General features: G+C 68.3%; 54 protein-coding genes (2 of these 54 running past the window's edge). 19 read left to right on the forward strand and 35 right to left on the reverse strand.

The window, feature by feature from the left end; translation table 11 throughout:
• From AC4GYU_RS02885 to hisS, 6 genes are all read right to left on the reverse strand, one after another.
• A protein-coding gene (locus AC4GYU_RS02885) for a DUF4139 domain-containing protein (protein ID WP_491085396.1) crosses the window boundary here: on the reverse strand, positions 1–1,327 show its 5' portion. Its footprint begins 179 nt before the window's first position; 1,327 of the gene's 1,506 nt are visible here — the first part of the coding sequence; it begins with the start codon at positions 1,325–1,327; its stop codon lies off the left edge, out of view.
• 16 nt (positions 1,328–1,343) lie between these two features.
• A complete protein-coding gene (locus tag AC4GYU_RS02890) occupies positions 1,344–2,735 on the reverse strand; it encodes a DUF4139 domain-containing protein (RefSeq protein WP_491085397.1) in 1,392 nt (463 codons plus the stop codon).
• A 112-nt stretch (positions 2,736–2,847) separates the two neighbouring features.
• Complete coding sequence (locus tag AC4GYU_RS02895; protein WP_491085398.1) at positions 2,848–3,504, reverse strand: DUF4167 domain-containing protein; 657 nt, start codon at positions 3,502–3,504, stop codon at positions 2,848–2,850.
• 218 nt (positions 3,505–3,722) lie between these two features.
• Positions 3,723–4,553, reverse strand: a complete 831-nt coding sequence (gene prmC / locus AC4GYU_RS02900; protein WP_491085399.1) for a peptide chain release factor N(5)-glutamine methyltransferase — start codon at positions 4,551–4,553, stop codon at positions 3,723–3,725.
• Positions 4,550–5,629 carry a peptide chain release factor 1 gene (prfA, locus tag AC4GYU_RS02905; RefSeq protein ID WP_491085400.1) on the reverse strand — a complete coding sequence of 360 codons (1,080 nt, stop codon included), beginning with the start codon at positions 5,627–5,629 and terminating at the stop codon, positions 4,550–4,552. The genes prmC and prfA overlap by 4 nt, the downstream gene beginning before the upstream one ends.
• Positions 5,626–6,873, reverse strand: a complete 1,248-nt coding sequence (gene hisS / locus AC4GYU_RS02910; protein ID WP_491085401.1) for a histidine--tRNA ligase — start codon at positions 6,871–6,873, stop codon at positions 5,626–5,628. The genes prfA and hisS overlap by 4 nt, the downstream gene beginning before the upstream one ends.
• A gap of 53 nt (positions 6,874–6,926) precedes the next feature.
• Here hisS and AC4GYU_RS02915 point away from each other — a divergent pair, with 53 nt between their 5' ends.
• Both AC4GYU_RS02915 and ppa read left to right on the forward strand, forming a co-directional pair.
• Entirely contained in the window at positions 6,927–8,840 is a 1,914-nt protein-coding gene (locus AC4GYU_RS02915; RefSeq protein ID WP_491085402.1) for a M61 family metallopeptidase, read from the forward strand.
• Positions 8,837–9,373 carry an inorganic diphosphatase gene (gene ppa / locus AC4GYU_RS02920; RefSeq protein WP_491085403.1) on the forward strand — a complete coding sequence of 179 codons (537 nt, stop codon included), beginning with the start codon at positions 8,837–8,839 and terminating at the stop codon, positions 9,371–9,373. The genes AC4GYU_RS02915 and ppa overlap by 4 nt, the downstream gene beginning before the upstream one ends.
• 6 nt (positions 9,374–9,379) lie before the next feature.
• Here ppa and AC4GYU_RS02925 read toward each other — a convergent pair whose 3' ends face one another.
• On the reverse strand, positions 9,380–11,941 hold the full coding sequence (locus AC4GYU_RS02925; protein WP_491085404.1) for a TonB-dependent receptor plug domain-containing protein: 2,562 nt from the start codon (positions 11,939–11,941) through the stop codon (positions 9,380–9,382).
• Between the two features lie 104 nt (positions 11,942–12,045).
• On the opposite strand from AC4GYU_RS02925, the gene AC4GYU_RS02930 reads away from it, so the two are divergent.
• Positions 12,046–13,674, forward strand: a complete 1,629-nt coding sequence (locus AC4GYU_RS02930) for an amidase (protein ID WP_491085405.1) — start codon at positions 12,046–12,048, stop codon at positions 13,672–13,674.
• On the opposite strand, the gene AC4GYU_RS02935 is transcribed toward AC4GYU_RS02930, so the two are convergent.
• Genes AC4GYU_RS02935 through ispG form a run of 4 tightly spaced genes read right to left on the reverse strand, consistent with a single transcriptional unit; the run spans position 13,664 to position 16,687 of the window.
• On the reverse strand, positions 13,664–13,978 hold the full coding sequence (locus AC4GYU_RS02935) for a DMT family transporter (RefSeq protein ID WP_491085406.1): 315 nt from the start codon (positions 13,976–13,978) through the stop codon (positions 13,664–13,666). The genes AC4GYU_RS02930 and AC4GYU_RS02935 overlap by 11 nt on opposite strands.
• Complete coding sequence (locus tag AC4GYU_RS02940) at positions 13,978–14,889, reverse strand: DMT family transporter (RefSeq protein ID WP_491085407.1); 912 nt, start codon at positions 14,887–14,889, stop codon at positions 13,978–13,980. Before AC4GYU_RS02940 ends, AC4GYU_RS02935 begins: the two co-directional genes overlap by 1 nt.
• Positions 14,890–14,937: 48 nt before the next feature.
• A complete protein-coding gene (locus AC4GYU_RS02945; protein WP_491085408.1) occupies positions 14,938–15,513 on the reverse strand; it encodes a retropepsin-like aspartic protease family protein in 576 nt (191 codons plus the stop codon).
• A gap of 37 nt (positions 15,514–15,550) precedes the next feature.
• Complete coding sequence (gene ispG, locus AC4GYU_RS02950) at positions 15,551–16,687, reverse strand: flavodoxin-dependent (E)-4-hydroxy-3-methylbut-2-enyl-diphosphate synthase (protein ID WP_491086867.1); 1,137 nt, start codon at positions 16,685–16,687, stop codon at positions 15,551–15,553.
• Between the two features lie 78 nt (positions 16,688–16,765).
• On the opposite strand from ispG, the gene AC4GYU_RS02955 reads away from it, so the two are divergent.
• On the forward strand, positions 16,766–17,659 hold the full coding sequence (locus tag AC4GYU_RS02955; protein ID WP_491085409.1) for a S1/P1 nuclease: 894 nt from the start codon (positions 16,766–16,768) through the stop codon (positions 17,657–17,659).
• Here the strand turns inward: AC4GYU_RS02955 and AC4GYU_RS02960 are convergent.
• Genes AC4GYU_RS02960 through AC4GYU_RS02975 form a run of 4 tightly spaced genes read right to left on the reverse strand, consistent with a single transcriptional unit; the run spans position 17,656 to position 19,954 of the window.
• Positions 17,656–18,588 (reverse strand): alpha/beta hydrolase, encoded by a 933-nt coding sequence (locus tag AC4GYU_RS02960; RefSeq protein ID WP_491085410.1) that lies wholly within the window; start codon positions 18,586–18,588, stop codon positions 17,656–17,658. The two genes, AC4GYU_RS02955 and AC4GYU_RS02960, sit on opposite strands and share 4 nt — an antisense overlap.
• A 5-nt stretch (positions 18,589–18,593) precedes the next feature.
• Positions 18,594–18,842 carry a hypothetical protein gene (locus AC4GYU_RS02965; RefSeq protein ID WP_491085411.1) on the reverse strand — a complete coding sequence of 83 codons (249 nt, stop codon included), beginning with the start codon at positions 18,840–18,842 and terminating at the stop codon, positions 18,594–18,596.
• Positions 18,835–19,038, reverse strand: a complete 204-nt coding sequence (locus tag AC4GYU_RS02970) for a type II toxin-antitoxin system antitoxin (protein WP_491085412.1) — start codon at positions 19,036–19,038, stop codon at positions 18,835–18,837. Before AC4GYU_RS02970 ends, AC4GYU_RS02965 begins: the two co-directional genes overlap by 8 nt.
• Positions 19,039–19,042: 4 nt before the next feature.
• Positions 19,043–19,954, reverse strand: coding sequence for an SPFH domain-containing protein (locus tag AC4GYU_RS02975; protein ID WP_491085413.1), 912 nt, complete (start codon positions 19,952–19,954; stop codon positions 19,043–19,045).
• 80 nt (positions 19,955–20,034) lie between these two features.
• Here AC4GYU_RS02975 and AC4GYU_RS02980 point away from each other — a divergent pair, with 80 nt between their 5' ends.
• Together AC4GYU_RS02980 and AC4GYU_RS02985 are read left to right on the forward strand one after the other, a co-directional pair.
• On the forward strand, positions 20,035–20,940 hold the full coding sequence (locus AC4GYU_RS02980; protein ID WP_491085414.1) for an isoaspartyl peptidase/L-asparaginase family protein: 906 nt from the start codon (positions 20,035–20,037) through the stop codon (positions 20,938–20,940).
• Positions 20,930–21,448 carry a GNAT family N-acetyltransferase gene (locus AC4GYU_RS02985; RefSeq protein ID WP_491085415.1) on the forward strand — a complete coding sequence of 173 codons (519 nt, stop codon included), beginning with the start codon at positions 20,930–20,932 and terminating at the stop codon, positions 21,446–21,448. The genes AC4GYU_RS02980 and AC4GYU_RS02985 overlap by 11 nt, the downstream gene beginning before the upstream one ends.
• On the opposite strand, the gene AC4GYU_RS02990 is transcribed toward AC4GYU_RS02985, so the two are convergent.
• Both AC4GYU_RS02990 and AC4GYU_RS02995 read right to left on the reverse strand, forming a co-directional pair.
• Positions 21,445–23,034, reverse strand: a complete 1,590-nt coding sequence (locus AC4GYU_RS02990) for a cisplatin damage response ATP-dependent DNA ligase (protein ID WP_491085416.1) — start codon at positions 23,032–23,034, stop codon at positions 21,445–21,447. The two genes, AC4GYU_RS02985 and AC4GYU_RS02990, sit on opposite strands and share 4 nt — an antisense overlap.
• A 55-nt stretch (positions 23,035–23,089) precedes the next feature.
• A complete protein-coding gene (locus tag AC4GYU_RS02995; protein WP_491085417.1) occupies positions 23,090–23,395 on the reverse strand; it encodes a hypothetical protein in 306 nt (101 codons plus the stop codon).
• A gap of 183 nt (positions 23,396–23,578) precedes the next feature.
• Here AC4GYU_RS02995 and rpmG point away from each other — a divergent pair, with 183 nt between their 5' ends.
• Positions 23,579–23,746 carry a 50S ribosomal protein L33 gene (rpmG, locus tag AC4GYU_RS03000; protein ID WP_491085418.1) on the forward strand — a complete coding sequence of 56 codons (168 nt, stop codon included), beginning with the start codon at positions 23,579–23,581 and terminating at the stop codon, positions 23,744–23,746.
• 51 nt (positions 23,747–23,797) lie between these two features.
• Here rpmG and AC4GYU_RS03005 read toward each other — a convergent pair whose 3' ends face one another.
• The gene (locus tag AC4GYU_RS03005) at positions 23,798–24,178 is read right to left on the reverse strand and encodes a response regulator (protein WP_491085419.1); all 381 of its coding nucleotides are present in this window, start codon (positions 24,176–24,178) and stop codon (positions 23,798–23,800) included.
• 78 nt (positions 24,179–24,256) lie between these two features.
• On the opposite strand from AC4GYU_RS03005, the gene AC4GYU_RS03010 reads away from it, so the two are divergent.
• Genes AC4GYU_RS03010 through AC4GYU_RS03035 form a run of 6 tightly spaced genes read left to right on the forward strand, consistent with a single transcriptional unit; the run spans position 24,257 to position 28,170 of the window.
• Complete coding sequence (locus tag AC4GYU_RS03010; RefSeq protein WP_491085420.1) at positions 24,257–24,484, forward strand: DUF3572 family protein; 228 nt, start codon at positions 24,257–24,259, stop codon at positions 24,482–24,484.
• Positions 24,481–25,110, forward strand: coding sequence for an HAD family hydrolase (locus AC4GYU_RS03015; RefSeq protein WP_491085421.1), 630 nt, complete (start codon positions 24,481–24,483; stop codon positions 25,108–25,110). Before AC4GYU_RS03010 ends, AC4GYU_RS03015 begins: the two co-directional genes overlap by 4 nt.
• A 5-nt stretch (positions 25,111–25,115) precedes the next feature.
• The gene (locus tag AC4GYU_RS03020) at positions 25,116–25,859 is read left to right on the forward strand and encodes an SDR family NAD(P)-dependent oxidoreductase (RefSeq protein WP_491085422.1); all 744 of its coding nucleotides are present in this window, start codon (positions 25,116–25,118) and stop codon (positions 25,857–25,859) included.
• A 32-nt stretch (positions 25,860–25,891) separates the two neighbouring features.
• Positions 25,892–26,353, forward strand: coding sequence for a RidA family protein (locus AC4GYU_RS03025; protein WP_491085423.1), 462 nt, complete (start codon positions 25,892–25,894; stop codon positions 26,351–26,353).
• The gene (locus tag AC4GYU_RS03030) at positions 26,334–27,053 is read left to right on the forward strand and encodes a glycerophosphodiester phosphodiesterase family protein (protein ID WP_491085424.1); all 720 of its coding nucleotides are present in this window, start codon (positions 26,334–26,336) and stop codon (positions 27,051–27,053) included. The genes AC4GYU_RS03025 and AC4GYU_RS03030 overlap by 20 nt, the downstream gene beginning before the upstream one ends.
• A complete protein-coding gene (locus AC4GYU_RS03035; RefSeq protein WP_491085425.1) occupies positions 27,040–28,170 on the forward strand; it encodes a GNAT family N-acetyltransferase in 1,131 nt (376 codons plus the stop codon). Before AC4GYU_RS03030 ends, AC4GYU_RS03035 begins: the two co-directional genes overlap by 14 nt.
• A gap of 72 nt (positions 28,171–28,242) precedes the next feature.
• On the opposite strand, the gene AC4GYU_RS03040 is transcribed toward AC4GYU_RS03035, so the two are convergent.
• Positions 28,243–29,091: a cold-shock protein gene (locus tag AC4GYU_RS03040; protein ID WP_491085426.1), complete on the reverse strand. Its 849-nt coding sequence runs from the start codon at positions 29,089–29,091 to the stop codon at positions 28,243–28,245.
• Between the two features lie 198 nt (positions 29,092–29,289).
• On the opposite strand from AC4GYU_RS03040, the gene AC4GYU_RS03045 reads away from it, so the two are divergent.
• From AC4GYU_RS03045 to rpoN, 5 genes are read left to right on the forward strand one after another with little or no spacing between them, the layout of a single operon-like run.
• On the forward strand, positions 29,290–29,910 hold the full coding sequence (locus tag AC4GYU_RS03045) for a ribonuclease D (protein WP_491085427.1): 621 nt from the start codon (positions 29,290–29,292) through the stop codon (positions 29,908–29,910).
• On the forward strand, positions 29,910–30,635 hold the full coding sequence (gene lptC / locus AC4GYU_RS03050) for an LPS export ABC transporter periplasmic protein LptC (protein WP_491085428.1): 726 nt from the start codon (positions 29,910–29,912) through the stop codon (positions 30,633–30,635). The genes AC4GYU_RS03045 and lptC overlap by 1 nt, the downstream gene beginning before the upstream one ends.
• A 5-nt stretch (positions 30,636–30,640) precedes the next feature.
• Positions 30,641–31,183 (forward strand): LptA/OstA family protein, encoded by a 543-nt coding sequence (locus tag AC4GYU_RS03055; RefSeq protein WP_491085429.1) that lies wholly within the window; start codon positions 30,641–30,643, stop codon positions 31,181–31,183.
• Between the two features lie 3 nt (positions 31,184–31,186).
• Positions 31,187–31,963 carry an LPS export ABC transporter ATP-binding protein gene (gene lptB, locus AC4GYU_RS03060; protein ID WP_491085430.1) on the forward strand — a complete coding sequence of 259 codons (777 nt, stop codon included), beginning with the start codon at positions 31,187–31,189 and terminating at the stop codon, positions 31,961–31,963.
• Between the two features lie 11 nt (positions 31,964–31,974).
• Positions 31,975–33,408: an RNA polymerase factor sigma-54 gene (rpoN, locus tag AC4GYU_RS03065; protein ID WP_491085431.1), complete on the forward strand. Its 1,434-nt coding sequence runs from the start codon at positions 31,975–31,977 to the stop codon at positions 33,406–33,408.
• Here rpoN and AC4GYU_RS03070 read toward each other — a convergent pair.
• The 14 genes from AC4GYU_RS03070 to AC4GYU_RS03135 form a co-directional block, all read right to left on the reverse strand.
• Complete coding sequence (locus AC4GYU_RS03070; RefSeq protein WP_491085432.1) at positions 33,405–34,172, reverse strand: endonuclease/exonuclease/phosphatase family protein; 768 nt, start codon at positions 34,170–34,172, stop codon at positions 33,405–33,407. The genes rpoN and AC4GYU_RS03070 overlap by 4 nt on opposite strands.
• Positions 34,173–34,205: 33 nt before the next feature.
• Entirely contained in the window at positions 34,206–36,713 is a 2,508-nt protein-coding gene (gene gyrB, locus AC4GYU_RS03075; RefSeq protein ID WP_491085433.1) for a DNA topoisomerase (ATP-hydrolyzing) subunit B, read from the reverse strand.
• A 134-nt stretch (positions 36,714–36,847) separates the two neighbouring features.
• The gene (locus AC4GYU_RS03080; protein ID WP_491085434.1) at positions 36,848–38,401 is read right to left on the reverse strand and encodes a DEAD/DEAH box helicase; all 1,554 of its coding nucleotides are present in this window, start codon (positions 38,399–38,401) and stop codon (positions 36,848–36,850) included.
• A gap of 194 nt (positions 38,402–38,595) precedes the next feature.
• The gene (recF, locus tag AC4GYU_RS03085) at positions 38,596–39,633 is read right to left on the reverse strand and encodes a DNA replication/repair protein RecF (RefSeq protein ID WP_491085435.1); all 1,038 of its coding nucleotides are present in this window, start codon (positions 39,631–39,633) and stop codon (positions 38,596–38,598) included.
• Positions 39,633–40,589: a septation protein IspZ gene (locus AC4GYU_RS03090; protein ID WP_491085436.1), complete on the reverse strand. Its 957-nt coding sequence runs from the start codon at positions 40,587–40,589 to the stop codon at positions 39,633–39,635. Before AC4GYU_RS03090 ends, recF begins: the two co-directional genes overlap by 1 nt.
• Positions 40,590–40,666: 77 nt before the next feature.
• Positions 40,667–40,864: a hypothetical protein gene (locus AC4GYU_RS03095; RefSeq protein ID WP_491085437.1), complete on the reverse strand. Its 198-nt coding sequence runs from the start codon at positions 40,862–40,864 to the stop codon at positions 40,667–40,669.
• A 95-nt stretch (positions 40,865–40,959) separates the two neighbouring features.
• Positions 40,960–41,217: a DUF6894 family protein gene (locus tag AC4GYU_RS03100; protein WP_491085438.1), complete on the reverse strand. Its 258-nt coding sequence runs from the start codon at positions 41,215–41,217 to the stop codon at positions 40,960–40,962.
• A gap of 101 nt (positions 41,218–41,318) precedes the next feature.
• Positions 41,319–42,104: a Crp/Fnr family transcriptional regulator gene (locus AC4GYU_RS03105; protein ID WP_491085439.1), complete on the reverse strand. Its 786-nt coding sequence runs from the start codon at positions 42,102–42,104 to the stop codon at positions 41,319–41,321.
• Between the two features lie 1,008 nt (positions 42,105–43,112).
• Positions 43,113–44,216, reverse strand: a complete 1,104-nt coding sequence (gene dnaN / locus AC4GYU_RS03110; protein WP_491085440.1) for a DNA polymerase III subunit beta — start codon at positions 44,214–44,216, stop codon at positions 43,113–43,115.
• Positions 44,217–44,341: 125 nt separating this feature from the next.
• Entirely contained in the window at positions 44,342–46,909 is a 2,568-nt protein-coding gene (locus tag AC4GYU_RS03115; RefSeq protein WP_491085441.1) for an ATP-binding protein, read from the reverse strand.
• Between the two features lie 128 nt (positions 46,910–47,037).
• Positions 47,038–47,607: a fasciclin domain-containing protein gene (locus tag AC4GYU_RS03120; protein ID WP_491085442.1), complete on the reverse strand. Its 570-nt coding sequence runs from the start codon at positions 47,605–47,607 to the stop codon at positions 47,038–47,040.
• Entirely contained in the window at positions 47,607–48,707 is a 1,101-nt protein-coding gene (locus tag AC4GYU_RS03125; RefSeq protein WP_491085443.1) for a hypothetical protein, read from the reverse strand. The genes AC4GYU_RS03120 and AC4GYU_RS03125 overlap by 1 nt, the downstream gene beginning before the upstream one ends.
• Before the next feature lie 114 nt (positions 48,708–48,821).
• Positions 48,822–50,087: a spinster family MFS transporter gene (locus tag AC4GYU_RS03130; protein ID WP_491085444.1), complete on the reverse strand. Its 1,266-nt coding sequence runs from the start codon at positions 50,085–50,087 to the stop codon at positions 48,822–48,824.
• 56 nt (positions 50,088–50,143) lie between these two features.
• The gene (locus AC4GYU_RS03135) at positions 50,144–52,660 is read right to left on the reverse strand and encodes a TonB-dependent receptor (protein WP_491085445.1); all 2,517 of its coding nucleotides are present in this window, start codon (positions 52,658–52,660) and stop codon (positions 50,144–50,146) included.
• A 258-nt stretch (positions 52,661–52,918) separates the two neighbouring features.
• Here AC4GYU_RS03135 and AC4GYU_RS03140 point away from each other — a divergent pair, with 258 nt between their 5' ends.
• On the forward strand, positions 52,919–53,536 hold the full coding sequence (locus tag AC4GYU_RS03140) for a TetR/AcrR family transcriptional regulator (protein WP_491085446.1): 618 nt from the start codon (positions 52,919–52,921) through the stop codon (positions 53,534–53,536).
• Here AC4GYU_RS03140 and AC4GYU_RS03145 read toward each other — a convergent pair.
• On the reverse strand, positions 53,533–54,687 hold the full coding sequence (locus tag AC4GYU_RS03145; RefSeq protein ID WP_491085447.1) for a kynureninase/PvdN C-terminal domain-containing protein: 1,155 nt from the start codon (positions 54,685–54,687) through the stop codon (positions 53,533–53,535). The genes AC4GYU_RS03140 and AC4GYU_RS03145 overlap by 4 nt on opposite strands.
• Positions 54,684–54,925 carry the 3' portion of a tryptophan 2,3-dioxygenase gene (locus AC4GYU_RS03150; protein ID WP_491085448.1) on the reverse strand. Its footprint extends 493 nt past the window's final position, so the window shows 242 of its 735 coding nt (coding positions 494–735); its start codon lies off the right edge, out of view — the gene reads right to left on this strand; the stop codon is at positions 54,684–54,686. The genes AC4GYU_RS03145 and AC4GYU_RS03150 overlap by 4 nt, the downstream gene beginning before the upstream one ends.

Raw genomic sequence — 54,925 nt, forward strand, 5'->3', positions numbered from 1 at the left:
GGTATCGGCTTTCGCCTAGCTCCCGCAGCCGGCCCCGGACGCCTGGCGTCCGGCTGAGCGCGATCTCGACCTTCTCCCCGACCGCGCGATCGTCCATCTGCCCTTCGCCCGTCAGGATCGGGCGCGCCGCCTCTTCCTGCAGTACGATGATCCGCCCCGCGGGAAGTGGAAGCCCAAGGCCTTCCGCGGTCTTGTTGTCGGTGCGCAGGACGAGCTGCGCCTCGAGGCTTTCCTCGCTCCCGGCCATGAAGACGAACCGGTGGACCGGGCGCACCTTCACGGCCGGCTGGTCGAGCAACCCGACCTGCTTCTGCGCATTGGCAGCCACCGTGACCGGCTCGGGGATCCGATAGAGCTGGAGATCGCCGAGCCGCTCTCGCTGGCTCATCATCTTTGATCCCGTGACCACGATATCCTGGGCGTCGATCACCGCCACCGGCGCGGCCATCATGGCAGGAGGCGGCGGTGGCGGCGGCGGTGCGGGGAGCGGAAGCTCGATCTCTGGAACGTCGCTGGTCGTACCGCTCGGCCAGCAGCGCAGCCGGATCGGCGGCGCCTCGACATCGGGTACGTCGGCGTCTTCGCGATTGACCCGGCCCGCCACGGCCTGCGTCGTCGCGGCCCTGAAGCTCGTCGAATCGTTGCTCGCCAAGGTTAGCCAAGCCTGCAGGTCGAGCCGGCGCCCGTCCGCCGACAGCAGCCCGACATAGTCGGCCTGCCAGTCGAACCCGCTCGCGAGATAGGATAGGGTGACGGTCGCGCTGATGGCCTGACGCGCTCGCACTTTCACCGAAAGCGTCGGACGGGCGCTCAGACCCTGCGGTACCGATGAATAGGTAAGCGTCTCGGCCAGTCCCGAGCAGCGCAGCGCCTCGAAGCCGCCCGCCGTCTGTAGAACCACGCCGCCATTGCTTCCCGTGCGCAGGATGACGTCCTGCTCGACCGTCTTGCCGCTGGCCCGGTCGGTCCGGCGAAGCGTCACCCTCTGCCCGAGCATCCGGTCGATCAGGCTTCCGGCCGAAAGCAGATAGGCATCGCGATTGCGCTCGAGCAGTCCTTCCGGAACGCCGCTGACGATCGCACTTCGCGGGATGATGCCACTCGCCACCCCTTCGAACCGAAGTTCCGATTCGCCCGCCGGGATGGCGATGGTCCGGGTCTCGCTGATCAGCGCATAGCCGTTCAGCCAGTCGCGCCGGAGCGGGCGATCGCCGCGTTGCTGGTCGCGATAGACCGTGACCGCCACCCGCTCGGGGGCCGCCGAGGTCACCGCGACCGGGGCGGCTTCGGCCACCGTCGATCCCGCCAGCAAGAGAAGCGCAAGCATGCGCATCGCCGCGCCCCTAGTAGCGCGTGTCGAAGGTGGCCGTGACGCTCGCCTCGCCATTGGCCGGCACCGCGACACGCCACAGGGCATCGCTTGCCGAGCGGCGCTCGCTCTTCTGGCTTTCGGCGGCAATGCGCGTGTCGCCCCACAGGCCGCTCTGGATGAGGTCGACCGTCACGGCGCGCGGCGAGGCGTTCGTCAGCTTGTAGCGCATCGCGGTCCGCCAGCGCGTCCCGTCCCCCCCGACCCGCGTCCTCTGCTCGACCGTCGACTGGACCTTGATGTCGAAGGCCTGCCCTGTGGTCAGCCCGAGGTCGCTGCCCATCGGCGTGTGCCCGATTCGCGATTCGCCGACGAATTGCGGCGTGCCCCGGCTGTCGCGCTGGTAAACCCGGACCGTACCGGCGGGCAGGGCGTCGCCGAGCCCCTGCGCGCGGCCGGTCGAGAAACGGAGGACCGAATTGACGCTGATCGGCTGCTCGGACGTCGCCAGCCAGCCGTTGCGAAACTCATAAGCGCGCTGCGCCGGTGTCGCGGCGACGTCAAGGAAGCTCACCTGCTTCTGCTGCGCCTGCGCGATCGTCGTCCGTTCGCGCAGCGGATAGAGGTAGAAGTCGCCGATCCGCTCGCGGCCTGACGTTTCGACTCCCGCCTGGCGAATCGGGCGCCCGCCATAAACGTTGCCATCGTCATCGCCGCCGTTGACGGCTCCGGCGACCAGCACGACGTCGGCATTGCGATAGGCGGTCCCGCTCTGGTTGCGGAGCGTGATCCAGCCCTGCACGTCCATCCGCCCCGCCGCCTCGTCGAACAGGGCGACATAATCGGCGTCCCAGCCCAGTCCGGGCGTCAGATAGGTGAGCGTGACCGGCTGGCGCCCGCCTTTCGGCGCGTCGAGCGTGACCGACAGGGTCGGGCGCGGGCGCAGGCCCTCCGGCACCTTGTCGAAGATGACCCTGACCGGGAGCCCGTCATCGCGCAGCACCTCGATCCGCTCCCCAATCTGCAGCACCACGCCGCCATTGGCCGCCAGCACCCGCGCCCGCTCGCGGGTCTCGGCGCCGGTCGCGGGATTGACCCGGACGAGCGTGATGGTCTCGCCGACCGCCTTTTGCATCAGCGCGCTCGGGCTCAGCAGGTCATAATCGAAATTCTGCTCGATGATCCCGATCCCGCTTCCGGTCAGCGTGACCGTTTCGGCGCGGATCCGCGCGGACACGTCGGGAAACTCCTGCCGCGAGCGACCGGCGGGCAAGCTCAGCTCGCGCCGGTCCTGCACCAGCGCGAGGTCATTATTGTAGATGGTGACCGCGACGTTGCCCTGCGCGCTCGAATCGGGCGCGGGGACGGCCTGTGCTGCAGCGAGGGTGCTCGCCGACGCCGCCAGAAGAGCCAAGAACAGCCGCATGCACACGCTCCTTCCCTGTTCGGAGAAGGAACGTGTTACACTATTACATTCAAGTCAACTCGCTGCCGGACTTGGCGCCGCGCGCGTCACCTATGGGCAACGCGAGGCTCGCTCAGGCCGCGGGTGCGATCTCGCCGTCATTGTCCTCGGCACGGGGACGACGCGTGCGGCGACGCGGGCGCGGCGCCTCTTCGGCCTCGTCGGTCGAGGCAGCATCGACACCAACCGGCCCGATCGCGGGCGGCAGGAAGTCGGCGATGCCGGGCGACTGCTGCTCGTCCGAAGCGACCGCCTCGTCCTCGCGCGCCGGACGACGCTCGAAGCGCTCGCGGCGCGGACGCTCGGCCCGCTCGCCGCGCTCGGGACGGTCCGCGCGCTCTGCGCGTTCCGGCCGCTCGCGGCGCTCGAAGCGCTCCTGCCGCGGCTGGCGTTCGGGACGCTCGGAGACTTCCTCGTCGCCCTCGCCGTCGATCAGCTCGTCGTCACCCTCATCCTCATCGTCGTCGCGCGAAGGACGCTGGTCCTCGAACCGCGACCGGGTCTCGCTGAGCACCCGGAAATAATGATCCGCGAACTGGAGATAATATTCGGTCTGCACACGGTCGCCGGCGAGCTGCGCGTCGCGAGCCATGTTCTTGTACTTCTCGAGCAACTGCGCGGCATTGCCACGGCTGCGCTGCTCGCGGCCCTGGCCGCCACCGCCGCCGCCGAGACCCTGCGGACGCTGACCCCCACGACCGCGACGGCGGCCGTTCTGGCGATTGTTCATCAAGCGTTGAGTTCCTTGACCACTAGCGCCGAAAACTTCCTCGAAGCGCGTGAAACGTAGCCGGACAGCGACCCGCTCGCCTGCCCGTCCCCTCTGTCGTCGATGTCGCGCCGGTGGCGCGGAGCAGGCGATCTCGTCGGGGGTGGCACCGGTCGGCTTCGGGTAGCGGACCGCTGCTGGTCATGGATGTAGCGGGCGCGGGCGCCTTTTCCAAGCCCCTATCGCTGTGCCTGCAGCAGCAGTGCCCGGGGGCGGCCGGCGAGATCGTTCGCCACCAGGGGGTCAAAGCCCTCCGCCGCAAACAACGCCGCGGCGCTTCTCGCCTGGTCGAACCCGATCTCGATCGCCGCGAAGCCCCCCGGCGAGAGCAAAGCGCCGATTTCGGGCGCGAGCCGGCGATAATCGTCGAGCCCGTCGTCACCGGCGAACAGGGCCTCCGCGGGCTCGTGCTCTGCCACTCCCGGCCCTAGCTCGGCATCGCGCGCGACATAAGGCGGATTGCACAGGAGGAGATCGAACGTCTCCGTCAGCCCCGCTGCCCAGTCGCCGACACGAAAGTTCGCGCGCGATGAAAGGCCGAGCCGCTCGGCATTGCGCTGCGCATAGGCCAGCGCCGCCTCGCTTCGGTCGATCCCGAGCCCGGTCGCCTTCGGCCAGACATCGAGCGCCGCCAGCAGCAGCGTCCCCGGCCCAGTCCCGAGGTCGAGGATCCGAACCGGCCCGGGCCCATCGCCGAAATGCTCGATCGCCGCGGAGATGAGCGTCTCGCTGTCCGGTCGCGGAATGAGCGCGCCGGGGCCGACTTCCAATTCGATGTTCCAGAAGGCGCGGCGGCCCGTGATGTAGGCCACCGGCTCCCCCGCGCAGCGTCGCGCCAGGAAATGCTCGAAGGCCGTCGGTATCGCCCCGTCAGGCGGGTTGAGGATGAGCTGGTCGCGCTCGATCCCGAGCGCATGCGCCATCAGCAATTCGGCATCGAGCCGCGGCGTATCGGTGCAGGGGGGCAGGCGGCGCACGGCGTCGTGCAGCGCCCGCTCGACCGGCTTCACGCCTCCTCGAGCCCGGCGAGGCGCTGGGCCTCGTCTTCTGCGATCAGCGCTTCGGTCAATTCCTTCAGCCCCGGGCCTTCGAGAATCTCTGGCAGCTTGTGAAGCGTCAGGTTGATTCGATGGTCGGTGACCCGGCCCTGCGGGAAATTGTAGGTCCGGATGCGCTCCGAGCGGTCGCCCGATCCGACCATCGACTTGCGCGCGCCGGCCCGCTCGCTGGCGAGCCGCTCGCGCTCCAGTTCGAACAGCCGGGTCCGGAGCACCTTCAAGGCCTTGGCCTTGTTCTTGTGCTGGCTCTTCTCGTCCTGCTGGATGACAACCAACCCGGTCGGCAGATGGGTGATCCGGACCGCGCTATCGGTCGTGTTGACCGACTGCCCCCCGGGCCCGCTCGAACGATAGACGTCGATCCGCAGGTCCTTGTCGTCGATCTGCACGTCGACATCCTCGGCCTCTGGGAGCACCGCCACCGTCGCCGCCGAAGTGTGGATCCGCCCGCCGCTCTCGGTTGCCGGGACACGCTGAACGCGGTGCACGCCGCTCTCAAACTTCAGTCGCGCGAACACCCCGGCCCCGGCGATCGAGGCGACGGCTTCCTTGTAGCCGCCGACTTCCGACTGCGACGCGCTGATCAGCTCGAACTTCCAGCCATTCTCGTCGGCGAAGCGCTGGTACATCCGCAGGAGGTCCCCGGCGAACAGGGCCGCCTCGTCCCCGCCGGTCCCAGCCCGCACTTCGAGCATCGCCGCACGCTCGTCCGCCGAATCCTTCGGCAGCAGCTGGATCGCGAGCGCCCGCTCGGCGACCGGCAGCTTCTGCTCGATCAGCGAAAGCTCCTCGGCCGCCATGGCGCGCAGTTCCTCGTCGCCGTCGCGGGTCATGTGGCTGAGGCTCTCGCGCTCGGCCCGCAGGCGCCTGACTTCCCGGGCCGCCGCGGCGACGGGCTCGATCTGCGCATATTCCTTACTCATCCGGACGAAATCGTCCGGCGCGAGGTCGCCCGAGGCCATCGCCTCGGACAATTCCTGCCGCTTCAGCTCGATCTGTGCGATCCGCTCGGAGGAGATCTGCGTCATTCGGCGACGGCCGCATGGAGCATGTCGAGCGCGACCGCCCGTTGCTCCCCGCTCGCGAGGTCCTTGACCTGCGCCACTTGGTTTTCGAGCTCGCTTTCGCCCAAGATGATCGCGAAGCGCGCACCCGCCGAGGCAGCCTTGGCCATGCGCTTCTTCATGTTGCCGCGCCACGCCATGTCGGCCTGGAGGCCCTGTCGGCGAAGGTCGGCGATGATCCCGATGGCAGCCTTCTCGGCCGCTTCGCCGAGCGGCACCAGTACCGCCTGCGGCCGGTCGGGCGCGGGCGCATCGATCAGCATACTCAGCCGCTCGATCCCCGCAGCCCAGCCGATCGCCGGCGTGTGCGGACCGCCCAGCGCTTCGACCAGTCCGTCATAGCGGCCGCCGGCCAGCACCGTGCCTTGGGCGCCGAGCGCATCGGTGATGAACTCGAACGCCGTGTGGCGATAATAATCGAGCCCGCGCACGAGGCGCGGCGCGCGCTCCCAGGTGACTCCGGCGGCGTCGAGCCCCGCCGTGACGGCGGCAAAGAAGTCGCTCGCCTCCGGCGTCAGGAAATCATCGATGACCGGCGCCGAATCGACGATTGGCCAGTCGGCATGCGCCTTGCTGTCGAGGATCCGTACCGGATTGCGGTCGAGCCGGTCGCGGCTGTCCTCGCTGAGGTCGGCGCGGTGCGAGGCGAAATGCTCGTGCAGCGCGTCGCGCCAGGCCGCCCGCGTCGCCGGATCGCCCAGCGTGTTGAGCTTGCACACGACATTGCCGCCGACGCCCAGCTCGCGAAGCAGCTGGTCGGCGAAGCTCAGCACCTCGACGTCCGCATGCGGCTCGGCCGCGCCGAGCACCTCCGCGTCAAGCTGGTGGAATTGCCGGAACCGCCCCTTCTGCGGCCGCTCGTAGCGGAAGGCCGGCCCATGGGTCGCGACCTTGAGCGGCGCATATTGCTGCCAGCCCTCGGTGAGGAAGGCGCGGGCGATCCCCGCGGTGAATTCGGGCCGCATGGTGACGCTGTCGCCCGAGCGATCCTCGAACGTGTACATCTCCTTCGAGACGACATCAGTGGTCTCGCCAAGCGAGCGGGCGAATACCGCGGTCGGCTCGAGCACGGGCAGCTCGACCCGCTTGAATCCGAACAGCCGGCGGACGCGGTCGAAGGTCGCGACGACATGCGCGAAGCGGTCGGCTTCCTCGCCAAGGAGCGACTGCATGCCGCGGATGGGTTGGGGAGTGGAAATCTGGGCCATTTATCTGCGCGCCGCCACTAGCGGGTGGCGGCCCCGATGGCTAGGCGGATGGGATGCGTAACTTGGTCCTGCTCGCGGCGCTGGCCGCATCCACCTCCGCCTTCGCGCAGAATAGCGCGCCGACGGCCATTCCGCCCGTCTACAGCGTGCCCGCGGCGCGCGACATTCCCTACCCGGGAACGATGCGGCTGGAAGTGGACGTCACCGACAGCGACCGCGCGATCATGAAGGTCCGCCAACTGATCCCGGTGGCCGGTGTTGGCGACCTCGTGCTGCTGCTTCCGCGCTGGCTCCCCGGCGCCCACGGCCCCGACCAGAAGCCCGACAAGCTCGCCGGGCTCGAAATCCGAACCGCCGAAGGCGCGATCCTTCCCTGGGTTCGCGACACGGTCGAGACCAGCGGCTACCGCGTCAACGTTCCTGCCGGCACCCGCGCGATCGAGGCGCGCTTCCAGTTCGTCTCGCCGACCCAGCCCAACCAGGGTCGGATCGTCATGACCCCGTCGATCACCAACGTGCAGTGGGAGAATGTCTCGCTCTATCCGGCCGGCTATTACACCCGGCAGATCCCGGTCGAGGCGACGCTGGTCCTTCCGGCCGGCTGGCAGGCCGCGACCGCGCTCCGCCCGAACGGGGCCGCCGAAGGCACCGGCAACCGCGTCCGCTACGGCACCGTCTCCTACGAGACTTTGGTCGATTCGCCGGTCTTCGCCGGTCGCTACTTCCGCAAGGACGACCTCGGCCACGGCGTGACGCTCAACAGCGTCGCCGATGCACCCGAGGAATTGAAGATCCCGGCCGACGTGCTCGCCAAGCACCGCGCGATGGTCGACCAGGCGATCAAGCTCTTCGGCGCCCGCCACTTCGACCATTATGATTTCCTCAACGCCGTCACCGACGAGCTTGGGGGGATTGGCCTCGAGCATCACCGCTCGACCGAGATCGACACCTCGCTCGGCTACTACACCGAATACGACAAGCGGATGTACGACCGGAACGTCTTCCCGCACGAGTTCGTGCATAGTTGGGACGGCAAGTTCCGTCGCGGCGCCGACCTCTTCACTCCCGACTATCAGACCCCGATGCGCAACAGCCTGCTCTGGGTCTACGAGGGCCAGACGCAATTCTGGGGCACCGTTCTCGAAGCGCGTGGCGGCATGAGCTCGAAGCAGGACATCCTCGACCGCCTCGCGATGACCGCGGCCGGTCTCGACACCCAGCCGGGCAAGGCCTGGCGCCCGCTGCTCGACACCACCAACGATCCGATCATCCAGAACCGCGCGCCCGAACCCTGGGGCAGCTACCAGCGCTCCGAGGATTATTACAACGAGGGCATGCTGATCTGGCTCGAGGCCGACGCAATCATCCGCGGCGGGACGAAGAACAAGCGCGGCATGGACGATTTCGCCAAGGCCTTCTTCGGCATCCGCGACGGCGACTGGGGTACGGTCACCTACACCCGCGACGACGTCATCGCGACGCTTGGCCAGGTCTATCCCTACGACTGGAAGACCTTCCTCGCCGAGCGGGTCGACCAGGTCCGCCCGCGGGCGCCGCTCGAAGGCTTCACCCGCTCGGGCTACCAGCTCACCTACACCGACGAGCCGACCTCGGCCTGGAAGGCCCGCGAGGCGCTCGGCGGCAATGTCGACGTCAGCTATTCGCTCGGCTTCGCGGCCAAGGCCGGCAAGCTGACCGGCGTCAAATGGGGCAGCCCGGCCTTTGCCGCGGCGCTGCGGACCGGCGACGAATTGGTGGCCATCGGCGAGCGCGCCTATTCGGACGATGCCTTGCGCAACGCCATTCGCGATGCCAAGGGCACCACCGCGCCTATCCGGCTGACCTACAAGCGCGGCAATGCCGTCCGCACGGTTGCGATCCCTTATGCGGACGGCCTGCGTTATCCGCGCTTCACCAAGGTCGGAAAGACCAAGGGCGCACTCGATATCCTTCTGGAGCCAAAGTGAACCTAGATCTCGTGCCGGCGGGCAGCAATCCGCCCGAACATATCAATGTCGTCATCGAGGTGCCGATCGGCGGCGAACCGGTGAAGTATGAGCTCGACAAGAAGTCGGGCGCCATCTTCGTCGATCGCATCCTGCACACCGCGATGCGCTATCCGGCTAACTACGGCTTCATCCCCCACACGCTGGGCGAGGACGGCGATCCGCTCGACTGCCTAGTGATGAACCGCTGGCCGTTCATGCCCGGCTGCGTCGTCCGCGCGCGTCCCGTTGCGGTGCTGTTCCTCGAGGACGAAGCCGGCGGCGACGAGAAATTGCTCGCCGTTCCCGACGTCAAGACGACCCCTTATTACGAGGGGATCAGCGAGGGGGAGGACCTGCCGAAGATCGTGTTCGATCAGATCGCGCACTTCTTCACCCACTATAAGGACCTCGAGCCGGAGAAGTGGACTCGCGTCGGTCGCTGGGGTGGTCGCGACGAGGCCGCCAAGGTGATTGTCGACGGCCTCGAGCGCGCCAAGCGCGAAGGCTTCTAGGACCTCTTACTCGTCGGGGCGCCCGCCGCCCTGACCCTGCCGCGCGCGCTGGATGAAGCGCAGCGGCACGAACAGCTTGCGGAAGGTGATCCCGACCGTCCGCCCGATCGGCTCGAGCCGGTCGGGCTGATAGGCGAACGGGATCGCCGACCCGGCACCCCCACGCACTTCGGGCCGCGCGTTGAAAAGGTTGTTCACCTCGAGCCGGACCGTGCTTCCCCGCAGGAACGGGACCTTGGTGACGAGGTCGAGCCGCTCGCCGAGATTGGCGAACAGCCGCAGATCGAAGGTCGTATAGGGCGAGAAGCGCAGGTCCTCGCCGCCGGTCGCGACTCGGGTGGCGCTGCGCCAGTCGGCCGACACCCTGAGGCCGATCCCATTGTTGTAATAGCCGCCCTCGACCTCGACCTGGTGGCGCGGACGCCCGCCGGTCGAGCCCGACGCCTCGCCATCCAGATAGTCGATGTCGGGCAGGCCCGGCCCGATCACGAGCTTGTCCTCGAAGGTCAGCGTATGGGTCGCCGACAGCGTAAGCCGGCCGCCGCGGCCACCTGCGCCGAACGGTCCGCCACCACCGCGACCGCCGCCGAACCTGAAGCCGCCACCCGGGCCTGCACCCGGCCCTGCCGCAGCACCGTCACGCGGCGGCGGCGGCGCATCGCCGGGGGGAGGCGGAGGCGCCGCACCCTCGGGCGTCGGGGCCGGCGGAGGCGAACCCTCGCCCTGCGGCCCACGCTCGCCGACCGGGCGCGCGCCCGGCGGGATCAGGCCCTGCTGCCGTGCCCGTTCGACCAGCCGGTTGATCGTCGCCGCCGACGGCCGTTCGGTCTTGAGGCTCTTGGTGAAGTCGAACCCCCAGCGCAGCGTCTTGCGGGTCGAACGGTCGGCATTCACCGGCCGCAGGTCGACGCTCAGCAGCCGCCCGCTCGAATCGCGCTGGAAGCGATCGGGGAAGGCCGCCTGCAGCGCCGGGGTGACGGCCGGGAAGCTGATCTGCGGATTGTCGATCGTCTGCCGGACGAACTCGGCCCGAAGCCGCAGGTCGGGGTCCTGCAGCGGCTGCCAGTTGCCGCCGATCTTGAAGACGTTGCGGCGGTCGGCGGCAAGCGCCGGATTGCCGCCGGTCAGCGTCGTCACCGCCACCGTCTCGCCGCGCACCGCATCGAAGAAGGGAACGCCGCTCGTCTCGAGCAGCGGATCGCCGAGCTGCTGCAGCGAAGGCGCGCCTTCCTCGCGGGTCCAGCTCGCCAGCAGGTTGAGCCGCACCGCCGGCGACCAGTTCAGCCCCGCCCCGACCGAGCTCAACGTGCCGAAATCGCTGAGGCGCCGAAGGCCGCCATTGGCATTGGCCGTCAGTCGCCCGATCGAGGAGGCGCGGTCGGTTAGCGGAAGATCGACGCTGGCCGAACCCTCCACGATCTGCCGGTTGAGGTCCGCCTCGGCGGAAACGCCGCTCCGCCGGCTGCGGCTGTCGATCCCGAGCGCGCTTGCGCCGACCTTCAGCGTGACATTGGCCGTCCCCGCGGGAAGGCTGGCAAGCGGCCCTGTCGCGGTCCCGTCGACCGACAGCGAGGTGCGAGTCGACCGGCTGAGATCGCCGGTCAGTTCGGTGTCCGCCTCGCTCCGCACGGCCTCAGCATTGCCCGTCGCGGACAGGCGCCAGCGCCCCTTCTGCCCATTGAGCGAGCCGCCGAGCGCCAACGTGTCGCTGTTGGTCCGCCGACCGAGGAAGTCGCCATCGAGCAGGCCCAGTCCGCTGGTCCCGCGGCGCCGTTCGGCCTCGCCCGTCAGCGTCCCATTGAAATCCTTGCTGACCGGCCGGCTGAGCGTGCCGGAAAGACGGGCCGACTGGCCGGCCCCGACGAGCGTCCGAAACGGGCGGCTGTCGATCGGGTCGGTGACCGTATCGCGCCGGAGGATGTCGCGCTCTTCCTCGTAGAGCGGGTTGTTGCCCTCGAGCCGGAGATTGCCCGAGGTCCGCGTATTGTCACGGATGGTGAGCTTGCCGATGTCGGCCCTGGCGGTCGCATAGCCGCCATCGGTGGCGACCTTTCCGCCGACCTCGACCGCAGTCGAGTTAAAGCGCCGGCGAAGCACGATGTTCACCACCCGCTGGTCCGCGGCATAGCCATATTTGAGCGCGACTTCCTCGGGCAGGATTTCCATCCGCTGGATCGCCTCGGGAGGAAGATCGCGAAGCTCGCGAAAGCCCGAGATGCGCTGCCCGTTGAGCAGCACCACCGGCGGGCCGCTGCTGCGCCCGCGCGCGCTCCCCGTCTGCGCCGCGACCGAATCGAGCAGTTCCGAGATGCTGGTCGCGCCGGTCGCGCGGATGTCGCGCGAATCGAGCACATTCTCGGCCGGGATGTTGCCGACGACCGATCCACGCGGCCGCGCGCCGGTGACGGTGACTTCCTGATCGACTTCTTCTTCCTCCGCCTCCTCGCTGGCGGGCTGGTCCGGCTCGGCGGGCACCGCCTGAGGCTGGGTCGGGGTGACGGGGGCTTCCTGGGCGAAAGCCGGCATCGCCACGAAGGCGGCGGAGGCGAGAAGAAGGATACGGGTCATGCAGGCTCTATTCCGTTGGCGGCTAATCGTTCCGGTGGCTTGTGCGCCTGCGCTGAACCTGAAATGTCTTGCTACCTCGTCTTTCGACCAACGGGAGTGCTCGCTTGACCAACGGCCCGCGTATCCTGACCCTCGCCGCTCTGTTGCTCGGCGGCTGTGCGACGACACCGCCCCCAGGTCCGGGCATGAACGATGGCCCGGCCCCCATGATGGTCCCGCCGACCGTTCCGCCGCTGCCGCCCGCGCCGCCCCCGACCAATCCCCCGGCCCTCGACACCCTCTCGCCGGTCGACGCAGTTCGCGCCGCGCGCACCTGGATCGACTATCGCGATCCCTCGCTCGGCGCGGTGATCGCGCTTGATCCCACCGCCGAAGCGCAGGCCGAACGCGCCGCACGGGCGCCGGCCGGCCCGCTTCGGGGCAAGCTCATCCTGATCAAGGACAATGTCGAGGTGGCGGGACTCCCGACCACCGCCGGCAGTCTCGCCCTCGCGGCCAACAACACCGGTCGCGATGCACCGCTCGTTGCGCGCATCCGGCAGGCGGGCATGGTGGTCCTCGGAAAGACCAACCTCAGCGAATGGGCCAACATCCGGTCGACAAATTCGATCTCGGGCTGGAGCGCCGTCGGTGGCCAGACCCGTAATCCCTATGCGCTCGACCGCAACACCTGCGGCAGCTCGAGCGGCAGCGGCGCGGCGGTGGCCGCGGGCTATGTCGATTATGCCATCGGCAGCGAGACCGACGGCTCGATCACCTGCCCGGCCAGCATGAACGGCGTGGTCGGCCTCAAACCGACGCTCGGTCTCGTTCCCCGCACCCACATCGTGCCGATCAGCGAATCGCAGGACACGGCCGGACCGATGACCCGCACCGTCCGCCAGTCGGCCGAGCTGCTGAGCGCCATCGCCGGAAGCGACCCGGCCGACCGCGACAGCAAGGACGCCGATTCCCACCGGCAGGATTTCACCGCCGCCCTCTCGCCGGATGCGCTCAGGGGCCAGCGGATCGCCGCGCTCCGCTTTGCCGCGGGCTTCGGGACCGATCCCCTGTTCGACGCCGCGGTCGCCAGGCTCAGGGAAGCGGGTGCCGAGATCGTCGAGGTCAAGGCGTTCAAGCCGTCGGGTGACTTCGGCGAGGCCGAGTTCCAGGTGCTCCTCACCGAGTTCAAGGCCGGCCTCAATGCCTATCTCGCGAGCAGCCCCGCGCAATTGCCGGTCCGGACCCTTGCCGACGTCATCGCCTTCGACAAGGCCGAAGCCGCCGCGGAGATGCCGCTGTTCGGTCAGGAAATCTTCGAGATGGCCGAAAAGACCAAGGGCCTTGCCGACCCCGCCTACACGAAGGCGCGAGCCGACAGCCTCAGGCTCGCCAGCAAGGATCTCGACCGGCTGCTCAAGAACAACAAGGCGGTGGCGATCGTCTTCCCGACCCGGCCAGCGGCGTGGAAGATCGATGTCGTCAACGGCGACGTCTCGCCCGGCGGCAATGCGATCGGGTCGATGGCCGCCGTCGCTGGCTATCCGCACCTCACGGTTCCGATGGGGCTGCTGCGCGGACTTCCCGTGGGCCTCAGCTTCGTCGGGCCGCGCTGGTCTGACGGAAAGCTGCTCGCGCTCGGCAACGCCTATGAGCTTGCCCGCGGCCCGCTGGCTCGGCCGCGTTTCCTGTCGAGCATCGAGGCTGCGCCCGAATACGCGCCCGCGCTCGAACGGCAGGCGATCAGGCGGTAAGCTTCAGTCCCGCGATCGCGGCGACGATCAGGAGGATCAGCAGCACCCGGATCGTGGTGGTCGGCTCGTCGAAGAAGGCCATGCCCACCACCACGGTTCCGATCGCGCCGATCCCGCCCCACACGGCATAGGCCGTGCCCATCGGGATATCGCGCGCCGCCCGCTCGAGCAGCCCCATCGACAGGGTGACGCTGACCAGGAAGGCGATCGTCCAGGGAAGGTTGCGGAACCCATCGACGAACCGCAGCGAAGTGGTGAAGCCGACCTCGAAGAAGCCGCCGAGGATGAGCAGGAACCAGGCCATCAGATCGTCCCTTCGACCACTGGTGAGGCGTGCCGCGGGCGCCAGCTTGCGAGCAGGCAGCCTCCGACGATCAGCGCCGCCCCGGCCACGGTGCTGACCGTCAGCACCTCCGCATAGAAGATCGCGCCTAGGATCGCCGCCCAGACGAAGGCGCTATATTCGATCGGCACCAGTGCCTGCGCTTCGGCCCGCCGGTAGGCCCAGCTCAATAGCGCGAGGCTGGTGATCGCGAGCGCCGCCGACAGCGCCAGCATCGGCCACTGCCCGCCCTCTGGCCACAGCCCCAGTGACGGCTTCAGAATCAGCGCGACGGGCAGGAAGAGCAGCAGCCAGAGGCCCGAGATCAGCGTCTGGAAGAAGGCCACTTCGGCCGGTCCCGCGACCTGGCTCTGCTGGCGCATCAGGATGAGGTTCCAGGCATAGAGCAGCGCCGAGAAGAAGATTGCCGCGACCCCGTCGAGGTGCCGCTCGCCGCCCGAACCAAGCCGCGCCGCGACCAGCACGATCATGCCGGCGAGGCCGAGCAGGCTGGCCGCAATGCTGCGCCGGCTGATCTTCTCCTTGAGCATCGCCGCCGCGAGGTAGAGGGCAATGAGCGGCGCGACGAAGCTCAGCGCGATCGCTTCGGCCATCGGCAGGCGCGCGAGCCCGTAGAACCATGTCACCGCCATGGCCGCGCCGACCGCACCGCGCATGACGTGGAAACGGAAGGCTGCCCGGCTCGGCCACTCGGTCCGCCGCAGGAGGTAGAAAGGCGCCGACAGGATCACGCCGAATGCCTGGCGCCAGAGCATCGCGACGAATGAGCCGAGCGCGAGGGCCAGCCCCTTCATCGCAGTGTCCATGCCGGCGAAGAGCGCGATCCCGAGCGCAGCGGCGGCAAAGGGGAGAAGGTGTCGCTGGGCCGCCATTCGCGCCGACCTGAAGGGGCCGGGCCGCCTTGGCAAGCCCGGGACCGCCTAGCGCAGCGTCATCACGTCGCCGCGGACGGTGACTTCGGTAAACTGGCTGAGGAAACTCTGCCCGAGGAGATTGGTGCTCGCGCCGTCGATCACGACCGCGCCCATGTAGCGCGCGTTGCGGCTGCCGAGCTTGACGCTCTCGAGCTGCACGATCTGCCCCGACAAAGCGCCGCCAGCGCCTTCGCCGACATAGGTCCGCCCGCTCCGGTCGAGGTCGACATTGGCGCGGCGCGCGTCGCGTTCGGTCATCGCGATACCCGTCGCCCCGGTGTCGATCATGAATTCGACGATGGTCCCGTTGACCGCGACATCGGCATAGAAATGCCCGTTCGCGCGCCGGGTCAGCCGAACCTCGCTCGCGCTCGAACTGCCGCTGCTCGATCCGCTGCTGCTGCTGCTCGAGCCCCAGCCCTGCGAGCCGCCGCCCGACCCGGTCGCGGTGCCACCGTCCTCGTCGAACCACGGCCGAGCCTTCGGCGCCGGTTCGGCTTCGGCGGCCAATTTGGATCGGCCCGGCATCATGGCGCCGATGAAGGTCGCGATGATCACGATGACGATGATCGCACGGGTCATCGCACCCGCTTACGCGGGCACGGTAAAGAAGTGGTTCCTATTCGGCCCCGTCGAGCGCGGGCTCGGTCGCGGCATTCGCCGCCTCGATCTCGGCCGCCTTGGCCTCGACCAGCGCGACGATGTGATCGATCATGCCCTCGTCCTGGACATGGTGGTCGGTCACGCCCGACAGATAGACCATGTGCCGGCCGTTGCCGCCACCGGTGATCCCGATGTCGGTCTCCCGCGCCTCGCCAGGGCCGTTCACCACGCAGCCGAGCACCGAGAGGCTCATCGGCGTGCGGATATGCTGGAGCCGCTCCTCGAGCTTCTCGACCGTGCGGATGACGTCGAAGCCCTGGCGCGCGCAGGACGGGCAGGACACCACCCGGACCCCGCGGTTGCGGATCCCGAGCGCCTTCAGCAGGTGATAGCCGACCCGCACCTCTTCCTCGGGCTCGGCCGAGAGCGAGACGCGGATGGTGTCGCCGATCCCGCTCCACAGCAGCATGCCGAGGCCGATCGAGCTCTTCACCGTGCCGCCGATCAGCCCGCCCGCCTCGGTGATCCCGAGATGCAGCGGACAATCGACCTGGCTGGCGAGGTCCTGGTAGGCCGCGACCGCGAGAAACACGTCGCTCGCCTTCACCGCCACCTTATATTCGCGGAAGTCATGCTCCTCGAGCAGCCGGATATGGTCGAGCGCGCTCTCGACCAGTGCCTCCGGGCAGGGCTCGCCATATTTCTCGAGCAAATCCTTCTCGAGGCTTCCGGCATTGACCCCGATCCGGATCGCGCAGCCATTGGCCTTGGCCGCGCGGACCACTTCGGCGACCCGCTCGGACGAGCCGATGTTGCCCGGGTTGATTCGAAGGCAGGCCGCGCCGGCATCGGCCGCCTCGAGCGCCCGCTTGTAGTGGAAATGGATGTCGGCGACGATCGGCACCTGCGCCGCCCGAACGATCTCCTTCAGCGCGGTGGTGCTTTCGACGTCCGGGCAGGACACGCGGATGATGTCGGCCCCGGCCTCCTCGCAGCGACGAATCTGGTCGATCGTCGCCCGCGCGTCGGCGGTCGGCGTATTGGTCATCGTCTGGACGGTGATCGGCGCATCTCCGCCGACGGGGACGTTGCCGACCATGATCTGACGGCATTTCCGGCGCTCGATGTGGCGCCACGGGCGGATTGCGGACATGGCGCCCATATAGAGGGGCGGCATGACAGCGCCAAGGCAGCACTTGCCTCGGAGGTCACGGGCGCTAGAGGCCAAGGCGTGCCGAAACTCCGCTTCATGGCAGCGCTGCTTGCGCTGACAGCCGCCACGCCCGCCCCCGCTTACTGGGAATATACCCACCGGCTGGTGGCATCGATCGCCTTGGCCGAGGTTCAGCCCGCCACCCGCGCGCGGATCCAGGCATTGCTCAAGGAAGGCAGCCGGCTCGAGACGCCCGAATGCCCGACCCGCACCCTCGAGGACGCGGCGGTCTGGGCCGACTGCATCAAGCCGCTCGGCGACCGCTTCAGCTACCAGTCGAGCTGGCACTATCAGAACGTCAACGTCTGCAAGCCTTTCAGCCTCAAGGAAGCGTGCAAGGACGGCAATTGCGTCTCGTCCCAGATCGAGCGCAACGCCCGGCTCCTCGCCGACAAGAAGCTTCCTGTCCGTGAGCGTGTGATGGCGCTGGCCTATCTCGCCCATTTCGTCGGCGACCTCGCGCAGCCGATGCACGGCGGCGATCGCGGCGACCTCGGCGGCAACCAGGTCCCGGTGACCTATGGCGTCGTTGCCGGCCGCACCAATCTCCACGGCATCTGGGATGGCTGGATTCCCGAGCGCGCGGTCACCACCCCGCCGGGCGGCGTGAAGGGCCTTATCGGCGGCCTCAGCGCGGCCGACAAGGCGAAGCTTGCCGGCGGTACGGTCGAGGACTGGAGCCGTGACGCCTGGGAGAACAGCCGCACCCTCGCCTATGCGGGGCTGCTCGGCGATCCCTGCCGGAAGCTCGACAAGGACGAGCGCCCCGTCCTCACCGAAGCCAAGCTCCAGGCCCTGATCCCGCCGGTCCGCCGTCAGGTGACCGCGGGCGGCCTTCGCCTCGCGCGAATGCTCGACGACGCGCTTCTCCGCGGGCTCGCGCCCGGGCAGAAGAAGCCCGCCGCCAACTAGGGCTTCACGAAGCGCGCAATCGCCTCGATCACGGCCGGGGCGACCGGCAGGCTGGGATCGGAATAGGTCGCAAGGTTGGCGGCGCGATCAAGCGGCGCGGCCTTGAGGACGTGATTGACGCCCTCGAGCACCATCAGTTTCGCCTTGGGCTGCGCGCTTGCCAGCGTCGCAGCATCGGCGACCCCGGTCTGGAGGTCGGTCTCGCCCTGCACGATCAGCAGGGGAACCGTCAGCGATGCCGCCAGCCGCGCCGGATCCATCGGCAGCAGCGTTTTCAGATAACCTTGCACCTGCGGCGCGAACACCATTGAAAGCGGGCCGGGCAGGTCGGCGACCGGCACGTCGCGTCCCTGCTCCAGCGCGGTGATCGCGTTCAGCGCAGGATCGAGAATCGGCGCGTTGGCGGGATTGGCCCGGAACTGCGCGCGCATGACGTCACCAAGTTTGCGCCCCGGGCCCGAGATGCTGACCACGCCGCAAATCCCGGCAGGCCTCTGCGCCGCGGCGAGCGCGACCAGGCTTCCCTCGCTATGCCCCGCCACCCAGACGCACTTCGCGCCGGTCCGCGTGCGGATCGCACCGACCCAGGCGCCGACGTCCTTCGCATAACCGGCGATCGTCACCTGGTTGGCGTCGGCAATCGCGGCCTTGCTTCCGAACATGCCGCGCTTGTCGATGCGGACCGAGGAAACGCCCCTGGCGGCGAGACCTTCCGCAAGCAGCCGATTGCCGGCCGCCGTGATGCCAAGTGGACTATTCCCGTCGCGGTCGGTCGGCCCCGACCCCGGCACGATCAGCAGGATCGGCGCGCCCTTACCGGCGTCGATCATCGTCCCCGCCAGCACGCCCTGCGGACCCGGCGCGGTCACTTCGCTGACCTTGGGCGAGGCGGCCGCGATCGCGGCGGCGGCAAAGACGGTCATCAACATCGGCCTTACTCCTCACTGCCCCAGCGCCAGCGCCAGCCGCCGCGGGTGGTTCTTGCGGTAATCACCAGGAAAACGAGCGTGGAGAGCAGCACCAGCGAGCCCATCACCAGCGGCTGCGAATCTTCCAGAAACCGCGCCAGCGACAGGACGATCGCGAGGAAAGCGGCGGCGACGGCCCAGCCCTGCCAGCGGATCGGCAATCCTGCTCCAAAGCCATAACGCTTGGGCGCGAACCATTCGGGACGCTCACTCATCGCCACTCTCCTTGGGTGGGCGCCCGCGCCGCACCGGACGCGGATCCGACAGGCGCACACCACGCGCTTTCAGCGCCTCGCGCAACAGGCATTCGACTTCGGCATTGGCGGAGCGGAGATTGGCCGTGGCGCAGCGCTCGACCGCGGCCCACAGGTCCGGGTCGATCCGCAGCGGGAAGGCCTTCCGCTCCGCCATCGTCCTACTGGTAGAGCGAGCCGGTGTTGACGACGGGCTGGGTGTCACGCTCGCCGCACAGCACCACCATCAGGTTCGAGACCATCGCTGCGCGCCGCTCATCGTCGAGTTCGACCACATTCTTCGCCGAAAGCTGCTCGAGCGCCATCTCGACCATGCCGACCGCGCCCTCGACCAGGGTCTTGCGCGCGGCGACCACGGCCTGCGCCTGCTGCCGGCGGAGCATCGCGCCGGCAATCTCCTGCGCATAGGCGAGGTGGGTGAAGCCGCATTCGTCGACCGTGATCCCGGCGACCGCCAGCCGCGCATTCAGCTCCTGGCGAAGCTCGCCGCCGACCTCGTCATGATGACTGCGCAGCGTGACGTCATGGTGCTCGAAATCGTCATAAGGGTAGCGCGCCCCGACCGTGCGGATCGCCGCCTCGACCTGGACCGTGACGAAGGCCTTGTAATCGTCGACGTCGAACAGCGCCTGCGCGGTGTCCACCACGCGCCAGACGATCTGCGCGGCAATCTCGATCGGGTTGCCGCGCTGGTCGTTCACCTTGATCTTCTCGGAGATGAAGTTGTTGGCGCGGACCGAAACCTTGCGGCGCATCTCCCACGGGAGCACCCAGCGAAGGCCCGTCGCCCGGTCGGTCCCGCGATAGGAGCCGAACAGCGTGATCGCCGCCGCCTGGTTGGGCTGGAGCATATAGAAGCCGCACAGGATCAGCACGATCAGGATCGGCGCGACCACGATCCCCACGGCGTCGAGCGGATTAACGCCCTCCCCGTCGCCCCCTGCGATCCGCGCGATGCTGAAGAGCTGCACCGCGATGACCACGAGCAGGACGAGCAGCATGACATAGCCGCTCATGGTAGCCGCCGGCCGCTCGCGGCTGGCAGACAGATTGACGATCCCCTGTTCAGACATGAATGCCTCCTAATCTGGTATCATATTTATATCTTTTGCTCGCGTTGCGCAAGCCACCGCGATGCGGCAAGGGCGGGGCCATGACGAACTGGTCCCTGGTGATCCACGGCGGCTGCGGCGCGCTTCAGCTCAGCGCCGACGAAGAGGCCGCGGGCCGCGCCGGCCTTTCCGCCGCGCTCGACGCGGGCGAGCGCGTGCTTGCCGGGGGCGGCAGTGCGGTCGACGCGGTCGAGGCCGCCGTGCGCGTCCTTGAGGACGATTCTGCCTTCAATGCCGGGCGCGGCAGCGTCCTCAATGCCGCGGGCGAGATCGAACTCGACGCCGCGATCATGGATGGGCGCGACCGCCATGCCGGCGCGGTCGCGGGCCTGCGCACCATCCGCCACCCGATCAGCGCCGCCCGCGCCGTGATGGAGGCGAGCCCCCACGTCTTTCTCTCCTATCCGGGCGCCGAGGAATTCGCCCGCGAACAGGGTCTCGAGCAGGTCGAGCCCGGCTGGTTCGAGATCGCCGCCCGCCGCGACGCGTTGCGCAAGGTGATCGAGAGCGGCGCCGGTTTCGACCTCGACGTCAAATATGGCACCGTCGGCGCGGTGGCCGTCGATACCGGCGGCCGGGTCGCGGCCGCCACCTCGACCGGTGGCCTCACCGCCAAGAAATGGGGTCGGATCGGCGATTCGCCGCTGGTCGGCTGCGGGACCTATGCCGACGACCGCTCCTGCGCGATCAGCTGCACCGGCGCTGGCGAACTCTTCATCCGTGCCGCCGCCGCGCACGAGGTGGGTGCCCGGATGCGGCTCGGCGGCCAGCAATTACAGGAAGCGGTCGACGCCACCCTCGCCGACGTCGCCGCGCTCGGCGGCAAGGGCGGCCTTATCGCCGTCGCGCCTAGCGGCGAGGCGGCCTGGGGCTTCACCACCCGCGGCATGTACCGCGGCAAGGCCAGCGCGTCGTCCCCGAGGGAGATTGCGGTCCATGACGCTTGAGGAAGCGACCCCCGACGACATCCCGGTTCTCAAGGCGCTCGTCGAGCGCGCCTATCGCGGCGACAGCGCGCGTGCCGGCTGGAGCCACGAAGCCGACCTCCTGACCGGACCCCGCACCAGCCCCGAGGAACTGGCCGAGATCATCGCCGATCCCGCCCGCCACCTTCTCGTCGCGCGCGAGGACGGGACCATCCGTGCCTGCGTCCTCCTGTGGGAGAAAGGCGAAGGCCGCGTCTATCTTGGCATGCTGACGGTCGATCCCGCGCTTCAGGGCAGCGGCATGGGCAAGCGCCTCCTCGCCGCGGCCGAGGACCATGCCCGTTCCGCCCTCCATGCCGACCGGATGGAAATGCAGGTCTTCGACCGCCGCCGCGAGCTCCTCGCCTTCTATGACCGACGTGGCTACCGCCCGACCGGCGAGCGCCGCCCCTTTCCCTATGCCGAATGGCCGCAGGCGGGCGCGGTGGTCGACGACCTCGAATTCGTCGTCCTCGAGAAAGCGCTCTAGGTCACCATCCCGAGCAGGGTCGCGACCTTGTCCGCCTCGTGGGCGGGCTTGTCCTTACGGATCCGCGCGATCCGCGGGAAGCGCATCGCCAGCCCCGAGCGGTGGCGCTTGCTGAGGTGGATCGAATCGAACGCTACCTCGAACACCAGGCTCTTCTCGACCTCGCGCACCGGCCCGAACCGGTTGACGGTGTTGCGCCGGACGAACCGGTCGAGCCATTTCAGCTCCTCGTCGGTGAAGCCCATATAAGCCTTGCCGACCGGCAGCAGCTCGCCGTCCTCGGCCCAGCAGCCGAAGGTGAAATCCGAATAGAAGCTCGACCGTTTGCCCGATCCGCGCTGGGCATACATGACCACGCAGTCGGCGGTCAGCGGGTCGCGCTTCCATTTGTACCACAGGCCCACGCGCCGTCCCGAGACATAAGGCGCGTCGCGGCGCTTCAGCATCATCCCCTCGATCGCCGCATCGCGCGCGCCCGAGCGGATCTCAGCCAGCGCCGCGAAATCCTCCGCCTCGATCAGCTGCGACAGGTCGAAGCGCGTCGGATCGAGCCGGCCCATGAACCCCTCGAGCCTCGCCCGCCGTTCCTCCCACGGAAGCGCGCGCAGATCCTCCTCGCCGTCGAACAACAAATCGTAGAGCCGAACGAAGGCGGGGAATTCGTCGCGCATCTTGGCGCTGACGACCTTGCGCCCGAGCCGTTGCTGCAGCGCGTTGAAGCTCGCCGCCGACCCGCCATGTTCGTCGAGCCCCTGGCCCGCTCCGCGGACCAGCAATTCCCCGTCGAGCACCGCCGGGACCTGCAGCGCCTCGGCGACCTCGGGAAAGCTCCGGGTCACGTCGTCCCCGGTCCGGCTGTAGAGCCGCGTCTCGCCCCCGGCATGGACCAGCTGGAGCCGGATCCCGTCCCATTTCCATTCGGCCGCATAGGCGTCGAGGTCGAGCTCGGCATCTTCCAGCGGATGCGCGAGCATGAACGGCCGGAACACCGGCACGTCGCGCGCGGTCGGCTGCTCGCCCCGCCCCTCGCCCCAGGCGAACAGTTCGAGATAGGGCGGCTTCAGCCCGTGCCAGACCTCCTCGACCGCCTCGACGTCGACCTCGAACGCATCGGCGAAGGCCTGCTTGGCGTTGCGCGCATTGATCCCGACCCGAAGCTCGCCCGTCGCCAGCTTGAGCAACGCGAATCGCCCCGAGGCATCGAGATGATCGAGCATCGCGCTCAGCACCGCCGGCGCGTCCGATCGGCTCGCCCCGCGCAGCCGCTCCACCGCCTCGGTGATGGTGATCGTCCCGTCGTCATAATCGCCTTCGGGCGCGGGCCACAGCAGGGACACGGTCTCGGCCAGGTCGCCGACATAATTGTGGCTCATCCGGAGCAGCAGCGGATCGACTCGCTCCGAGGCGAGCGCGCGGATCACCGCGCCCTTCACATGCGGGATGTCGAGCGTTCCGGTGAGCGCCGCCAGCGCATAGCCGCGATCGGGATCGGGAGTGCGCTGGAGATAGTCGCCGATCAGCTTGAGCTTGGCCAACCGGGAGCGCGTGTAGACGAGCGCATCGAGGAGCTGCGAGAAAGCGCGCATCGCCCCCCAATGCACGAGCCGGGGCGCCGGGTCCGTAACGACCCTTGGGCCAGCCTCAGTTGAGCCGCAGCGCCACCGCGGCAAGGACGGCCTGGCGCTCTGCCGCGGACGCCGCTGCGATCGCGTCGGCCGCATGATCGAGGCAGGTCAGCGTCGCCACCCGGCAGCCCGGCAGCAGCGCCAGCTGGGAGGACATTCGCGCCAGTCCTTCCATCGCCTGCAGCCCGGCGCGGTCGGCGTCGCTCCGAATCGCGTCCATCCGGGCATGGATGTCGAGCGGGCTCAGGGCGTCGGCACGGCTCCTGATCTCCTGCAGCCGACGCTGCAGGTCCTGGTGGAGGTCATCGAGCGATTCGCGCATGCTTCACCTCTTCTCAACCCGCGGATCGTGCGCCACAGTGGTAAAGGCTTGGCTAAGGCCCGTTTCTTACCCGGCCTCGTCGATCGCGTGACCTTGACAAGTCGGTGGGGCCCCGCCATTGGGGCCGCCGATGCGGGCGGCGTTTGGCCGCTCTTTTCTTTTCTAGCTTTTGGGACAGGTACGATGGCCAAGCCGGCAACCGTCAAGATCAAGCTCGTCAGCACGGCCGATACCGGCTTCTTCTACGTGACCAAGAAGAACCCGCGCAACCAGACCGAGAAGATGAACTTCCGCAAGTATGACCCGGTCGTGCGCAAGCACGTCGAGTTCAAGGAAGCCAAGATCAAGTAATCTCGGGCATCCGTACTGACGGATCAGGGCGCTTCGGCGCCCTTTTTCGTATCAGGCGACCGGCACTTCCTTGGGCAGCAGGGCGCTCACCTCGGCGACGAAGCGTGCGACTGAGATCGGCTTCGAGACATAGGCCTGCGCGCCCGCCGCGCGAATCCGCTCGTCGTCGCCATGGCCTGCATAGGCCGTCACCGCCATGATCGGCACCTCGGCCAGCGTCGCCTCGCTCCGGATTGCCCGGATCAGCTCGAGCCCGCTCACATAGGGCAACTGGATATCGGTGATCACCAGGTCGGGGCGGAAGTCGCGCGCCGCGTCGAGCGCCACGCGGCTGTCCGTGACTGGCATCGCCTCATGGCCATGCGCCGCGAGCAGGTCGCAGAACAGCTTGATGTTGAGGGCATTGTCCTCGACAACCAGGATCCTGGCCATGACTAATTGCTCCTCACACCTCCATCATAGGCGATGAAGCGAAGTGCCGTAAACGATGGCGACCACATTGCGGTTGCCTTGCAGGTCCTCGCTGTCTCGCTGGGGGACGACGCCCGCGCGTCGCGGCTGCTCTCGCTGACCGGCCTCACCCCCGCCGACCTGCGCGAACGCGCCGCCGAACCGGCCGTCCTGGTTGCCGTCCTCCGCTTCCTCGAGGACCATGAACCCGACCTCCTTGCGGTCGCCGCCACGCTGGGCAAAAGCCCGCAGGAACTGGTCGCGGTCCGGAGCGCTCTCGAAGCATGAATTCACTCACCCCGGGCGGTCGCCCCCTGCTCGTCACCGATTGCGACGAAGTGCTGCTGCACATGGTCCGCCACTTCTCCGACTGGCTGGAGGAAGAGCATCAGGTCCTGTTCCGACCCGAGGAAGGCGACATGGCGGGCGCGCTCAAGGACAAGGCGACCGGCGAGCGGGTTGCGACCGAGCGGGTCTGGCAGCTCCTGTGGGGCTTCTTCGAAAGCGAGATGCATCGCCAGACCATCGTCCCTGGCGCGATCGAGGCGCTCGGGCGCATCGGCGAGAAGGCCGACATCGTCGTCCTCACCAATCTCGGCGAGGAGGCCCGCGAGGGCCGGATCGCCCAACTCGCCCGCTTCGGCATCCGTCATGAAGTCGTCTGCAACCGGGGCGGAAAGGGCGAGCCGCTCCGTGCCATCGTCGAGCGCCATCGCGCGCCGCGCCACTTGTTCGTCGACGACCTCGCGGTCCATCACGCCTCGGTCGCCAAACATTCTCCCGACACGCACCGGCTCCACATGATCGCCGAGCCGAGCCTTGCCGCGGTCACCGCGCCAGCCGAGCACGCCCATGCCCGGATCGACGACTGGGCCGCCGCCACCCCCTGGATCCTCGAACGGCTGGAAGGCTGACCGACATGAAGACCTGCCTCATCACTGGCGCCACCGCCGGCATCGGCGCCGCCTCTGCCCGCGCCTTCGTCGCCGCGGGCTGGCGGGTCATCGGGACCGGCCGCCGCGAGGACCGCCTCCAGGCCCTTCAGGAGGAACTTGGCGCGGCCTTCCTCCCGCTCGCGGTCGACATGCAGGACCTTGCCGCCGTCCAGGATCTCGCCCGCCTGGAAGGCGACTGGAACACGGTCGACTGTCTGATCAACAACGCCGGGCTCGCTCCGCCGATGGCCGACCTTCAGGACAGCGAGTGGGACAAGCTCAAGGTCGTGCTCGACACCAATGTCACGGGCCTCGTCGCTTTGACCCACGCGGTCCTGCCCAAGCTGATTGCTACCAAGGGATCGATCATCAATCTCTCCTCGGTCGCGGGGACCTATCCCTATCGGGGCGGCGCGGTCTACGGAGCGAGCAAGGCCTTCGTCCGCCAGTTCAGCCTGATGCTTCGCAACGATCTCGCCGGGACCGGAGTCCGGGTGACCTCGATCGAGCCCGGCATGGCCGAAACCGAATTCACCCTCGTCCGCAACGGCGGCGACCAGGCCGCGTCCGATGCCCTCTATGCCGGGATCGAGCCGATGACCGCCGAGGATCTCGCCGAGACGATCCTGTGGGTCGCCAGCCGCCCGCCCCATCTCAACATCAATGCCCTTGAACTCATGCCGACGCGGCAGAGCTGGGCCGGCTTCTCGACCACCCGCAAGGGTTGACCGGGCCGCGCGACGGAGGCACCCGCAAGCCCATGTCCATCGATCAGCGCCTGGCCGAGCTCGGCCTCACCCTTCCCCAGCCCGCAGCCCCGGTCGCGTCCTACGTGCCCGCGGTGCTCACCGGCAATCTGCTCCACATCTCGGGCCAGATCGCCTTTGCCGAGGACGGCAGCCTCATCACCGGCCGCCTCGGCGAGACCATGGGCCTCGAGGAAGGCCAGGCCGCGGCGACCCGCTGCGGGCTGATGCTGCTCGCCCAGATGAAGGCCGCGCTCGGTTCGCTCGATCGGGTCAGCCGCGTCGTGAAGCTCGGCGTCTTCGTCAGCTCCGCGCCCGACTTCACCGACCAGCCCAAGGTCGCCAACGGCGCCTCCGACCTCATGCAGCAGGTGTTCGGCGAGGCCGGACGCCATGCCCGTTCGGCGGTCGGCGTTCCTGTCCTCCCGCTCGGCGTCGCCGTCGAGGTCGACGCGATTGTCGAGGTCCGCGACTGATCGGCTCCTCGCCGGCACCGCAGGTTTCGCGCATCGCGGCCTGCATGGTGCCGGCGTCCCCGAGAACAGCCTTGCCGCCTTTCGCGCAGCGATCGCGGCGGGCGCGGGCATCGAATGCGACCTGCGCCTGTCGTCCGACGGCGTTCCGGTCATCTTTCACGATCCCGACCTTGAGCGCCTGTGTGGCCGGTCGGGCGAAACCGAATCGCTTCCCGCCGCTTTCCTGACCCAGATGCCGCTCGCCGGCACCGACGAACGCATCCCGTGGCTCGGCGAGCTGCTTGAGCTTTCCGGCGACACCCCGCTCCTCCTCGAACTCAAGGTCCGGGCCGGCTCACCGCCACCGCCGATCGACCTCCTCTGCCGCGCGGTCCTCCATGCGCTTGCCGGCCACGAGGGACCGGTCGGGATCATGAGCTTCGATCCGCGCGTCGGTGCCTGGCTCACGCGCCATGCGCCCGATATCCCGCGCGGCCTCGTCGTCGCGGACAGCCTCCCAGGCTGGCGCCGCGCCGCTGCGCGGATGCTCGCCGCGCCCGACTTCCTCGCGGTCGAGACCAGCGCCGCGCTCCGGCCGTGGGTCGCCGCCGCCCGCAGGCAGCTTCCCGTCACCAGCTGGACGGTCCGGACGCCGGACCAAAGGGCCAGCCTTTTCAATCGGGTGGACGCGCTTATCTGGGAAGGCGATGGCCGACCGTGATCCTTCCGCCCAGGCGCGACTGGCCGACAGCTTCGCCAGCATCGCCCCGGACGAGTGGGATCGCCTCGCCGGCGCGTCGGACCCCTTCCTCAGCCACGCCTTCTTCCGGGCGCTCGAAGACAGCGGAAGCATCGGCGGCGGATCCGGCTGGAGCCCGCTCCCCCTGATCGTCAGCGAGGACGGCACCGACCTCGCCGAGGCGCCCGCCTTCCTCAAGAGCCACAGCCAGGGCGAATATGTCTTCGACCACCACTGGGCCGACGCTTGGGAACGGGCCGGCGGCGACTATTATCCGAAGCTCCTGATCGCCATTCCCTTCACCCCGGTGGTCGGGCGGCGCCTGCTCGGCACGCGCCCCGAGCTCCTCCTGGCGGCAGCCGAGGGCGTGACGGTCCAGAACCAGCTCTCCTCGGCTCATGTCACCTTCCTCGAGCCTGCCGAAGCCGACCTCGCCGAAGCCCGCGGTTGGCTCATCCGCCACGGCATCCAGTATCACTGGCACGACCGTGGCTATGGCGACTTCGATGGCTTCCTCGCCGCCTGCAGCAGCCGCAAGCGCAAGGTCATCCGCAAGGAGCGCGCGGCAGCGTGCGAAGGCCTTACCTTCCGCCATCTCCGCGGGTCGGAGATCAGCCCTGCCGACATGGATGCCATGTGGGCCTTCTATCAGGACACGGGCAGCCGGAAGTGGGGCCACCCCTATCTCACTCACGACTTCTTCCGCGACGCGGTCGATCGGCTCGGCGACCAGCTGCTCCTGTTCCTCGCCGACCGCGACGGCCAGCCGATCGCGGGCGCGCTCAACTGGGTCGGCGCCGACACGCTCTACGGCCGCTACTGGGGCTGCCGCGAGGACGTTCCCTTTCTCCATTTCGAGCTTTGCTATTACCAGGCGATCGACTGGGCGCTCGCCAACGGCCGGACCGTCGTCCAGGCGGGCGCCCAGGGGGAGCACAAGCTCGCCCGCGGCTACGAGCCGGTGATCACCCACAGCGCGCACTTCATTCCCAACGCCGGCTTCCGCCGCGCGGTGGCGGGCTTCCTGTCGGCCGAGCGCGAGGCGGTCGCGACCGAGCTCGTCGCGCTGCGCGAGGAACTGCCCTTCCGGAAAGGGTAGGCAAGACACGAAAAAGGCCCGCCGGAACTGGTCCGGCGGGCCCTCTCGCCCCTCGCGCGAACGCGAGTTTGATTAGCCCTGGAGCGGTGCCAGGTTCACCGCGGCATGCTTGCCGCGGCGATCGACTTCCAGCTCGAACTCGAGCCGGTCGCCTTCGTTGAGGCTGGTCATCCCGGCGCGCTCGACGGCCGAGATGTGGACAAAGGCGTCCGGCTGCCCGTCGTCGCGCTGAATGAAGCCGAAGCCCTTCATCGCGTTGAAGAACTTGACGGTGCCCGAGGCCTTCTCGCCGGTCAGCTGGCGCTGCGGCGCACGCTCGGCGCGCTCGACCGCGAGCGGCTCGCCGTCGATGCGGATGTTGGTCGCCGAGACCTTGCCGCCACGATCGACCAGCGTGAACTCGAGCGGCTGGCCGTCGGCGAGGTCGGTAAGACCCGCCTGCTCGACCGCCGAGATGTGCACGAACACGTCCTCGCCGCCATCGTCACGGACGATGAAGCCGAAGCCCTTCTGCGGATTGAAGAACTTGACGACGCCCTTGCCTTCGCCAACGACCTGGGGGGGCATGCCGCCACCGCCGCCGCCGCCGCCGCGGAAACCGCCGCCGCCGCCGCCGAAGCGACCGCCGCCGCCGCCACCGCCGAAGCGATCACCGCCGCCGCCGCCGTAGCCGCCACCGCCGCCGCCGCGATAGCCACCGCCACCGCCACCGCCACCGCCACCGCCACCGTAGCCGCCGCCACCGCCGCCACGGTAGCCACCGCCACCGCCGCCGAAGCGATCGCCGCCGCCGAAGCCACCGCCACCGAAGTCGCCGCCACCGAAGCCGCCGCCACCAAAGTCACCGCCGCCGCCGAAATCACCCTTGCTGTCGCGTCCGCGACCACCCCGGTCGCCCTTACGCCCTCGATCGTAACCCATGCCCGTGCAAACTTCCTTGAACCCGATTCTCTTCAAACCAACGCGCTGGGCTCAACGGCGCAACCGGTCACGGCATGCCATGAAGACATGCTTCCGGTGCGGACCCTACAGGAAAAAACCGCATTCCTCTAGCCGTTTGTCTCGCGCTTGTTGTCAGGACCGGTTAAGCGGGAAGGACGCAGGGACTCTCGGATACTTATGGCCATTTATTTCCACGAAGAAGATCTCCCCGGCACCGACATGTTCGGAGCGGGCCCCATCGCGGTCGACACCGAAGCCATGGGCCTCCACCCGGGCCGCGACCGGCTGTGCCTTGTCCAGCTGTCGGACGGCTCGGGCGACGAGCATCTCGTCCGCTTCTCGCCCGGCAGCGACTATGCCGCGCCCAACCTCAAGGCCTTGCTCGCCGACCCCGCGCGCCTGAAGCTCTATCATTTCGCCCGATTCGATATTGCGATCATGAAGCACTATCTCGGGATCATGGCCGCCCCGCTCTACTGCACCCGCACCGCGTCGCGGCTGATCCGGACCTACACCGATCGCCACGGGCTGAAGGAGCTGGTCAAGGAACTGCTCGGCACCGACATCAACAAGCAGCAGCAGACCAGCGACTGGGGCGGACCCGACCTCAACGACGCGCAGCGCGACTATGCCGCGAGCGACGTCCGCTACCTTCACGCGCTCAAGGAAAAGCTCGACGTGCGCCTGGCGCGCGAGGGCCGCACCGCGCTCGCGCAGGCCTGCTTCGACTTCCTTCCCGCCCGGGCCGAGCTGGACCTCGCCGGCTGGCCCGAAGAGGACATCTTCGCCCACAGCTGATGAGCGAAGCCGCCAACCAACAGCGCCTTGAAGCGCAGCACTGGGCAGAGCCCGGCAGCCGGCACGACCGGCTGGTCCGGACGCTCAAGATCGCCCTGCCGAGCGCCGTGGGCGTGGTCGGCGCGATCTTCCTCGCCCTGCCGCTTGCCAAGCAGCAGGAAGTGAGCTTCATCCTCGACAAGAAGGATGTCAGCCGCGCCGAGGAACGGATGAAGATCGAGGCCGCGCGCTACAGCGGCACCGACGATCGGGGCCAGCCCTTCCTCCTCGTCGCCAACCGCGCCGTCCAGCAGACCAGCGAGGTGCCGATCGTCGACATCCGCGGGATGCTCGCCCGGCTCGGGCTGCGCGACGGGCCTGCCACCATCCAGGCGGTCCAGGGCCGCTACGACCTCGACAAGCAGCAGGTCGCGGTGAACGGCCCGGTCCGCGTCAGCGGGCCCGAAGGCGAGCAGTTGCTGACCCGCGACGTCCTCCTCGACCTTAAGTCGCGCCAGGTCCGGAGCACCGGCCAGATCAGCGGCCGGATGCCCGTCGGCAGCTTCAACGCGCAGAGCCTGTCGGCCGATCTCGGCACCAAGCAGGTCGCGCTGAACGGCGGCGTGACGGGCCAGGTGAAGCTTGGCGACTTCCAGGCCGGGCGCATGCGGGCCGACCTTGAGCGCCGCGTTGTCGTCCTTGATGGCGGCGCGCGGTTGAAAATCACGCCCGGGACCGTCAGATGAGCGCCATGGGGAAGCTCCGCACCGTCTCGCTCTCACTCGCGCTCGCCACGGCCGCCGTCGGCAGCGTCGCCTTTGCGCAGACGCAGGGCGGCCCGGTCTCGGCCCTCAAGGGCCATGACGCCAACGCGCCGATCGACGTCGCGAGCGACCGGATCGAGGTCCAGGACCGCGCCGACCGCGCGATCTTCGCCGGCAACGTCAAGGTCCGCCAGTCCGACCTCACCCTCGACACCGAGCGGCTGACCGTTGCCTACACCAGTGCCGGCGGCCTCCAGATCGACCGGCTCGACGCCTCGGGCGGCGTGATCGTGCGCTCGCCTTCGGAAACCGCGCGCGGTGACTTTGGCGTCTATGACATCAATCGCCGGATCATCACGCTCGTCGGCGGGGTCCAGCTCCAGCGCGGCGATTCGCGCATCTCGGGCGCGCGCCTGACCATCGACATGAATAACGGGCGTGCGGTGGTCGACGGCGGTCCCGCCGGGGTCGGCGAATCGGGCGGCCGGGTCACCGGTCACTTCACCGTTCCGCAGCGCCGCGGCGGCTAGGCGATGAACGAAGCCAGCGCCATCGACCGCTCGGCAGCGCCGTATGCGGGCAGCCCCATGCGCGGCCTCGCCGTCTACAGCATCGCCAAGAGCTACGATAAGCGTCAGGTCCTTCGCGACGTCAGCCTCGAGGTGCATCGCGGCGAGGTGGTCGGCCTGCTCGGCCCCAACGGTGCCGGCAAGACCACCAGCTTCTACTCGGTCATGGGGCTGGTGAAGCCCGACGCCGGCCGGATCGAGCTCGACGGTCGCGACATCACCGCGCTGCCCATGTACCGTCGGGCGATCCTCGGCCTCGGCTACCTGCCGCAGGAAACCAGCATCTTCCGCGGTCTTACCGTCGAACAGAACATTCTTGCCGTCCTCGAGGTGGCCGAGCCCGACCGCGCCGCGCGTGCAGCCCGGCTCGAGCAGTTGCTTGGCGAGTTCGGGCTGGAGCGGCTGCGCTCCTCGCCCGCAATGGCGTTGTCGGGCGGTGAGCGGCGCCGCTGCGAGATCGCCCGCGCGCTCGCCGCCGATCCCAAGATCATGCTCCTCGACGAGCCCTTCGCCGGCATCGACCCGCTGTCGATCGCCGACATTCGCGACCTCGTGAAGGACCTGAAGCGCCGCGACATCGGCGTCCTCATCACCGATCACAACGTACGCGAAACGCTCGAGATCGTCGATCGCGCCTGCATCATCTACGACGGACAGGTGCTGTTCGCCGGGACCCCCGAAGCGTTGGTCGCCGACCCGGAAGTACGCCGGCTCTATCTCGGCGAAAGCTTCGAGCTCTAGGGGGCGGCGACATGGGTCTGGGCCCGGGCCTTCAACTCCGCCAAGCCCAGTCGCTCGTCATGAGCCAGCAGCTCCAGCAGGCGATCAAGCTGCTGCAGCTGACCAATCTCGAAGTCGAAGCCGCCATCGCCGAGGAACTGGCCAGGAACCCCCTGCTCGAAATGGGCAGCGACGGCGATGTCGTGGTCCGCGAGGATGTCGAGTTTGGCGACGCCCCCGCCGATCCGCGCGGGGTCGACGAGCTTGGCGGCAAGGGCGAGGAGGCGCTCGATTCGGACTGGCAGGCCGCCGCTTCCGAGACCGATGCCGCCTACGAGATCGGTGGCTCGGACGATGACGGCTTCGACTTCGACCGGCTGTCGGCCTGCGAGGACGGCTTGTGCGAGCATCTCATGGCGCAGCTCCACGGTGCCGGCGGCGTCGCCGGCCGGGCCGCCGAGGCGATCGTCCACGAGCTCGAGGACACCGGCTGGCTGACCACGCCCCTGCGCGACATCGCCCAGGCCCTCGAGCTTCCGCTCAAGGACGTCGAGGCCGGCCTCCGGCTCGTCCAGGGGCTCGAGCCGCCGGGAGTGGGAGCGCGCAACCTTGCCGAGTGCCTCGCCCTCCAGGCCAAGGCCGCCGACCGCTACGATCCGGCCATGGCGCGGCTGATCGCCAATCTCGACCTCCTCTCGCGCGGCCAGATGGCGGCCCTCAAGCGCATCTGCCAGGTCGATGACGAGGACCTCGCCGACATGATCGCCGAGCTTCGTGCCTATGATCCGAAGCCCGGCTGCCGCTTCGCCGCCGAGCCCGCCGCCGCGCGCGAACCCGACGTCCTCGTCCGCCGCACCCGCACGGGCTTCTCGGTCGAACTCAACCCCGCGACCCTGCCGCGCGTGCTGGTCAACCGCCGCTACCACCGCGAGCTCAAGGCCGCCGCCACCGACCGGCAGAGCAAGGCCTGGCTGTCCGACCAGCTGCAGAGCGCCTCCTGGCTGGTCCGCGCCCTCGACCAGCGCGCCCGCACCATCCTGCGTATCGTCAGCGCGCTGATCGAGCAGCAGGAAGGCTTCTTCCGCGACGGCATCACCGCCCTCCGCCCGCTGACCATGGTCCGAATGGCCGAACTGGTCGAAATGCACGAAAGCACCGTTAGCCGCGTCGCCTCGGGCAAGACCCTGCTGTGCGAGCACGGGCTCTTCGAACTGCGCAGCTTCTTCTCGAGCGGGGTCGCGGCCGAGGATGGCGAGGGCGCCAGCGCCGAAGCGGTCAAGGCGGCCATCGCCAAGCTCGTCGCGGCCGAGACCGAAATCCTAAGCGACGATCAGCTGGTCGACATGCTCAAGGCCCAGGGCTTCGTCCTCGCCCGCCGCACCGTCGCCAAATATCGCGAGGCGATCGGCATCGGCTCGAGCGTCCAGCGCCGCCGCCAGCGCGCCATCTCGGGCAAGGCCGCCTAGAGCCGGACCCGCGCCCAGATCGGCAGGTGGTCGCTCGCGATCCTCGCCCGCTCGCTGTGATGCACCCCCGCCGCCTCGATCACGAGGTCATGGTCGACCATGATCCGGTCGAGCACCGCCACCGGGCGCCGGGCATGGAAGCTCGGCCCGGTCGGCGCGATCCGGTAGCTTCCGTCGAGGTCCTTGAGGCAGCCCGCCGCCGAGCGCCATTCGTTGGTATCGCCCATCAGCAGGGTCGGCATCTTCTGCGGCCGGTCGGCGATCGCATCGAGGATCGCGCGCATCTGCCGCCGCCGCCACAGCCCCGACAGGTCGAGGTGAAGCCCGACCACCCGGACCGGCCGGTCGTTGACCAGCAGCTCGGCCATCACCGCCCCGCGCGGCTCGAGCGTCGGCAGGCTGAGCGCGGCGACGTCGAGCACGCCGACATGGCTCTTCACCAGGATCGCATTGCCGTGCCAGCCGATGTTGCGCGTATCGACCTTGAGCCAGTCGTCGACCCGCGCGCTGACCTTGGGCAGCCGGTCGAGCGCGCGGCGATTGCGCACGCCGAGCGGGATCGGCCGATAAGGACTATGCCCCTCCCACAATTCGTGCGGCACCGCCGAGGCCCGGCCGCCGGTCCGCCGATCGGCCTCCTGCAGCGCGACCACGTCCGCGCCGATCTCCTCCAGCACATGGAGGATGCGATGTGGGTCGTGGCGCCGGTCGAGCCCCACGGCCTTGTGCATGTTGTAGGAGGCGACGGTCAGGATCGAAGACACGGCGGCACAACCCGGTGACCGAAGCTCGCGTTCCTAGACGTCGAGATTGGCGACGCTCAGCGCATTGTCCTGGATGAATTCGCGCCGCGGCTCGACCACCTCGCCCATTAGGCGCGAGAAGATCTCGTCGGCAACGTCGGCCTGCCCGACCTCGACCCGAAGCAGCGAGCGATTGGCCGGATCGAGCGTGGTCTCCCACAATTGCTCGGCGTTCATCTCGCCCAGCCCCTTGTAGCGCTGGATCGACAGGCCCTTGCGCCCTGCCGCGAGCACCGCGTCGAGCAGCTCGGACGGCCGGGTCACCTCGATCGGCTTGCCCTTAGTGTCCGCCGCCGCCTGCTCGAGCGCTTCCTCGCCCTCGCCGGCCCCGACGGTCGGCTCGGCCTCGACCTGCGCCCCCTTCTTGAGGGTCCGAAGCGTGCTCGGCCGGGCATAGGTCTCGCGCTGCTCGCCCGCGAGGCCGTGGAGCTTGCGCGCCTCGGCCGAGGCGATGAAGCTCGGCTCGACGATCGTGACGTCGGTCACCCCGCGCCATAGACGGCGCAGCAGATAGCCACCCTCGGTCGCGATTTCGCCCGACCAGCGGCCTTCGTTGTCGCCCTGCTGGAGCCAGGCCGCGACCTTCTCGATCGCCGCCTGCCGGCCGTCCTGGCCAAGCTCGGGATCGAGCGCGCCGGCCAGCGCGAGCGCCTCGAGCAGCGCCCCGTCATATTTCTTCGGCGCATAGCGCAGCAGGGTCCGGACCCGCCGGGCATGGTCGACCAGCGTCTTGAGGTCGGCGCCCTGCCGGACCTCGCCGTCGCTCTCCATCTGCAGGCCTTCGAGCCCGGCATCGACGAGATAATCGTCGAGCTGCGCATCGTCCTTGAGATAGACTTCCGACCGGCCGCGCGCGACCTTGTAGAGCGGCGGCTGCGCGATCATCAGGTGCCCCGCTTCGATCAACTCGGGCATCTGCCGGTAGAAGAAGGTCAGCAGCAGGGTGCGGATGTGCGCGCCGTCGACGTCGGCGTCGGTCATGATCACGATCTTGTGATAGCGCAGCTTGGAAAGGTTGAATTCCTCGCGACCGATGCCGGTGCCGAGCGCCTGGATGATTGTCCCGATCTCGCGGCTCGACAGCATCCGGTCGAAGCGCGCGCGCTCGACGTTGAGAAGCTTGCCGCGCAGCGGAAGGATCGCCTGGTTGTGGCGATTGCGCCCCTGCTTGGCCGAGCCACCGGCCGAATCGCCCTCGACCAGGAAGAGTTCGGAAAGCGCGGGATCGCGCTCTTGGCAGTCGGCGAGCTTGCCCGGCAGCGAGGCGATATCCATCACCCCCTTGCGGCGGGTCAGCTCGCGCGCCCGCTTGGCCGCCTCGCGGGCGGCGGCGGCGTCGATGATCTTCTGGATGATCGACCGGGCGTTGGCGGGATTTTCCTCCAGCCATTCGCTCATCTTGTCGGTCATCAGCGCTTCGAGAGGCTGGCGCACCTCGGAACTGACGAGCTTGTCCTTGGTCTGGCTGCTGAACTTGGGATCGGGCAGCTTGACCGAGACGATGGCGGTCAGGCCCTCGCGCATGTCGTCACCGGTGAGGGTGACCTTCTCCTTCTTCAGCATGCCCGACTTTTCGGCATAGCCGTTGACGGTCCGGGTCAGCGCCGCGCGGAACGCCGCGAGGTGGGTGCCGCCGTCGCGCTGCGGGATGTTGTTCGTGAACGGAAGGACGTTCTCGTAATAGCTGTCGTTCCACTCGAGCGCGACGTCGATGCCGATCCCGTCGCGCACCGCCGAAATGGCGATGGGATCGGGGAAGAGCGGCGTCTTGGCGCGGTCGAGATACTTCACGAAGGCGGCGATCCCGCCCTCGTAGAACAGCTCCACTTCCTTGCGCTCCTCGTGGCGCGCATCGGCAAGGACCAGCCGGACGCCCGAATTGAGGAAGGCGAGCTCGCGATAGCGATGCTCGAGCTTGTCGAAGTCGAACTCGGTGATCTTGAAGGTCTCGGGGCTCGGAAGGAAGGTGACGCGGGTCCCCTTCTTGCCCTCGGGCGCCGGTCCGACGACCTTCAGCGGAGCGACCGCGTCGCCGTGGCGGAAGCGCATGTAATGCTCTTCGCCGTCGCGCCAGATGGTGAGGTCGAGGAATTCGCTGAGCGCATTCACCACCGACACGCCGACGCCGTGGAGGCCGCCCGACACCTTGTAGGCATTGTCGTCGCTGGTGTTCTCGAACTTACCGCCGGCGTGCAGCTGGGTCATGATGACCTCGGCCGCGCTGACGCCCTCTTCCGCGTGGATTCCGGTCGGAATGCCGCGGCCATTGTCCTCGACCGTGACCGACCCGTCGGGATTGAGCTGGATCAGGATCCGGTCGCAATGACCGGCCAGCGCCTCGTCGATGGCATTGTCGCTGACTTCGAACACCATGTGGTGGAGGCCCGACCCGTCGTCGGTGTCGCCGATGTACATGCCCGGCCGCTTGCGCACCGCGTCGAGGCCCTTGAGGACCTTGATGCTGTCGGCGCCGTAGGAGTTCTGGTTCGCTTCTTCTGCCATGCAAAAGCTATAGCGAAACCCCTCCGGAAGTCACGTGCGTGCGCGTGCCCGCGCGCGAGATCGCGACCGCCCGACATGACAAAGGCCGGGACCCAATGCGGATCCCGGCCTTTGCCGGTCGATAAAGCTGTGGATCAGCCCGCGCGGCGCTGGCCGCCGTTGCCACCACCACCACCGCCACGGCGACGCTGGCCGCCACCCGGACGACCGCCATTGCCCTGGCCGCCGCTTTGGCCGGCCGGACGGGCACTGCCGCCATGGCGCTGGCCCTGCTGCTGGCCCTGGCCACCGGCCGGAGCCGCGGCGCGGACGGGATTGCCGACCGGGCCACGACTGAAGCCGCCGGGGACGCCGCGGGCGCTGCGGCCGCCTTCACGCGGACCGTTGCGCTCCTCGGGCATGTCGCGGCGCGGATCGCGGGCCGGGAGTCCGAAGCGCTGCGGATCGCGGGCATGGCCGCGCGCACCGCTCTCGTTGCGCTTGTTGCGCTGCTGCTGCTGCGGCGCCCGCTTGGGCTCCGGCTTCAGCCGCTTGAACGCCTCGACCGCCTGCATGAAGCCCGGCGGAAGCGCTTCTTCGGTGAGGCGCTGACGGGTCAGCTTCTCGATGTCCTTCAGGAACGGCCGCTCCTCGCGGTCGCAATAGGCGATCGCAATGCCGTCGGCGCCGGCGCGCGCGGTGCGGCCGATGCGGTGGACATATTGCTCCGGCACGTTGGGCAGATCGTAGTTCACGACATGGCTGACGCCCGGAATGTCGATCCCGCGCGCGGCAATGTCGGTCGCGACTAGGATCGGCACGCTGCCGTCGCGGAAGGCGTCGAGCGCGCGCTCGCGCTGCGGCTGGCTCTTGTTGCCGTGGATCGCATTGGCCGCGATCCCCGCCGCCGCCAGCATCCGCACGATCTTGTCCGCGCCATGCTTGGTCCGGCTGAAGACGAGCGTCCGCTCGATGTCCTTGCCGTTCTGGAAGAACAGGGTGAGGAGCGCGGTCTTCTCCGCCTGGTTGACGAAGGTCACCCGCTGCTCGACCCGCTCGGCGGTCGTCGCGACCGGAGTCACCGACACTTCGGCCGGATCCTTCAGATAGGCGTCGGCTAGGGTCTTGATCGTCTTCGGCATGGTCGCCGAGAAGAACAGGGTCTGGCGCTTGGCCGGGATCAGCTTCACGATCCGCTTCAGCGCATGGATGAAGCCGAGGTCGAGCATCTGGTCGGCTTCGTCGAGCACCAGGATCTCGAGGTTGGCGAGGCTCAGCGCGCGCTGGTCGACGAGATCGAGCAGTCGGCCCGGGGTCGCCACCAGCACGTCGAGCCCGCGGCTGACGGTGCGGATGCTCTTGGGCACCGGAACGCCGCCGAAGATCACCCCGACGGTGGTCTTGAGGCCACTGCCATAGGCTTCGGCGCTAGCCGCGATCTGGCTGGCCAGCTCGCGCGTCGGGGCGAGCACCAGCATCCGGATCTGGCCCGGCTTGAGGAACTGCGGACGGTTCGCGGCCAGCCGCTGGAGCGACGGGGTCATGAACGCCGCGGTCTTGCCGGTCCCGGTCTGCGCGATGCCCAGGAGGTCGCGGCCCTCAAGCACGTGCGGAATGGCCTGCGCCTGGATCGGCGAGGGCTGAGTGTAATTCTTGGCCGCGAGCGCGGTCAGGAGGGGCTTCGAAAGCCCGAGATCTTCAAAGGTCATGAATCATCCAACATCAGGCGCCCGGTCGTGGAGGCCACGGCCGGGAGCATCGGGAAAACAAGGTCCCCGCGTGATTGGGAGAACTCAAAACGGATATCGAGACGCGGGCCGGCGCCCCTTCGGGCTGCCGATCACGCCGCTTTTCGAGGCGTCTCGTTGCCGGCCATATAGGGTTGCGGCGCCGGAATGTCCAATCAGGCCCCGACCGCGACCATCGTCGCATCCCCGATTCCGTCGAACAGGGCGCCCTCGGTCGCCGTCATCCACACCTGCCCGCGGCCTTCGAGCCGCCCGAACAGCGCCGCCCGCCGCCCGGGATCAAGATGCGCCGCGACCTCGTCGAGGAGGAGCAGCGGCGGCGCCCCGCGGCGCTCCGCGACCAGCTCGGCGTGAGCCAGCACCAGCCCCAGGAGGAGCGCCTTCTGCTCGCCGGTCGAGCAGCGCCCCGCCGGCTGGCCCTTGGCCGCGTGCAGCACCGCAAGGTCCTGCCGGTGCGGCCCCTCGGTCGCCCGCCCCGCCCCCGCATCGCGCCCGCGATTGGCTCGCAGCCGCGCGGCGAGATCGTCCTGCCCGCCTCCTTCGAGCGCAATTCTCGGTCGCGCGAAGACGTCGTCGGGGACCGCCGCCAGCGCCTCGGCGAGGTCGGTCACCGTCCGCGCCCGTGCCTCCGCGATCGCCGCGCCATGCTCGGCCATCCCGGCCTCGAGCGCGGTGAGCCAGCCGGGATCGGCCCCCTCGGGCTCGGCCAGCAGCTTGTTGCGCGCCCGCATCGCCGCCTCGTAGCGCGCCGCATGATGCGCATGCCCCGGCTCCAGCGCGAGCACGAGCCGATCGAGGAACCGGCGCCGGTCCCCGGCCGAGCCGCTGAACAGGCGATCCATCGCCGGGGTCAGCCACAACACCGACTGCCATTCGGCAAGGCTGTTGACCGACGCCGCCGCGCCATTGACCCGCACCTGCCGCCGGTCGGGCGCGGTCGCCAGCGTTCCCGTCCCGATCCTGGTCTCGCCAAGCTCGGCGGCGACCGTCCAGCCGCCTGGGCCCTCGCCCCGCGCCATCTCCGACAGCGCCGCGCCGCGCAGGCCGCGTCCCGGCGCCAGCATCGACGCCGCCTCGAGGATGTTGGTCTTGCCCGCTCCATTCTCCCCATGGAGGCAGACGAACCCCGGCCCCGGCGCCAGCGTCAGCGCCGCATGATTGCGAAAGTCGGTGAGCGTCAGCCGGGTCAGCATCAGGCCACCCTCGCCGGAGCCCGCGCCCAGCGGATCGCGGCCAGCACGAGGACGATGCTCACCGGAATGTCGAGGAAGGTCGTGTAGATCAGCCAGGCGTCGGTGCTGAACAGGGCCGCGACGAGGCTGTTGCCGCCCGCCATCGCCAGCCCCACCAGCCCCATGCCGATCGCCAGTCGCCGGTCGTCGATATCAGCATAGGCCATGTAGCGGTTGAGCCCCGCGCCGAGCTTGCGCCCCTTCAGCAGCAGCCCGTCGCCAAGGAAGCAGGCCGCCCCGATCAGCCCGACGATGGTCGAGCGCTGCTTGATCATCGCCTCGTCGGCAAAGACGATCGCCAAGCCCGCCCCGACCAGCAGCATCGCCACCCCGAACAGTGCCAGCCCGCCGACGAGGTCGACCTTCACGAACCGTTGCACCACCAGCAGGGCGACCCCGATCCCCGCCCCGGCCAGCGCGGCGGTGGTGAGGTCGGTCAGCTTGGCGATGACGAAGAACAGGAGCCCGGTCGCAAGGTCGACCAGGATCGGCACCTTGTTGCGGCGCAATTTGTCGGGATCATAAGCCGCGCCGCCGCCCCGCGCGGGCTCCGCGACCATCGCCGCCAGCCGCGCCGGATAGGCGATGCGGCGGCCGGGATGGCTTTGATGGACCAGCGCGCCGTCGACGCGGACCGCGATGCCGACATTCCACCAGCTGACATAGCCCGTCTCGACCTCCAGCCTTCTCCCGTCGGGGAGCAGTGCCTCGAGGAGGTGGTTGCGGACGGCTTGCGCGCCCGTTGCCGGGGTCCAGTCCGCCGCGACCTCCGCACCATCGACGATCAGCCGGCTCGCCATGCCCGTGGTGCGGCAGTCGACCAGCACCCAGCATTCATGCGCCACTCCGAGGTCGAAGCGCCGCTTGTAGAGCCACAGGCGGCTGCCCGCGGAAGGTAGAAGGGCGGCCTCGCGCATCGCGGCGATAAAGCAGACCGCGTCGCCCCGCGCCAGCAAGCCGTGCGGTCAGCGGGTCAGCGCGGCACCCGTCGTCTTCAAAATTCGATGATACGGTCGGAAGTCGAAGCGGGCAGGTCTGGCCGATTGTCCTGTCCCTCCACCTCGGCGCGGGACTGGTGCAGCGCGGACAGGCGGCGGTGGACCTCGGCGACGCCACTGTCGGCCGCGGTTTCGGCGCGGCGAGCCTCCTCCGCCGCACGCTGTCGATGATAATCAGACGTCTGGTTGGTCATGATGGGCTCCCGATCGGCCGGGCCTACGGGAACATACCTGATTCGATCGCGCACATTAATCAGGGAAATGTCGGAATTTTCTGGAGTTTTCTCGGTCAGGCGGCCTCGCCCTGCTCCGTGAGGATGACCAGCGCATCGCGAAACTCGAGCCGCTCGATCACCTCGCCCGCGTCATTCTCGGCTTCAAGCCGGAAGCGAAGGTCGAGGCGCCCCTCCTGTACGCCCTCCGCCATGATGTCGCGCGCCGCCTTGCGCATATGCTCCCGCAGCGCGCCGACCGTCTCGAAGCTCTGGCCATTGGAATCGAGCACCTCGTCCGTGCCATTCCGCAAGTGAAGGTAATATTGCGGCATTCTGCCCTTCCCTGATCGCGGAAGTCGCCTGCCGCCAGCAGCTACGTAGAGGCTCCAGTTAAGCTGTTCGATTTTCAACTGAAACGCAGCGGGAAAGCGCGTTAATCGCTGACTAGTTCCGGATCACCTTCGGGGAACTTGCCGGATCCGCCGCCTTCGATCCCGAGATGTAGATAGGTCGGGTCGAACTCCGCCAGGCGGCACAGCGCCGCGAAGTCGGGCAAGATGACGTGTCGATTGCGCCAGTCGACCAGACCATCCGCGCGCAACGATTGAAGGGTGCGATTGACGTGCACCGGGGTCAGCCCCGTCGTCTCAGCCAGCTGCTGCTGGCTGAACTGCACGTCGATCACGATCGGCTCGCCCGCGATCGCCCGATTGAGCCGATAGGTCAACTCGCACAGGAGGTGAGCGACCCGCCCGCGGGCCGTTCGTCGTCCAATGTTCACTACCCACTCCGCGAGCAGCGCAGCATCCACCATGCAGTCGCGCCAGAAGGCTTCGGCGATGGCCGGATAACGGGTGGTCAGCGCGCGAATCGCATCGTGGGGTACGCGGACGATCATTGTCGGGGAGAGGGCCTGCAAGCCCGTTTCCGTGACCGGCAGCACTACCGAACGAAGGTCGCACATGTCGCCCGGGAAGTGCAGCGCGGTGATCTGGCGGGTCCCGTCCACCCCTTGGTCGAAGCGGCCTGCCATGCCGGAAGCGACGAGGCAGGCGTGCTCAAGTCTCTCCCCCGGAGAGACGAAGTCGCGGTTGGCCTCGAAGGCTTGGATCTCACCCGGAAGACCGAGGATTGCCGCGCGCTCGTCTTCGTCCAGGCGGGAACGCAGCGTCAGCCGGCGCAGGAAATGCTCGAGACTCGTCGACACCGAAAGACCCATGTTTCGTCCCGCGACTGCAAGCGGGAGCACTGAACCTCTCAGTCGCCAACGCTTGCGAAAGACAGGTTAGCGATGACTAACCTACGTTACGCGGTCTTTCCGGGTTCCTCTTCTCGGCGCAACCCCGAGACGGCCTGTCGCAGCACTAACAAAAGTCAGTGTTCGGCTCTGGAGACTTGCCCGTTTCGGGGGGTCGACTTCAGGAAGAAGCGCCGGTCGTTCGAAGGTTCGGCTTGCAATGACGTTGAGATCGGGCGTGATCACACGTTGCGACGCCACTGCACACCTTCAACCAAGCTGCCTCGCTGCCTCGCTGCCTCGCTGCCTCGCTGCCTCGCTGCCTCGCTGCCTCGCTGCCTCGCTGCCTCGCTGCCTCGCTGCCTCGCTGCCTCGCTGCCTCGCTGCCTCGCTGCCTCGCTGCCGTGGCGCTCGCCCGTCCTTGCCCTCACTCGCAAGCCGAGAAGGAGGCCGCAGGTACAGGAGGGGACACGATACTGCGTGCCTCTCCCGGCACGCAGCCGATGCCTCGCTTGCAAAGTAGGATTTGGTATGGTTTTCTAACCTCAGCGGTTCACCGCGAGTCTTTCTCAGTTCCAGCCCATCCCTAACACCGCGCTCTTCGGCGGTGTCGCGCTATCGTCTCGCAGTGCCTCTCCGGCAGGCCAGTTATAGGATCCACAGTCGCCGGAAGCACCCACGAACAGCCGGGAGAGAGACCGACCCGCCCCTCTTGCAGCGAAGCCGCCCAGTCAGTCAGCGATGGAGCCGCGGCAACCGCACCGCGAGCGGCGTTCCCGGCGAGGTCATCGATGCCTGAAGCCCAGAGGAAAAACAGCCGGACAGACCCCCGCCCTATGTCAACTTCGTCAACTTCGCCGGCGGCCATCGGCGTCAGCGCCTTCCGAGCGCTAGGCCGGGCTCAATCGTTCACCCGGTGCGGGCAGGGCAACCACCGGCACTCGGCGGCAGCGCTAGTGAGGCGCCCGGGACTGAGCCCCGGGCCGTTCCTCAGACGCGCATCGGCATCAGCACGTAGAGCGCGCTCGACTTGTCATTCTCGCGCAACAGGGTCGGTGCGGCCGCGTCGGCGAGATGAACCTCGACCGTGTCGCCGTCGATCTCGCTGAGGATGTCGAGGAGATAGCGCGCGTTGAAGCCAATCTCGAGCCCGTCGGCGCTATAGTCGGCGGCCAGTTCCTCGGTGGCGAGGCCATTCTCGGGGCTGGTCACCGAGAGGGTGACGCGGTCGCGGTCGAGGCTGATCTTGACCGCGCGGGTCTTCTCGCTGGCGATGGTCGCGACGCGGTCGACGCCGGCCTTGAAGCTGGCGGGGTCGAGCTTCAGCAGCTTGTCGTTGGCGGTCGGGATCACCCGGTTGTAATCGGGGAAGCTGCCGTCGATGAGCTTGCTGGTCAGCACCGCATGGCCGAGAACGAAACGAATCTTGGTCGAGGAAAGCGACACTTCGACCGTGCCCTCGACCTCGTCGAGCAGCTTCCTGAGCTCGAGCACGCACTTCTTGGGCACGATCACGTCGGGCATGCCGTCGGCGCCCTCGGGCTTGGCGACGGTGACCCGGGCGAGGCGATGCCCGTCGGTCGCGGCGGCCTTGAGCATGTCGTCGGCGACATGAAGGAAGATCCCCATCAGATAATAACGGGTTTCTTCCGACGAGATGGCGAACTTGGTCTTGTCGACGATCTGGCGGAGGGTCGCGGCGGGGAGCTCGAACCGGGTCGGAAGCTCGCCCTCGGCGATGACCGGGAAGTCGTCGCGGGGCAGGGTCGAGAGATTGAAGCGGGCGCGGCCGGCGACGACCTGCATCTTGCCGTCGGCGGCGGTCAGCTCGACCTGGCTGCCCTCGGGCAGCTTGCGGACGATGTCGAAGAAGGTGTGCGCCGACACCGTGGTCGCGCCCGACTGGGAGACGTTGGCCGGGACCGTTTCGTCGACCTGGAGGTCGAGGTCGGTCGCCATCAGGCGGAGCGAGCCGTCCTCGCGCGCGTCGAGCAGCACGTTGGAGAGGATCGGGATGGTGTTGCGCCGTTCGACCACGGACTGCACATGGCTGAGGCTCTTCAGAAGAGTGGCCCGTTCGATCGTCGCCTTCATCGCAGCTGCTCAGTCCTTTTGCCCCGAGCCCGTCGGCGACACGCCTGCTGCGCGTCTCCGTGGCCCTCTGTGTCGGGCTCGTTATAGCGGGCCGCCGGGTCCTTGGAAGAGGCTGAAACGCCCTTTCAGGTGGTGATTTCGGCCCGCGTCGCGCAGAGCGGCTGAAGGGCGAGCGCCTGCCGCGTTTCCACCGCGGCCCGATCGAGATCGGCAAGCGCGGCGGCCAGGCCGTGCGCCGTGCCTTCGGACCCGGTGGGGACGCTGAGCGCCGCCTCGAAAGCCGCCGCGGCATCGCGCACGGCGACGGCACCGAGATTGCCCGCCGCACCCTTGAGGCTGTGCGCCTCGCCCGCGGCCCGGCGGAGGTCGCCATCGGCAAGGGCGGACCGGATCGCGCGGGGGCGACCGCCGAGTTCGTCGCCGAGCAGCGCGACCAGGTCGCGGAGCCTGTCCGGACCGAGGAGCGCCTCGACCTCCTCGAGGATGTGCCGGTCGAGCAGCATGCCGGAAGCACGGGGTGCGGACCCGGAATCGGATCGGAGGGGCTCGCCAGCGGCGATGCGGGACAGGGTCGGGGCGAGCGCGCGGCTGTCGACGGGCTTGGCGAGCAAGGCGTCGATCCCGGCCTCGGCGTAGAGGGGTCGGCGAGCGGCGGCGGCATCGGCGGTCAGCGCGATGATCGGCACATGCGCGCTCGGCCCGTCGCCGGCGCGAATCCGGCGGGCCGCGGTGAGGCCGTCGCAGCGGGGCATCTGCATGTCCATCAGGATGAGATCGAACTTCCGCCGGCCTGCCGCGACCACCGCCGCCTCGCCGTCGGTGGCGGCGATCACCTGGTGACCCATGCGCCGGCAGAGGGCAGTGACGAGGAGCTGATTGACCGGATTGTCCTCGGCAAGAAGGATGTCGAGCGATCGTGCGAGGCCGGGCTTCGCCTTGGCACACGGGTCGCCCCCAGGCGGATCGGCGGTCGGCAGGGCGAGCGTGACGGTGAAGGTCGCCCCCTCCCCCTCGCGCGACGAGAACGCGATCGAGCCGCCCATGGCGTGGACAAGCCGCCGGCTGATCGCGAGTCCGAGCCCGGTCCCTTCGGCGCCATTGTCGTCGCCCTGGACGAAGGGCTCGAACAGACGATCGCAAAGCTTTGGAGAGATGCCCTGCCCCTGGTCCTCGACGCTGATCGTGAGGGCTGGGGCCGCACCTTGGCGAGGGGAGAGCGAAGCCCTCAGCACGACTTCGCCGCGCTCGCTGAACTTGATCGCGTTGCTGAGGAGATTGCTGAGCACTTGGCGCAGCCGAACAGCATCGCCGCGGAGCCAGACCGCACCGAGGGCGGGACCGTCGAGGCGCAGCGAAAGCCCCCGGGCAGAGGCGGTCCGGTCGAACAGGCGCAGGGTGGTCAGCAGGTTCGCGCCGAGGTCGAAGGGCTCGTCCTGAATGGTGAGGCGACCGGCATCGACCTTGCTGAAGTCGAGGATGTCGTTGAGCACCGCCATCATCAGCTCGGCCGAATGGCGCAGCGTATCGAGATAGAGCGCCCGTTCAGCCTCCGACGGCTCCGTCGCGAGCAGCTCGATCATCCCGATCACGCCGGTCATGGGTGTGCGGATCTCGTGGCTCATGGTCGCCAGGAACTGACTGCGGAAGGCTGCGGCGGAGCGCGCCTCGTGAAGCGCGGTGACGAGCCGCTCCTCGCCTGCAAGCTTGTCCGTGATGTCGGTGACCACACCAAAGAGGGTGCCCGCCTCCTCGTCGCCGTTACGCTGGACCTTGAGCTGAAGGGTGCGGAGGGCCTCGCCCTGACGGACACGGACGGTCGCTTCGGTCGGGCCCACCTGCCGGCCCGCCGAGACAAGGCGTCGCAAAAGGCCGCACCGATCCTGCGGCACGACGAGGGACCAGAGCGCATCAAGCTCGACGTCGCGGTGGCCGGAGCCCAGCATCATGGCCGCCTCGCGCGAGAGATGGAGAGTCCGAGCGATGGGATCGAACGACCAGTGGCCGAGGGAGGCCAGTTCCTCCGCCATCACCAAGAGGTTATTGGATTCGCGAAGTTGCGCGGCGCTTGCCGCCGCCTGCTGCTCGGCGAGCACCCGGTCATGAACGTCGCGAAGAGTGGCGATGATGGTCAGGTCGAGCGTGTCGTCATGGTGGCCACCGTCGGATCCGCCCTTCGGCTTCTGCATGGGCGGGCGGGTCCAGCGCGGCAGGTCCGTCAGTCGGCACCGGGCTTCGACCCAGCGATCGTCGCCGCCGCCATCCTTGATGCGGAATGTGCAGTTCGTTTCACCGGTGGATTGTGTCCGGCGTATCGCAGCGACGAACTGTGCCACGTCGCCAGGGTGGATGTTGGCGATGAGGCCGTCTCCCATGAGCGCGTCGGGAGGGCTGCCAAGGAGCCGCCGCGACGCGCGCGAGACAAACCATGCGCGTCCGTCCCTGTCGATGCGGATAAGGAGGTCGCCGCAATGGTCGGCGAGCGACTGATAATAGCGCGCCTTTTCCTTCACCGTGGCCACCGCCGCCCGGACCTGGCGGTGATGGTTGGCGAAGAGCAACAGCGCGAGGACACTTCCATTCGCCAGCCAGAGAAGGGCCAGGGGCGATGGGTCGCCGACGATCTTCAGCTCGAAGAAGGCAATGCCGATGCCGAGGAAGGCAGCGAGGGCAAGCCACCGAAGGGCGCGAGACATGTCAGGGTCACTCCAGCGATCCGGCCGGTCGTGACTGGAATGCGCAGCACGAGAACGCCAGCGCGAACATATCCGGAACGGATCGGCAACGAGAGCACCCTCGGGCTGCCGGTCCGTTCCGGACTGTTTTACTTGCCGGCAGGCGCCGGAAGGACGGCGTCGATCGGGTGGACCACCCCATTCTTCGCGAGTTGCTCGGTGCCGAGGATGCGAGCGCCCTTGCCCGTCGAATCGGCAATCCGATAGCCGTCACCATCCTTGGTGACCGTCAGCGGGTCGCCCGCCATGGTCGCCAGCGTGGCCTTTCCGCCGCCCGAGTCCACCGCACGCTTGAGATCGGCGGCAAGGATCGTGCCGGGCAGGATGTGGGCGCGAAGCAGAGCGGTGAGCTCGGCCTTGCCATCGGGCTGCTGGAGACGATCAAGCGTTCCGGCGGGCAGCGCATCGAGCGCGGCGTCGCTGGGCGCGAGGATGGTGTAGGGCTCCTTGCCCGACAGCACCTTTTCCATTCCGGCCGCCTTCACGAGGGTGACCAGCCGCGGCTGATTGCCGAGAAGGGTCGCGAGATCCTGCGTCGGCGCGGTCGAGGTCGAAAGATTGCTTTCGGGCTCACCGTTATTGGCGACCTGGTTGCCACCCCCCTGCCCGCACGCGGCGAGCAGGAGAGCAAGGGCGATGCTGGGTACGACCGCGCGCATCAGACGAGGGTCTCCACGATCGACTGCACGAGGCGCGTCGTCGGATCGACCTGGTAGATGTAGCCGTCGTTGTATCGGTACCAGGCATCGGGACCGTCCACATACTGGTCACGATAGCCGTAGGGCACGTTGTAGACATCGTAGCCCGCCGGGAGCGGCTGTCCAATGCCGAAGTCCCCGGCGAGAAGCGAAACGATGCCCTCGATCAGCCCGTCGCCACGATCGACCTGGTAGATGGCGCCATCGCCGTAGCGATAATAAGAATCGCCATTGTCGGCATACCAGGGCTGATACTGGACCGGTACGTTGTAGTAACCGAGGTAATCCTGCGGATAGGCCGCGCCGACGTAATAGGCGCCCGTCCAGTCGTTATTCAGCGGGAAGAAGCCGTCGACATAGTTTCGGTCACGGTCGATCCGGTAGATGTAGTCATCCTCGGTCCGGTAGTAATAACGATCATCGTCCGGATACCAGCTGCGGTAGAGCGACGGCAGAAGGGCCGTGCCCAGCGCGGCCGGGGCAATTGCGCCGACCAGCCGCTTGGCCTGGCCCGGCGGCAGACAGCCGTTGTTCTTGGCGGCTAGACCCGGCGGGCAGCCCCCGATCAGCCCCGACTGACGAACCGACTGGACGTAGGTCGGGTTCGCAAAGAAGCGGTCTCCGCCGGCGACGCGGATCACGGTGCGCTGCTGATCGCGCAGGGCAGGCCCGCGATCGGGACGAACCGCCATCTCGCGGACGGGGCCTCGCTGGGGCTGGATACGCTCCGGGCCCTTGCCGCGCTGCTCAACGCGAGCCTGGCGAACCGGCTGGCGATCGATCTTCTGCGGACGCTCCATGCGCCCTTCCGGGCCGCGGGCCTGCTGCATCCGCTGCCCACCGCCGCGTTCCACGCGCTGACCGCCGCCACGCATCTCCATGCGCGGGCCGCCGCCACCGCCGCGATTGGCCTGCGGGCCACCGCCGCCGCCGCGTTCCACCTTGGCCGGTCCGCCGCCGCCCTTGGGGCCGCCGCCGTTGCCGTTACCCTTGCCCTGCGCGAGCAGGGGACTTGTCATGGCGAGCGACGCGACGCCCGCCAGAATCAGAATGTTCCTCATGGTCGAGGCTCCTTTCGGAGGCGATGAACGGTTCGTCGCAGCGTTGCGTTCCGATACCGATCCCCACTGAAAGGCGACTCATCGCGCTCCGGTGAACCTCGAATTACTCGCTGTTCAGGCGGGGTTTTCCTCCACCCAGTCGCGCCGGAGCGAGCGCGTCGCGACGAGTGCGAGGATGCCGGCGAAGAGGTAGCAGAAGATGACCCCGATCGCGGCATAGCGAAGGCTGTCGACGCCGTAGCTGGCCTTCAGCGCATCCGAAATGGCGCCGATCAGCAACGGACCGACGCCGAGCCCGATAAGGTTGTTGATGAGAAGGAAGAGCCCTGACGCAGTAGCCCGCTTGGCCGGTTCGACCAGATGCTGGACGGCGGTCACGATCGGGCCGAGCCAGAGGATGTTGAGCGCGTTGGCGATGAGCAGCGGTCCCCAGGCGAGCCACAGATTGTCGGTGGTCAGCCCGAACAGGAAGCAGGGCAAAGTGATCAGCCAGGCGATGGCGGGAAGCCGCGCATACCAGCGGCGGTCGCCCTGGCCGAGCTTGTCGACGAGCAGCCCACCGCCAAGCACGCCCATGACGCCGCCGATCAGCAGCAGCGAGCCCATGAACTGGCCGGCCTGGAGCAGGGTCAGGCCGTAGCTCAACTGAAGCACCGACGGGACCCAGGCGGCGAGGCCATAGCCCGCGATCGACGACAGACTGGCGGCGATGGCGAGAAGCCAGAATGCGGGCTTGCGGCGGACGACCCGGAAGACGGCGCCGAGGCGCACCTGTTCGGGCGCGGTCGCGCTCTTTCGCGGAGCGTCCTTCACCGCCCAGAGGAAGAAAGGCACCAGGATGATGCCGATCAGGCCCATGATCCAGAAGGCGGCCCGCCAGTTGATGTAAGTCGCGATATAGGCGCCGACGATGAGCCCGCTGCCGAGGCCGACGGGCACGCCGAGCGAATAGATGCCGAGCGCCTTGCCGCGCTTCTCGGGTGGGAAATAGTCGGCGATGAGGGCGTAGGAGGGGGCTACGCCGCCGGCCTCGCCGATACCAACACCGAGACGGCAGAGGAACAAGGACCAGTAGCCGACCGCCGCGCCGCACAGCGCGGTGAACCCGCTCCACACCGCGAGCGAGCCTGCGACCACGCGCGAGCGGCTGGTGCGGTCGGCAAGCAGCGAGAGGGGTACGCCGGCGATGCTGTAGAGCAGGGCGAAGGCGAGGCCCGAGATGGCCCCGAATTCGGTGTCGGAAAGAAGAAGGTCCTTCTTGATCGGCTGCGCGAGGATCGCGAGGATTTGCCGGTCGAGGAAATTGAGGATGTAGGCCAGCAGCAGGAAGGTCAGGACGATCGTCGGCGATCGCGGAAGCGCTCTGGCGGATGTGGTCATGGCCAAGGTGGTGGCACGGGACGCCGGACTAGCCAAGCGCCCCGTGCCTCCTCAAATCAGAACTTGAGGCCGAGCGACAGGAAGATCTGACGCGGCGCCCCGTAGAAGGCGGTGACCACGCCCTCGCGGCCGAGCGACGGCGAGACGCCCGGGACCGCGAAGGCCGGGTTCGCCGCGCCACCCGTCAGGAACGGCGCCGCCGACAGGATGGGCTGGCCGGTCACCGGATTGACGGTGAGGAACTGATAGCCCGACGTGATATACTGCTTGTCGAGCAGGTTCTTGCCGTGGAGGCCGATGCTGACCCGGCCCGTGGTGTAGAGCAGGTTGGCGTCGAGCAGCGAATAGCCCTTCTGGTCGAGGTAGGGGCTCGGCGTCTCGAACTGGTAGGTCTTGCTCTTGTACGAGAGCGTCGCATTGGCCGACCAGGTGCCGGCGCCCGACGGGATCGACACGTCGAGCGACGCCGAGTTGCTCCACTTGGGCGTGTTCTGAATCTTGCGGAAGCCGGCGACGTCGATCGGCTGGGCGCGCGAGGTCGGCGCCGGATTGCCGTTCGCGTCGAAGGCCGCGACGTTGGTGATGAACTCGTCATACTTGGCCTTGATGTAGCCGACCGAGCCCGAGAGGTTGAGGCGCGAGCCAACCCCGGCGAAGTCGCGCGCCAGCACGGCATTGCCTTCGAACTCGATGCCGTCGAACGACGCCTTGCCGGCGTTGGTGGTGACGCCGACGAAGGTCGGGATGCCGTTCACGACCGCACCGACCGAGCCCGGGACCTGGACGTCCTTGTAGTTGGCGGTGAAGGCCGCGATCGCGAAGCGCAGGCGCTTGTCGAATAGGCTGGCCTTGTAGCCAATCTCGTAGCTGGTGACCTTTTCCGGCTCGAACAGGAAGTAGTCGAAGATCTCGCCCGCCTCGCGAACGCCGTCGCCGTCGACGTCGGGCGCCGCGGTCGACAGGCCGCGGGGATCGAAGCCACCGCCCTTGAAGCCCTTGGAATAGCTTGCGTAGACGGTGTTGTCGTCGTTCGGCTGCCAGCTCACCGAGGCGCGCGGGGTGAATTCCTTGAAGGTCTTGCGCCCGTCGAAGTCGGAGGTGAGCGCACCGACCTGACGCCCGGTCAGGTTGGTCGCAGAGAAGATGCCGTTGATCGGGGTGCCGCCGAGTTCGGGCGAGGCCCCGCCGATGAGATTGCGACGGATCACGACCGCATGGCGCTTGTCGACGGTGTAGCGACCGCCGAGCGAGACCGAGAACTGGTCGGTGAGCTTGTAGGTGAAGTCACCGAAGGCCGCCCAAGTCTTGGTATCGACATCGCCGAAGGTCGAGGCGGTGAAGCCCGGCAGGCCGAGAAGCGCACCGGTGGTGCCGAGCACCACGTCGAAGATGTTGCCGGCGTTGGCGTTGAGATAATAGCCGCCGACCAAGCCCGACAGGTTGCCGCGCTCGACCAGCAGCTGGACTTCCTGGCTGAACTGGCGGTTCTTGTAGATGGCCGGAACGTCGACGTCCTGCGCCGGGAGGGCGTCGAAGTCGATCGGGGTGCGGCTCTTGTCCTTGCGCCACGAGGTGATCGAGCGGAGCTTGAGTCCGTCGGCAAGCTCGATGTCGCCATGGATCGCAACACCGCCGCCGGTGACCTTCTGCTTCGGCTTCACCAGCGCGCCGCGGGTATCATAGACGTCGTCGAGCACCGGGGCGCCGCTGAGGAGGCCCGGGATGAGCCGGTGGCCGCCGCGCGGGCTGCTGTAGTCCCAGGTATAGTCGCCCGAGACCTTGAGCGAAACGCGGTCGGCGGGCTCGAACTCGACCGTGCCGCGGGCCGCGTAGATGTCCTTATTGTAGTTTTCCTCGCCCGTGGTGCGATTCTTGCCGAAGCCGCCGCGGCTTAGGCGCGCGACGGCGGCGCCGACCCGCAGATTGTCGGCGATCGGGGTCGAGCCGCTGACGATGAGGTCGGCCTGCTCATAGCTACCGACGTTGGCGCGAATGCTGAGTTCGGGCGACTTGCTGAGCGCGCGCGTCACATATTTGACCGCGCCGCCGATCGTGTTGCGACCGTAGAGCGTGCCCTGCGGACCGCGCAGCACCTCGATCCGCTCCACGTCATAGACGTCGAGCAGCGCGCCCTGCGGACGGTTCAGATAGACGTCATCGAGATAGATGCCGACGCCGCCCTCGAAGCCGGCGACCGGATCCTGCTGGCCAACGCCGCGAATGAAGGCGGTGAGCGTGCTGTTGGTCCCGCGCGACGTCTCGAGCGTCACGTTGGGCGTGGTGTCGGCGATGTCGCTGATGTCGAGCGCGCCCTGACGATCGAGCTGCTCGCCCGAATAAGCGGAGACGGCGATCGGAACATCCTGCAGCGATTCGGCGCGGCGGCGGGCAGTGACGACGACGTCGCCGTCCGAGGCCGTGGCGGCACTGTCCTGGGTCTCGGCATTGGCGGATTGGCCCGTGTCGGTCGCGTCCGCAACCGGAGCGGTCGCCTGCTGGGCGGCGGCCGGCGAGCCGGCAATGAACAGGGCGGCCGAAGCGAACAGGGCCGTGCGAATGGTGGTCGCGCGCATGATGATCAGATCTCCCCCATAGAAGCGACTCCGCGGCCTACTCGCCGCCGATGCCTTCACGGTGCCGATACTGAAAGTTGAATCACCTTTCAAGTCAAGCTAGGATGGCTGCCGCTCGGGGGATTGACGGATAGTGGTGCGATCGTGCGACACGCCCTTCCCTCGGACGCGAACATGCGGGACCGGATGACGAGCACGAACATCAGCGCGGACAAGGCGGAAGCAAGGCCGGTCCGACGGCGTGGCGGTGGCACGGCCATGCCGCAGAACGCTGCGGACGGCGCCAAGGCCCCGCGGACGGCGCGCGGCGAGCGGACCCGGCGCAAGATCCTCGATGCTGCCCGCAACGAGTTCGGAAGCCGCGGCTTCGCGGAGACCGGCATCAGCGACATCACCCGCGCCGCCAAGGTCGCGTTGGGCACCTTCTACACTTATTTCCACAGCAAAGAGGAAGTGTTCCGCGCGCTCGTCAGCGACATGTCCGAGCAGGTCCGGGTGGCGGTCGCTCCCTCCTTCGCGGAAGGTCGCGGGACGCTGGAAAGCGAAGAGCGCGCACTGGCCGCCTTCCTCAACTTCGTCAGCGATCATCAGCAGGTCTACCGGATTATCGACGAGGCTGAGTTCGTCGACCCCGCCGGCTTCCGGGCCCATTACGAGACGACGGCGGCGCGCATCGCCGAGCGCCTGGCCGAAGGGGCGACGGCGGGGAAGATGGCGCCCGCCGCCGATCCGCTCGACGCCGAGGTGCGGGCCTGGGCGATCATGGGGATGAACGTCTTCCTCGGCCTGCGCTTCGGCGTTTGGGGCAATGAGGATCCGACCACCGTCGCGGCATCGGCGAACCGGATGATCCGTGAAGGGCTGGCGCGGCCCTAGGCGAGCGTTCCCACAAGCGCGGCAAAGCGCTCGATATCGTCCTCGTCATGGTAGAGGCCAAGGCCGACCCGAAGCACGTCGCCACGGACGTCCGTCACGCACCGCGCCTCAAGCAGCCGTTGCTGCCATCGGGCGGCATCGGGGTGACGGAAGGCGAGGAAGCGCGCCGGCTGGGCCGCATCCGGTGAATTGAGCAGTTCGGCGTCGGCAAATGGGGTATCCGCCAGTCGCTCGAGCAAGGCTCGCTGCAGCTCGAGCACGCGGGCGCTGATCCGGGCCGTGGTCAGGCCCTGCTCGGCGAGCGTGCGACGGACGTGGACGAAGCGGTAGATGGCCGACGCATCGAAGGTCGCGCCCATGAAGCGCATGGCATCGGCCGCATAGCCGATCTGCCCCGGCGGTGCCTCGAGGGCGGCAAATTCGGCATACCAGCCGGTGATCGGCGGACGCGGGCCGAAGCCCGGCGGGCAGTGCATCAGCCCCAGCCCCTCGCCCGACATCGCATATTTGTAGCCGCCGGCGAGATAGAAGCAGCGCTCGCCAAGCGCGCCGAGCGGCCGCTCGACCGCCATGAAGCTGTGGTAGCCGTCGATCACGACCCACGGCCCCTCGGGCGCGGCGACGTCGGCCAGCTGGTCGAGGCCGCCGACCGCGCGGCCGCTGCCGAACAGCATCTGGCTGACCATGACGAGATCCGCGTCGGCCGCCGCGGCCGCCAAACGGGCCGACAGCGTGTCGATCGGATCGACAGCGAGCGTGGTGAGCGCGATGTCGCCGCTCTCGACCCAGCGCGCGAACTGCCGCCGGGCGCTGTGGAATTCGCCGTCGGTGGTCAGGACCCGGAGCGGGCCACCCTGGCGTCGGGGCGCCGCCGCCCACAAGCGCACGAGGAAATCATGGGTGTTGCCGGCAAAGACGATGGCGTCGGCGCGATCGGTCCCAAGCTCTCCCGCGACCTCGGCCTGCGCCTCGGGCCACAGATGGTCCATGATCCGGTCCCACTTGCGGTCCGCCAGGCGGGCGGCGTCTTCCCAGCATTCGACCTGACCGGCGAAGCTCGCATCGGGCCAGAGATGATGGCTGTGCGCCGCCATGTGCAGGCGGCCGGGCGCCGCCGCGAGGCTGCGCGAGAAGAGCGGCTTGAAGGTCATAGTTCGGTGCGCAACGCCCAGAGTTCGGGAAAGGCGCGCTTCTCGAGTGTCGAGGCGAGGTAGCGCGCGCCGGCCGATCCGCCTGTCCCGGTCTTGTTGCCGATGATCCGCTCGACCGTCAGCAGATGCTTGTGCCGCCAGCCCGACAGCGCGTCGTCGATGTCGACAAGCTTTTCGGCAAGCTGGTAGAGTTCGAACCAGTGATCGGCTTCCTGGTAGACCGCGAGCCAGCTGGCCG

This window comes from Sphingomonas sp. SP2, assembly GCF_058313385.1.

What these genes read in the sequence shown, in the direction of transcription:
- AC4GYU_RS02890 (WP_491085397.1), bottom strand. Translation starts at nt 2,735, where the DNA reads ATGCGGCTGTTCTTGGCTCTTCTGGCGGCGTCGGCGAGCACCCTCGCT.
- AC4GYU_RS02895 (WP_491085398.1), bottom strand. Translation starts at nt 3,504, where the DNA reads ATGAACAATCGCCAGAACGGCCGCCGTCGCGGTCGTGGGGGTCAGCGT.
- prfA (WP_491085400.1), bottom strand. Translation starts at nt 5,629, where the DNA reads ATGACGCAGATCTCCTCCGAGCGGATCGCACAGATCGAGCTGAAGCGG.
- hisS (WP_491085401.1), bottom strand. Translation starts at nt 6,873, where the DNA reads ATGGCCCAGATTTCCACTCCCCAACCCATCCGCGGCATGCAGTCGCTC.
- AC4GYU_RS02915 (WP_491085402.1), top strand. Translation starts at nt 6,927, where the DNA reads ATGCGTAACTTGGTCCTGCTCGCGGCGCTGGCCGCATCCACCTCCGCC.
- AC4GYU_RS02925 (WP_491085404.1), bottom strand. Translation starts at nt 11,941, where the DNA reads ATGACCCGTATCCTTCTTCTCGCCTCCGCCGCCTTCGTGGCGATGCCG.
- AC4GYU_RS02935 (WP_491085406.1), bottom strand. Translation starts at nt 13,978, where the DNA reads ATGGCCTGGTTCCTGCTCATCCTCGGCGGCTTCTTCGAGGTCGGCTTC.
- AC4GYU_RS02940 (WP_491085407.1), bottom strand. Translation starts at nt 14,889, where the DNA reads ATGGCGGCCCAGCGACACCTTCTCCCCTTTGCCGCCGCTGCGCTCGGG.
- AC4GYU_RS02945 (WP_491085408.1), bottom strand. Translation starts at nt 15,513, where the DNA reads ATGACCCGTGCGATCATCGTCATCGTGATCATCGCGACCTTCATCGGC.
- ispG (WP_491086867.1), bottom strand. Translation starts at nt 16,687, where the DNA reads ATGTCCGCAATCCGCCCGTGGCGCCACATCGAGCGCCGGAAATGCCGT.
- AC4GYU_RS02960 (WP_491085410.1), bottom strand. Translation starts at nt 18,588, where the DNA reads ATGTTGATGACCGTCTTTGCCGCCGCCGCGATCGCGGCCGCCTCGCCC.
- AC4GYU_RS02965 (WP_491085411.1), bottom strand. Translation starts at nt 18,842, where the DNA reads ATGAGTGAGCGTCCCGAATGGTTCGCGCCCAAGCGTTATGGCTTTGGA.
- AC4GYU_RS02970 (WP_491085412.1), bottom strand. Translation starts at nt 19,038, where the DNA reads ATGGCGGAGCGGAAGGCCTTCCCGCTGCGGATCGACCCGGACCTGTGG.
- AC4GYU_RS02975 (WP_491085413.1), bottom strand. Translation starts at nt 19,954, where the DNA reads ATGTCTGAACAGGGGATCGTCAATCTGTCTGCCAGCCGCGAGCGGCCG.
- AC4GYU_RS02980 (WP_491085414.1), top strand. Translation starts at nt 20,035, where the DNA reads ATGACGAACTGGTCCCTGGTGATCCACGGCGGCTGCGGCGCGCTTCAG.
- AC4GYU_RS02985 (WP_491085415.1), top strand. Translation starts at nt 20,930, where the DNA reads ATGACGCTTGAGGAAGCGACCCCCGACGACATCCCGGTTCTCAAGGCG.
- AC4GYU_RS02990 (WP_491085416.1), bottom strand. Translation starts at nt 23,034, where the DNA reads ATGCGCGCTTTCTCGCAGCTCCTCGATGCGCTCGTCTACACGCGCTCC.
- AC4GYU_RS02995 (WP_491085417.1), bottom strand. Translation starts at nt 23,395, where the DNA reads ATGCGCGAATCGCTCGATGACCTCCACCAGGACCTGCAGCGTCGGCTG.
- rpmG (WP_491085418.1), top strand. Translation starts at nt 23,579, where the DNA reads ATGGCCAAGCCGGCAACCGTCAAGATCAAGCTCGTCAGCACGGCCGAT.
- AC4GYU_RS03005 (WP_491085419.1), bottom strand. Translation starts at nt 24,178, where the DNA reads ATGGCCAGGATCCTGGTTGTCGAGGACAATGCCCTCAACATCAAGCTG.
- AC4GYU_RS03015 (WP_491085421.1), top strand. Translation starts at nt 24,481, where the DNA reads ATGAATTCACTCACCCCGGGCGGTCGCCCCCTGCTCGTCACCGATTGC.
- AC4GYU_RS03020 (WP_491085422.1), top strand. Translation starts at nt 25,116, where the DNA reads ATGAAGACCTGCCTCATCACTGGCGCCACCGCCGGCATCGGCGCCGCC.
- AC4GYU_RS03025 (WP_491085423.1), top strand. Translation starts at nt 25,892, where the DNA reads ATGTCCATCGATCAGCGCCTGGCCGAGCTCGGCCTCACCCTTCCCCAG.
- AC4GYU_RS03035 (WP_491085425.1), top strand. Translation starts at nt 27,040, where the DNA reads ATGGCCGACCGTGATCCTTCCGCCCAGGCGCGACTGGCCGACAGCTTC.
- AC4GYU_RS03040 (WP_491085426.1), bottom strand. Translation starts at nt 29,091, where the DNA reads ATGGGTTACGATCGAGGGCGTAAGGGCGACCGGGGTGGTCGCGGACGC.
- AC4GYU_RS03045 (WP_491085427.1), top strand. Translation starts at nt 29,290, where the DNA reads ATGGCCATTTATTTCCACGAAGAAGATCTCCCCGGCACCGACATGTTC.
- lptC (WP_491085428.1), top strand. Translation starts at nt 29,910, where the DNA reads ATGAGCGAAGCCGCCAACCAACAGCGCCTTGAAGCGCAGCACTGGGCA.
- AC4GYU_RS03055 (WP_491085429.1), top strand. Translation starts at nt 30,641, where the DNA reads ATGGGGAAGCTCCGCACCGTCTCGCTCTCACTCGCGCTCGCCACGGCC.
- lptB (WP_491085430.1), top strand. Translation starts at nt 31,187, where the DNA reads ATGAACGAAGCCAGCGCCATCGACCGCTCGGCAGCGCCGTATGCGGGC.
- rpoN (WP_491085431.1), top strand. Translation starts at nt 31,975, where the DNA reads ATGGGTCTGGGCCCGGGCCTTCAACTCCGCCAAGCCCAGTCGCTCGTC.
- gyrB (WP_491085433.1), bottom strand. Translation starts at nt 36,713, where the DNA reads ATGGCAGAAGAAGCGAACCAGAACTCCTACGGCGCCGACAGCATCAAG.
- AC4GYU_RS03080 (WP_491085434.1), bottom strand. Translation starts at nt 38,401, where the DNA reads ATGACCTTTGAAGATCTCGGGCTTTCGAAGCCCCTCCTGACCGCGCTC.
- recF (WP_491085435.1), bottom strand. Translation starts at nt 39,633, where the DNA reads ATGCTGACCCGGCTGACGCTCACCGACTTTCGCAATCATGCGGCGCTG.
- AC4GYU_RS03090 (WP_491085436.1), bottom strand. Translation starts at nt 40,589, where the DNA reads ATGCGCGAGGCCGCCCTTCTACCTTCCGCGGGCAGCCGCCTGTGGCTC.
- AC4GYU_RS03095 (WP_491085437.1), bottom strand. Translation starts at nt 40,864, where the DNA reads ATGACCAACCAGACGTCTGATTATCATCGACAGCGTGCGGCGGAGGAG.
- AC4GYU_RS03100 (WP_491085438.1), bottom strand. Translation starts at nt 41,217, where the DNA reads ATGCCGCAATATTACCTTCACTTGCGGAATGGCACGGACGAGGTGCTC.
- AC4GYU_RS03105 (WP_491085439.1), bottom strand. Translation starts at nt 42,104, where the DNA reads ATGGGTCTTTCGGTGTCGACGAGTCTCGAGCATTTCCTGCGCCGGCTG.
- dnaN (WP_491085440.1), bottom strand. Translation starts at nt 44,216, where the DNA reads ATGAAGGCGACGATCGAACGGGCCACTCTTCTGAAGAGCCTCAGCCAT.
- AC4GYU_RS03115 (WP_491085441.1), bottom strand. Translation starts at nt 46,909, where the DNA reads ATGTCTCGCGCCCTTCGGTGGCTTGCCCTCGCTGCCTTCCTCGGCATC.
- AC4GYU_RS03120 (WP_491085442.1), bottom strand. Translation starts at nt 47,607, where the DNA reads ATGCGCGCGGTCGTACCCAGCATCGCCCTTGCTCTCCTGCTCGCCGCG.
- AC4GYU_RS03125 (WP_491085443.1), bottom strand. Translation starts at nt 48,707, where the DNA reads ATGAGGAACATTCTGATTCTGGCGGGCGTCGCGTCGCTCGCCATGACA.
- AC4GYU_RS03130 (WP_491085444.1), bottom strand. Translation starts at nt 50,087, where the DNA reads ATGACCACATCCGCCAGAGCGCTTCCGCGATCGCCGACGATCGTCCTG.
- AC4GYU_RS03135 (WP_491085445.1), bottom strand. Translation starts at nt 52,660, where the DNA reads ATGCGCGCGACCACCATTCGCACGGCCCTGTTCGCTTCGGCCGCCCTG.
- AC4GYU_RS03140 (WP_491085446.1), top strand. Translation starts at nt 52,919, where the DNA reads ATGCCGCAGAACGCTGCGGACGGCGCCAAGGCCCCGCGGACGGCGCGC.
- AC4GYU_RS03145 (WP_491085447.1), bottom strand. Translation starts at nt 54,687, where the DNA reads ATGACCTTCAAGCCGCTCTTCTCGCGCAGCCTCGCGGCGGCGCCCGGC.